Raw genomic sequence first — 57,671 nt, 5'->3', positions numbered from 1 at the left:
GGAGGGAGTCAGGCAATACCGCCGCCGATTTCTACGACAGCGTGGGGGTTGGGTACTACCACATTGATCTGCACCCCAGCTCGGCGGGCAATAACTACGTCGATTTTGGCTCGCTTCCTTTCCAGATTCCGCTGGGAGCCCTCATTCCCCAACGCACGGAAAACCTTCTGCCAGCCAATAAAAACATTGGTACTACCCATATTACCAACGGCTGCTTTCGTCTGCATCCGGTAGAGTGGAGTATCGGGGAGGCAGTAGGCATGCTGGTGGCGCAATCGTTGAAGAAAAAAGTAGTTCCCAGGGCCATCAGGGAGGATAAGCAACACCTCAAGGAATTTCAGGAGGTACTTCGGCAACAGGGAGTTGAAACCCATTGGCCCAAAGCCTGAAACAGGTACTTAAGGGTATATGGCCTCCAAATAGAAAAGCTCAAAAGTAAAGTTTAATCGAATAAATCAGTGGTAAAACCTTAAACCAACCATGTTTATCAAGTACCTGAACCTAGTGTTGACCGGCACCCTGCTACTGGCTTCCTTTTATTTTCCGGCCGAAGGATTTTCACCGAATCAGGCTCGGTATATACAAGCGCCGGATAGTAGTCGCTTTACCGCCATGACGCTGGCACAGGGGCTGGATGAACCGATGGAAATGGCGATTCTGCCCAATCTGAACGTGGTAATTGTGGAGAGGAAGGGAGGGGTACGCCTGTACGATGCGCAGGAGAAGCAGCTGAAAACGCTTGCCCACCTCAATGTGTTCAGTGGTATTGAGGACGGCCTGTTAGGCGTAGCCATTGATCCTGATTTCAGGAACAACGGGTGGATCTATTTCTTTTATGGTGTAGGCGGCGAAAAAGCGGTTACGCGCCTGAGCCGGATGGAACTACGGGGGGACCAGCTAATGCAGTCTACGGAGAAGGTACTATTAGAATTCCCCACCCAACGAAAGTACTGCTGCCATTCGGCGGGGTACCTTACCTTTGACGTAAAGGGAAATTTGTATATCTCGACCGGTGATAATACCAACGCCGAAGAAACCGAAGGCTATACGCCGGTAGACGAGCGACCGGGCCGGGAGTTGGCAGATGACCAGGCTACGGCGGCCAACTCCAATGACCTGAGGGGTAAAATATTACGAATCAGGCCGACAGCGGACGGTGCGACTGCCCCTTATACCATTCCCGACGGAAATCTTTTCCCAAAAGACGGTAGCCGGGGTCGGCCCGAAATATACATCATGGGCAGCCGGAACCCGTTTCGGGTGTCGGTAGACCCTAAGAATCAGTATGTATACTGGGGAGACGTAGGGCCGGATACCAAAGTACCTTCGGCCGAAGGAGGCGTTATGAGTTTTGATGAAATTAACCAGGCCCGTAAGCCGGGCTTTTACGGCTGGCCGTATTTTCTGGGAAATAACGAAGCGTTTCCCAAGTACGATTTTGCCCAAAAGAAGGAGGGGCCCCGAAAAGATCCATTACGGCCAATCAATGATTCGCCCAACAACACAGGTACCCGAGAACTCCCACCCGCCCAGCCTCCCCTGATCTGGTACGCCAAAGGGGAGTCCAGGCAGTTTCCGCTCGTGGGAAAGGGAGGGGCGAGTGCCATGGCGGGACCGGTCTACTACAGCGACCTGTACCCCAATGCGCCTTACAAACTACCCGCTTACTACCACGGTAAACTATTTATCTATGACTGGATCAGGAAATGGATGATGGCGGTAACGCTGGATGAAAACGGGAATTACGCGGGCATGGAGCCGTTTCTGCCGCACCTGAAGGTAGTTGCTCCCATGGATATGCAGATAGCACCCGACGGTGCTATGTACCTTCTGGCCTATGGTACCAACTGGTTCGCCAAAAGCGCGGACGCCGGTTTAATTCGGGTAGAATACAGCGAAGGAAACCGGAATCCCCAGGCATCCATCAAGGCCAGTCAGCTTTACGGAGCGGCTCCTCTGACCGTTACCCTTTCGGGGGCAGAATCAAAGGATTCCGACCCCCGGGATCAGCTTGGCTTTGAATGGACAATTGGAACAAAAAAAATAAAGGGAAAGGAGGTAAAGCATACTTTTACAAAGCCGGGTGTATATAACGTAGCGCTCACTGCCGCTGACCAGCACGGTGGAAAAGGAGTGACTACTGTTCAGGTAAAAGTAGGGAATACCCCACCCGTGGCAAGAATCAGTACCACGGGCAACCGAAGCTTTTACTGGGACAATTCCAGCCTTGACTACCAGGTAACAATTAAAGACCCGGAGGACGGGAAAATAGACCCTGCAAGAGCTTCTGTTACCTTCAACTACCTGCCTTTCGGGAAGGATCTGGCCGGGGCCATAACCAGCGGCAGCCACGGCAACCTACGGTATGCCGAAGCCGAAAAACTATATGCCTCACTGGATTGCCGGGCCTGCCACGCCCTGGATACCAAGTCCATTGGTCCCAGCCTCAAGGAAATTGCCCTACGGTACCGGGGCAAAGCGGGAGCGGTGGAAACCCTGGCCGACAAAGTAATTAAGGGAGGTAGTGGAAATTGGGGTGCCTATGCCATGTCGCCGCATCCGGACTTGTCGGCCACCGACTCGAAAACCCTGGTTAGCTATATACTTTCGCTGGACGAGAAACCCGCCAGCTTGCCGATGAGCGGACAAATACGGCTCACCGAGCACCTGGGCAAAAGTACCACCGGAGCCTATGTTTTACTGGCGGGCTACGAGGACAAAGGGGCAAATGGGATAGAACCGCTCCGGACGAGGGCCCAGATAGTCCTTCGTCACCCAAAGGTAGAGCTGGAAGATTTTGATGAAGGGAACGTGGGGGTAGTTATAGCCACCGAAATGACTGGTTTTATTTCTTATATCCGCCGTGTCACCCACAACCGCTACGTTAAATTAAACCAGATTGACCTGTCAAATATCGGGAGTATCAGGTTTAGAGTACTTGAGCACGGGGTGGGCGGAAGGCTGGAAGTACACCTGGACCAACCGGAAGGACCGTTGGTAGGTAGTGTGTCCATACCCGCCGGTAATGCCTCGGATTTCACAAGCGGCTGGAAAGAAATTCTGGCACCAATAAAACGAACCGCTGGTGAGCACGACGTTTATTTTACGTTCAAAAGCACCGCGGGTGCCCAGAAAGAGATGTTTTTTCTTGATTGGATGTACTTCCAGCAGGATTAAAAAATGCTTAGTTTTTTCGTATGGCTATCTACGTTATAAAATCGATGTGGCTGTTCAGGCGGTCCTGCTAAGGGAGTTACAGTTCTTATCAAGTGTATTGAATATTTTTTACTAAAATTTATCCTTTTTTGTTTCTGGCTAATAGTTGGTTAGCACCATGAAAATTGTTTAATTTGATATAGTTAATCACCATAATAAGTTTGAATGTTATCTCCTAAACAGTCAGAGGAACTATTTAATTTTTCTCCGGTTGCCGGTATCATCCTAAAGCCTGATGAGCCGGTCTTTACCGTTGTAAAACTTAATTGTGCCTTTACTCAATTATTGGCAGGTCAGGAAAAACAGCTTACCGGCCAGAGTTTCCTGGAAGTATTTCCGGTTTGTGCGGATAGAAATGCCGGGAGTCTGGAGAACCTGCGGAGATCGTTGTTTCAGGTACTTTCCACGGGTACCTCCCAAAAATTGGAAAACCATGAATATGAAGTACCTGCTCCCGGTACCGATACTTTCCAGAAACGTTATTGGACCCTAACGCTCCATCCAATTTTTAACGATCAGGAAGAAATACAATATATCTCCTTATCAATTGTGGATGTGACAGATTACGCTTTGCTGGAAAAAAAATCCCGGGAGTTGCAAGAGCGTAATGTGGAAAGCAGGAATTTCATAATGAACGCAGCCCTTGACGCCATTATCTGCATTGACAAAAAGGGAGCGATTACTTTCTGGAATCCACAAGCGGAGAAAATTTTCGGCTGGAAGGAAAAAGAAGTAATGGGCCTGATCCTTTCGGACCTTATTGTACCGCCTGCTTTCAGGAAGCGCCACGAGCAGGGTGTAGACAGGTATGTGAAAACTGGGCACGGGCCAGCTCTTAACGTATTGTTGGAACTTACGGCGGTTAATAAAAGCAAAAAGGAATTCCCCATTGAACTTACAGTACTACCCTTAAAACAGGATGGAGAAGAGTTTTTCTGTGGCTTTATTCGGGATATATCCGCCCGGAAGCAGCAGGAAAATCAACTGGCAAAACTCACCGAACGCCTGACTCTCGCCACGCAGGCTATTTCGGATGCTATCTGGGACTGGAATATCAAAGAAGGTAAAATATACCGGAGTGAAGGTTACAATACGCTGTATGGCTACGATTTTCCAGCTCAGAAATGGCCCGAAAATTTTTGGGAATCTAATGTACATCCGGACGATATTGGTTTCATAAGTGCCAGAATCCGGGAAGTTATAGAAAACGCGGAAGCCTCCTCCTGGACCGGCGAGTACCGTTTTAGGAAGTCCGACGGTGCCTATGCTTTTGTAAAAGAAAACATCATTATTGTCCGTGAGCAGAGCGGTACTCCCATCCGGATTGTGGGGGCATTGCAGGACATAACCAAAGCCAAGGAACAGGAGCAGGCCAACCAGAAAGAACGCAATTTGCTGCGAGCCATTATCGATAACCTGCCGGATTACGTATTTGTAAAAGATCGGGAGTTGAGGCATGTAATTAACAACCAGGCCAACCTTAGACTGCTGGGAGCCAAAACAGAAGAAGAAACGCTGGGGAAAACCGCCGCCGATTATTTTGCGCCCGAAATCGCCGAAATTATTCATCAGGACGATTTGCAGCTATTCCATAGCGGTCAGCCTATCTTCGACCGGGAAGAATTGGTAGAAACCCCCGAAGGAAAACGAATTTGGATTAAAACCACAAAGATTCCACTACGGGACGAAAAACAGGAAATAATCGGGATTGCCGGCATTAGCCAGGACATTAGTATCCTCTATGAAAAAGAGCAGGAACAGATACTGGTGCAGAATATAATTACGGCCCTGGGAAAATTCGAAAGTATAGACGATGCCCTCGTCGAAACCCTGCGCCTGATTGGGACATTCATGCAATTCAGGATGGGTGAAGCCTGGCTTATTAGTATGGATAAAAAAGAACTCCTTCGGAAAGGAGGCTGGGCGGAGGAAGCTATCGCGGAAATATTCAGTTATAACCACCGGTCGGGATTTAAGTGCGGAGAAGGTTTTCCGGGCATTGTATGGCAGAACCAACAGCTGGAGGTATGGAATGATATCCAGGTTGATAACAAGATCCGGCGAACGGAGCAGGCCCGGCTGGCCGGATTAAACGCGGTCGTTGGTTTACCCATCTTGTATAAGGGAGAGGTAATTGCGGTCTTTACTTTTATGACTGATACGAACATTACCTACGGCGAAAGCATTTCCCTCCTCCTCCAGCAGATAGCCGTTCAGATTGCCCTGGATATTCAACGCAAGAAAAGTGAGGACGAATTAAATCGGTTTTTTAATCACTCTCCGGATATTCTCTGCATTTTTGGTGCTGATGGCTACTTTAAGAAAATTAACACCACGGCTACCAGCTTACTTGGCTACTCAACACAGGAGTTGCTTTCCAGACCCTACTACGAATTTGTCCATCCCGACGACCAGGAATTTACCAAGTGCGCCATTGATAAAGTTTTTAACGACAACGTACCGTTCTACGGCGAAAACAGGTACATCACCAAAACCGGCGATATCAAATGGCTTGCCTGGGACTGTATACCTGTGGAGGGGGAAAAACTTTTGTACGCCTCGGTTAAGGATATCACCGAAAAGAAAGGACTCGAGGAGGAGATTGTCCGCTACAATGAACGCATCGGTTCCATCCTGGAAAGTATAACCGATGGATTTTTTGCGGTTGATAAAGACTGGGAAGTAATTTACCTGAACCGGGAGGCCCAAAGTATCCTGGAGGTATGTAAGAATAGTTTTTTGGGGAAGAAATTGTGGGACGTTATCTCTCAGGAGATTTCCGAAAAATTTACTGCTGAATTACACCGAGCGGTGGTTGAAAATAGATTTGTGCAGTTTGAGGAATATTTGCCAGTCTCGGACAAATGGTACGGGGTAAACGCCTACCCGTCCGGTACGGGCCTGTCGGTGTACCTTAAAAATATAACCAACATGGTTAAAGCCAAGCAGAAGCTGGAGTTGAGGGAACAACGGTTCCGGCGGTTGATCCAGGACGGGTCTGATTTGATTGGTATTCTGGACAAGGAGGGTAACTACCTCTACGTAAGCCCCAGTACCAGGCAGGTGTTAGGTACAGAGCCTGAGGAATATCTGGGAAAAAGCGCGTTCGCTTTTATACACGAGGACGACCGCGAGCGGATACTAAGGTATTTTGAATTGTTGGGTAAGGAGAAGCGCATCCAGATAGAGCCTTTCCGTTTTATTGATTCGGATAAAAACTACCGCTGGATCGAGACTATCGTGACCGACATGACCGATGACCCATCGGTGGGGGGGATTGTGGTGAATTCACGTGACGTTACCCAACGAATCAATGAGTTGAATGAACGGGAAAAGCTTATTGAAGTACTTACCCAGTCCAACAAGGATTTACAGCAGTTCTCCTACATAACCTCCCATAATTTTCGGGCTCCGCTTTCTAATATATTGGGTTTGATGCAATTGGTTGAAGGTAACCCGATTGAAGACCCGCTGTTGCAGGATATTCTGGACGGTTTAAAAAAATCAACGCTGGTACTTGATGAAACTATAAATGATTTGGTTAAGGTCCTGATAATAAAAGATAGCCCCGCGGTTCAGAAAGAAAAAATTACCTTTGCCGAAGTACTTGAAAAGCTACTCATGCACCTGAAAGTACCCCTACAGGAGGCAAGTGCCGAAGTACTTATCAACACCGGGGAGGCCCCGGCCGTGTACTTTAATCAGTCTTATCTGGAGAGTATATTTTTAAATTTATTGACAAATGCCCTGAAGTTCAGGTCCCCGCACCGACCTCTGAAAATAGAGATAAGTACCAGCCGGAACGGGAAAAATGTTGTTCTCCGGTTTAAAGACAATGGCATCGGTCTGGAGGTAGAGCGTTACAAAGACCGCCTGTTTGGTCTGTACCAGCGCTTCCACGACCGACCCGACAGCAAAGGCCTGGGACTCTATCTAATCAAGTCGCAAATGGAAGCCCTGGGCGGGGATATAGGCATTGAAAGCCGCGTAGATGCCGGGACTACCTTCACACTAACTTTCAAAAATAACCCATGATTGAGAGTGTACTTATTGTAGAAGATGACGAAGTAACCCGGATGCTGGGTGCTTTGGTCGTAAAAAAAGCAGGATTCGCGCGAAATATTATTTCTCTGGCGAACGGTCTTGCCGCTATCGACTATTATAAAGAATTGATCCAGCCGGGAGACAAGTTGAGCGATTCTTATCCCCGAATTGTTTTCCTTGATTTGTATATGCCCGTTTTGAGCGGTTGGGAGTTCCTGGAAGAATTTATGCGGAGCTTCCTGCCCCGGTTTCCGGAAACAAGGGTAGTAGTACTTTCTTCCTCCGTCAATCCGGAAGACGAAGTACGGGCGCTGGCGTATCCTATCGTTATTGGTTTTGAATCCAAACCTATTACCGTATCTTTCCTGACCAGTTTGGCGCAGCATTGGAACTTATCGGGTACGGTTTAAGCCAGGCTAAATGTTCCGTTGGCGGGCAAGACCAAAAACAATCAGAAGGTTGGCATGAAAAATATTTTTAAAGGTTATGGACTGGCCCTGCTGGCAGCACTTTGTGTTACGGCTTGTACCCGGCCAGACCCGCAGTTAGGCCGGGCTGATCCGCGCGTGGTAGGTACCTGGCGGCTGGTAGAGCGCCGGATTCCGCGCGACTCGCTCATCCTTGTCAGGAGCATACCGGCTACCCCACCCCAAACCATTACCTTTACCAATGAAGGTACGCTCATGACCCAGGGCGACGAGCTGGAATATTATAACAGCAGCCGTTTTTACAGGATAGATACCACCGTATTGGGTGAACAACAGATGGGATTTGTTATAAATAATTTGAGTCCGGTATTCTACCAGCGGCTCAGGTTCCGGGGCGATACACTGGTACTCTTCCCGTCCTGTGAACTGGATTGCAGCTTGTCGTTTCTGAGGTCCCGCTAGTGATGCGGGCTGAGGTGGCATGAATGGCATGGTATTTTTTCGAGGTTCAGGTATACACTGTTAAAAGTACAGGAAGGTACTTTATAACTTTCATCCATCAAACCTTTTAACACTATGAAAAATGTAAAATCAATCCTGTTGGCTTTTCTATTGTTTGTTCCGTTTCTTTACGCTTGCCAGGAAAAAACGGATGTCGTAGAATCGGGCACCTATCAGGGAGTAATTGACGAAGTAGAGGCAGAAAAATCTGAAATTTACGTAAAGACCGAAGACGATAAACGTTTGGAGCTGTATTTTAATGAATCTACCGAACTTACCCAAAATGGCCAGACAGTAAATTTTGACCAGCTTAGGGAAGGGGGTAGGGTAGAAGTAGAAGTTGAAAAGGTAGGTAACCGTTTAGAACCCCGCGCCGTGAGAATACTCGAATAACCAATGACTGAACCGGACTTTTGGCGGACTGAAATATGGCACCCGCTGGTACTGCATTTTCCTTTGGTCCTGCTGCTGGTGTCAACAGTTTTTCAATTGGTTGCAGTAGTAAATTTAAAAGAGTCTGCACCTTTCTGGCAAAGGGCAGGCTCTTATTTGTTATATGGAGGCTACATTTCGGCCTGGTTAGCTATTTACACCGGCGATTTGGCCGATGGTATTGTATCCCGTACTATTTGTGACCCAACCGTACTAAAAGACCACGAGATAGCTGCTTACTACACGGCTTATATTTTTTCCGGGGCCACGGCCGTTGACCTGGGTTTGATTTCAGGGCTTATTCGGCGGTACAGGAAGGTACTTCGAATGGGTGTTTTTTGCCTGATGCTGGTCGGGTCCGGGTACCTTATGTACGCCGGGCATTTGGGGGCGCGGGTGGTATATCAGCAGGCGGGTGGCGTGAAGGTACCCGCCGCCGACTGTACCGAATATATTAAATAATCGTGCAGGACCAACCTACATATTCCCAAACCCACCTTTCCGAGAAAGGCCTCAAAACTACCTTGTTGGGGCTGGTCGTTAGTGCAGTGCTGGCTATCATGAAGGCGCTGGGTGGAATTTTTGGTAATTCCTACGCCCTGATCGCTGATTCCATTGAGTCAACCATTGATATTTTTTCCTCGGCAATGCTTTGGCTGGGCCTGAAGTGGTCTGCCAAACCCGCCGACAAAGACCATCCCTACGGCCACGGCAAAATAGAGGCTTTGCTGGCGGTGGGTATTTCTCTGGCCCTCTTTACCGCAGCAGTACTTATTATTCGTCAGAGTATCGAAAATATCCGGACCCCCCACCAAGCGCCGGCTCCATTTACGCTGGGTATCCTGATAGTGGTTATAGCCATTAAGGAATTGATGTACCGATATGTTTTGAAGACAGGCGTAGAAATGAACAGTGAAGTGGTAAAAGCCGACGCCTTCCACCACCGGAGCGATGCCATAACGTCGGTTGCCGCCTTTATTGGTATTTCCATCGGATTACTGGGCGGGGAAGGCTATGAAGTAGCGGACGACTGGGCTGCCTTACTCGCGGCGGGGATCATTATTATCAATTCTTACCTGATCCTTCGGCCCGCGCTGGGCGAGCTACTGGATGAAAATCTGGATCCCGAACTGACCATCCGGGTAAAAAACCTGGCCGAGCAGGTTCCGGAAGTTATAAAGGTAGAAAAATGTCATATCCGAAAAATGGGCATAATGAATTATGCTGACCTGCACATCTGGGTAGATAAAGACCTCACGGTTGAAAAAGGACACGAGGTAGCGCACCGGGTCAAGGGAAGAATACAAACGGAACTGCCCCAGTTTACCGGCGTTTTAATTCACATTGAACCCGGTACACCCCCTACCTGATTTGCTTTTATAATTACACCGGTTAGGTCTTTATTCACTCAGGTACTTAGGCTGTTTGGTAATGGTCAAGTACCTTTACTACCTGGGTGGTTGATATTTTTCTGCCGGAGTCAGCGGCCTGATAGATAGCCTCAATGAGCTGCACATCGCGCATACCCATTTCGCCCGTTACCGGATTTTCAGCGTTATTAATAATACTTGCCGCAAAGGCGTCCATCTGACGGGCCTGCTGGTTGATATTTTCAATATCCATGGGGCCCCGGCTGGTTCTGCCTTTAAGACCATCGTAGGGGTAGGCAGGGTCCAGTTCAAACCAGCCGTTGGCCGCTTCGGCCCGCAGCAGGTTGTATTTGTCGTTGTAGCTGGTCTTGCAATCGGCCACTGAGCCATCCTCAAACTGCATTTGGAAATCCATTCCTTCCTCCACCTCACTGAATTTCTCCTGATCCGTCACTGGATGGTACCGGGCCGTTACCGAAACGGGTACCTGGCCTTTGGTATAAATGGCTCCCTGAATGCAGTATATACCAACATCAGGAAGGGGACCTCCACCCGATAATTCTTTATCAAAGCGCCACGGAGTGTCGTTTCCTTGTTTTTGACCGTTCTGAGCGATAATCCGTTTTACCTGCCCAAACTCCAGCTGCTGTCCCAGGCGCATCATTTCGAGGTTGTGGGGCTCAAAGTGGAGGCGGTACCCAATGCCGAGTTTTTTGCCAGCCTGATTACAGGCGTCAATCATCTTCTTGCAATCTGCTGAGGTAGTTGCCATTGGTTTTTCACAAATGACATGTTTACCGGCCTGCGCCGCCCTGATTGTATATTCAGCGTGCATAGCGTTGGGCAGTACTACGTATACAATGTCTATCTCGGGGTTGTCCTTTATCTGGTCAAAGGTCTGGTAGTTGTACACATTCTGATCCGGAATGCCGTACTCCTTCTTCCACTTTTCGGCCTTTTCGGGGGTACCTGTTACTATACCGGCCAGTCGGCACAACTTGGTTTCTTTCAGAGCCGGTCCCAGCTGGCCTTCGCTATAATTGCCCAGCCCCACCAGGGCTATTCCTAGTTGCCTGTCGCCGGAGGCATCGGTAGCCTCGGTTTTTTCCGAAGACTGATTTTCTTTTCCTCCGCATCCTGACAGCAGTGACAGGGCCGGCAGCATAAGGGCGGAGGTACCTGCGTAGTGGATAAATTCCCTTCGGTATATGCGCTGATCTAGGGTATGGATTCCAGACTTTTTCATAACTATTAGGTTTATTTCTACTGGTAATATGCATTCATTTACCTACTAACCAGCTCCTATCCTTTATGTTTTGGTAAGCACATTGTCAAAAAATTACTTTCTTTTATTTGTTCAAATTCTCTCACTTTTAATCTACAATGTCCTGACCCATTATTTAGAGGCGTTATAGAAAAGTAAATAGAGTTGTAAAGTATGCGATTAGGTTTGTCAGGCTGAGCGGAGTCGAAGCCCGGGCTTCGACTCCGCTCAGCCTGACAAAAGTTTACAAACTAATTCATCTATCAATAAGCTGGGGCAAGAGATTAGTAGTAAAATAGCTTATGGAAAATATATACCTGTTCGTCATAAAAAAAGAGCCAACGTACCTTTTATAGAAAGTACGTTGGCTCCTGTAAATGGAGAAATTAGTTTCTCTTTCGGACAGTATCCTTAGCTAATTCCCGATATTCCTGACGGGCAGTGTCCAGGTCGGCTTGCGTTTCCCGCATTTCGCTGGTATCGCCTTCCTGCCGTGCATCCACGGCGTCTTTGTAGGCATCCTGTACTTTCTCTGCTTTCCGTTCGGTTTTGGATTCACAAGCTATGGGTGCGGTAGCCATGCCCAGGATTATCAGAAATCCTGCTATCCCTTGTTTTGTTTTCATAACCTTATACGTTAAGTAATCCTATGCATAACCAGCCACTGCCGCTATTGTTTGGCAGGCTATTCTTGATGGGATACCATCCGGAAATTCAATAAATATTTGACCAGGCTATTCAGACAGTAAAATTTTAGCATCTTTGCTCTAACTATTATTTTACCAATTCATTGACAAAAAATAAATGAATGTCGGCATTGAAATTGGCGGAACCAAGATACAGGTAGTCACCGGTGAGGCTGACGGTCTTATTAGGGAACGTTTCCGGTTTGAGGTGGATAAAGAAAAAGGAGCCCAAGGAATCCGGGAAACCATTGAACAGGTACTTCGTGCGCTTCCTGCCTTCCCAACGGCCATCGGCGTTGGTTTTGGTGGACCCGTCAACCGGGCTACTGGCCGGATCGCCACTTCCCACCAAATAGCGGGCTGGTCGGGTTTTGATATTGTCACCTGGCTTCATGAACTGACCGGAGCCAAAGTAAAAGTGGAAAACGATGCCAATGTCGCAGCCTTGGGCGAAGCCCAGTGTGGAGCGGGAAAGAATTACGACCACGTTTTTTATAGTACCCTGGGCAGTGGAGTAGGGGGGGGAATGGTCAATTATGGAAAATTGTTTCATAGCGCATCTCCGGGGGAAGCTGAAATTGGGCACCTGCGTTTGGATAAGGAAGGGGCAACGCTGGAGTCGTGCTGTTCCGGCTGGGCGCTGGACAGGCTGATCCGCAATAGAATTCCAGCGCTTCCTGAAAGTTCCGCACTTAAAAAAGCAATCGGGTCGGCTACCTCGCAGGAAGCCCGCTATTTGTCAACGGCCCTTCTGGAAGAGGACCCCGCCGCCTGGGCAATTCTAAACCAATACGCTGATGATCTGGCCTTTGGACTTTCTCACGTGGTACACCTTTTTCATCCGGATATTATTATTTTGGGCGGTGGCGTATCGTTACTCGGAGAACCGCTTCTTCGGGCGGTGCGCCAGGCTCTGCCCGGTTATATAGTACCTGTTTTTCAACCAGTACCTGTTATTGCACTTTCTCAGCTTGGCGAAGATGTAGTCCCTACGGGTGCTTTACTATTAGCAAAAAACTGATCAATTCATGGAAACAAACTATTACAGCGCTTACATTGACCAACAAAAAACTACCCTGGATTCCATTCCGCTTCATAAAGTCCGGCAGATTGCCGAGCTGCTCCGGGAAGCCTGGACCCACAACCGTCAGTTGTTTGTTTTTGGTAACGGGGGTAGCGCCGCCAATGCATCCCATTTCATGACCGACTTAGGGAAAGGAGCCTCCGATGCGCTGGGGAAGCGTTTTCGTTGTTTGTCCCTTAATGACAATACGGCCTGGATAACCGCTTTAGGCAACGATTATTCTTACGACGATGTGTTTTTGGGCCAATTGCAAAACTACGCGCAGCCCAACGACTTGGTACTTACCATGAGCGTGAGCGGCAATTCGCCCAACCTGGTCAAAGCCATTGACTGGGCAAACGCCAACGGGTTAACCACCATAGCCCTGGTGGGTGGAAAAAAAGGAAAGCTTGCCGAAATAGCGCAGGAAGTAGTGGTGGTTGACTCTGAACACTACGGCCGCGTTGAGGACGCGCACATGACTATTTGCCACATGCTCTGCTATCAATTTATGGAACAGGGTAATTAGGTGGTGAAACGGGATAGTTTCAATTATGCCTTTCGCTAACCTAATTGACTTAACATAAGGTAGATTATAGAACCATCGAAATTACTCCGAAATAGCTTTAATTTAACCTTTACAATCAAAAACAGACAATACAGCCAGCGGCCTCCCAGGCCAGCAAAACCTGGGTTAGGCTCTATGATTCCCTGAAAATAAATTTATCTTTGAGAACAAGCCTAGACGATGACAGGTATACGTCTTGTTTCCATCCCCAGGGATTTCTGGATACTAGCAATGCTGGTAAGCGCCGATGGAGCTATATAAGACCTCCCGGCTAACTCAATCTGTACCTGGCCAATTTCTTCGGCTATTTGGCAGGCTTTTTCGCTAAGAGGCGAGTAAAGACTTCCTACCGCAATCAGGAAATTATTCATACTGTACCGAACCCGATTGGCTTCAACCTGAATGGTTATCCGGATCCTTTCCAGTAAGTAGTTGATTTCTTCCTCTTCAAAATAGTCGTTGGAAAGAAAACCAATCATATAAGCCCAGGTTGCCCAGCCGGTATTGGCTATCATTTCTTCCTCCGCATCTATCCATTTTCTAGCCATTTCCAGCCGGTAAGGGCTTTCGGCGGCCACAACTGCAACGGTGTATTCGCTAAGCAGGTACCAGTTGGCTGCCTGTACCCACTCATCCAGCAGCGGCGGTGTCATTAATTCGGAATCAACTAGTAAGCCGGCCAGGTACATAGCATCGGAATTTCCGGTACAATACAAATCCAGCGCCTGTTGGTGGTGGTTTGGGTAGTTGACCTGTAGTTTTTTGAGGTCAGTGGTTCTTACACCAAAGAGGGGTTCCTGGGCACCGTGCTTTAGGTATACCTTTTTGCAGGCATCATTACCCAGCAGGGCTAGTTCTTGCATGAGTTCTTTCATTGATAAAGGGCAACGATACAAGGAGTACCGTTAGTTTAGTGTGCGTATATATACTATATAATTCAGGTAAATATACGTAGTGAAATGCTTGCTGGTACTGTTTTGCTAATAATTATTTTTTATTTCAGTAAAATTTTTTGTTTCTATTTGATTTTCAATATATTATAATGAGTTCTACAGCCCTAATTTTTTGCCCGCGTTGAACTTCCGAATATCATCTGTGCGGGTATAGCGTTGGATCATGGCCGAGGTCCGGTGCTTGGTTTGTTGCATAACTTCCATGTCATCAGCGCCGTTGAGCTTGGCGGCAGTCACGAAGGAGGCCCGCAACGAGTGCGCCGAGTATTCTGTTCCCAGGTAGTGTTTAACCAGGTTATCCACACTTTTATCCGATAACCGTTCTTCGGTGAGCCGTACTTCTCCGTGGGTTTTCCCCTTCCGAAACCTCACCAGCAGCGGCCCCTGAGCCGGGCGCAGGGCCAGCCATTCTTCCAGGGTCCTGATTGGGCACAGCAGCGGGTCCGGATGGTAGAAAAAAGCTTTCTGTTCAATTTCTCCGTACTGATTGGTCTTGCTCTGGGTCAGCGTAATGATGAGCCCCTGTCGTGAAAAACTTAAATCTTCAATGTTCAGCGCCACGAGTTCAGACCGGCGAAAGGCACCGGTAAAGCCCAACAGCAGCACAACCTTATCGCGTAGTTCAATCACATTTTCCGGGTCGAACGACTGGATCAAAGGGCGGAATTCGTCCAGCGAAAAGGCCGGAGCCTGTTTTTGTCGAATACCCTTGACCCGTCTGATACCCTCCAGCACCGCCTGTACTTGCCGGCTCCTGGCGGGAAATTCTTCGTTTTTCAACTCGTGCCATTTGCGGAGAGCCGCCATCCGCCGCTGTATGGTAGCCCATTTGCATTCGTCTGCCAGGTGGGTCACGTAAACCGCAAGTACCTCCGCATCCACCGGAAAGGCAGTCAGCCCCTGTAGCTGGCACCATTCGTAGTAGTGCCGGATGTCTGCCTGATAAGCCCTTTGGGTATTGCGGGCTCCCTCCAATCCGGCCTGGGCATAATGGGCAACTTTATCCGAATAGCGAACCAAAGCCCGGGCTTTGTCCTCCTGAAAATCTTCCTGCATGAAACGAATATTTATTATGAAGGCTTTGACTTAGCGACAAAAATTATCGGAACTAATATTAAAAAAAGATTTTTCTTTTACCAGAGTCTGGCCGAAATAATTTTTATTTTAAATAAAATAAACCTTTGCTCTTTTCCATAAAAAACCTGAGTCGGTGTCTACCTAGTAAATTTGTAGTACGAGTTTACTGGTGCCTTATTTTCGGCTCCGCACGGACGAACCTCTTACTACCAATTCGGCCTCAAGTACCTTCGTTTCGGGCTTCCATTGTTCTTCTTCTTCGTTAATCAATCTCAGAATCATTTCGGCGGTCATGGTACCCATCAGGTGGGTAGGTTGCTTAACGGTAGTGAGGCCGTTGCCGATGTGGGCGGCGATGGGGTCGTCGCTAAATCCTACCACCCCCAGATCTTCCGGGACAAGCAGTCCTTTGGCCTTTGCCAGCAGCAGAATTTCAATGGCCGTCGGATCATTCACCGCGAATATAGCATCGGGAGGATTGTCCATGTCCAGCAGGTACTGTCCATAGATCCGGGCTTTGTGTTGGGTGAGATCACCGTGGATAATCAGTTCGGGTCGAACGTCAAAGCCGTATTTCTGGAGGGCAGCTTTATAACCCCGAAGGCGCTCCTGACTTATTACAAGGTTGGGCGGACCGCCCAGGTGAGCTATGCGTTGGTATCCATTTTGGATAAGGTGTTCCACCGCCTTATAGGCACCGATATAATCATTTACTACTACCTTGGGGCCCGCCAGTTCGTGACAAACCCGATTGAAATAAACGACGGGTATTCCCCTTTTTTCGTAGACTTCAAAATGGTCATAATTGTTAGTTTCCAGGCTGAGGGAGGCAATGATGCCGTCGACCCGGTTGGCTAGCATCGCTTTGGTATTACCTACCTCGGTTTCGTACGACTCACTTGACTGCATAATGATAAGGTGATACCCTGCCCGGGAAAGTACCTCCTGTACCCCCACAATAACATTGGGAAAAAATGGCGTAAAAAACTCCGGTACTATGATCCCGATGGTATTGGTGAGGCTTTTGACCAGACTATAAGCAAGCTGGTTGGGCTGGTAGTCGAGCTGGGTGGCCATATCAAGTACCTGCTGTCGTGTTTCCGGACTAATATCGGGATGACCGTGCAAAGCCCTTGACACCGTCGAGTTCGAAACGCCCAGGGTTCGGGCTATGTCAATAATGGTAGTCTGGTGCCGCCGCCGCCGGGGCTGGCTGGCGGTTGGCGTACCCGTAGGCAAAGTAAAAAAGTAGTTGCAGTCTTTGCAGAGGTACCGTTGCTTTCCCCTCACAAAGCCCGCTTTCATGATGGTTTCTACTTGTTGACACTTAACGCAAGGGATCATAAAAATTGTAATATATTTATATAAGAACTAGGTATATCCTGACTTGCAACCAAATATACGTAAAAAGAGCTGATTTGATATTTTTATATAATTAGTGTGTAAAGTTTTATATCGGTAACGTTTGCGCAAACGTTACCGATATTTTTTGTTTAATTTTAAGATATTTTAGCCCTATTTATTCCTTGTATACTATTCCCCTACCTTATATTTAACTACAAAATCGCTGCTCAGTACCAAAAGGCTAATTCTTCTTATACCCTTATATGACGCAACCAAAATGTAAAACCCTACTAAAAATTGCATTATTCTAATATGATTATTCTTAAACCCAAATCATTACCAGCATGTTAAAAACTTTAACAAAAACCTGCTTCCTACTGCTGCTGTGCATCGCAGCCTGGGGAGAACTTCGGGCACAGGACCTGACCGTAACCGGAAAAGTAACGGACGAAAACGGCGAAACGATTCCGGGCGTTAGTGTAACGGTAAAAAGAACCCAACGTGGTACCATTACCAATGTTGACGGAAGCTATTCTCTGAGTGCGGCCCCGGGCGCTACCTTTGTATTTTCTTTCCTGGGCTATGTGAGCCAGGAAATACCCGTCAACAACCGCTCTACCATTAATGTATCACTCAGGACTGATACCCGGGCGCTGGATGAATTGGTGGTAGTTGGGTACGGTACGCAGCGTAGAATAGAAACTACCGGTTCCATCGCTTCCGTTAAGGCGGATGAGCTTACTCAGCTTCCGGTTACCAACGTAGCCCAGGGCCTACAGGCGCGGGTATCGGGCGTTCAGATCAACCAAAACACCGGGGCGCCCGGCGGGAACATCAGTGTTCGCATCCGGGGAACCAACTCTATTAACGGAAATTCGGAGCCGTTGTACGTAGTGGACGGTATTCAGATTTCAAATGGCGGTGGGATTAACGACGTGAGTCCACTTTCGACCATTAACCCCAACGACATCGAGTCGGTTGAGGTACTGAAAGATGCTTCGGCTTCGGCCATTTACGGTGCACGCGCCGCCAACGGGGTAGTACTTATTACCACCAAGCGCGGACGGGCCGGTGCCACCCGGGTGTCAATTGATAGCTACTACGGCGTACAGCAGGCTACCAAAACCCTGGATGTACTGAACGCAGCCGAATTTGCCCAACTCGACAATGAGATTTATAAAAATAATGACTATCCTGATCCTTCTTCACTAGGCGAGGGTGTCAACTGGCAGAACATTATTTTTCAGAAGGCCCCCATTCAAAGTCACCAACTTTCCATAAACGGTGGTAACGAAAAGACCCAGTTAGCGCTATCGGCCAACTACTTTAACCAGGATGGTATCATTATAAATTCAAACTTTAAGCGGTATTCTTACCGACTCAACCTTGATCATAAAATAACGGACAGATTCAAGATTGGGACAAGTATCTTGGGAAGTTACAATATAAGTAATGGGGTGGATGCCGGAAGTACTACCATTGGTGACGCCGCGGTGGTAACTACCAGCGTACTGGGTGCTGCCATTGGAGCGCCTCCAACTCTACAGCCTTACCGGGCCGACGGCTCCATCTTTCCATTTGGCGAACAAGGCAAAGGTCAGTACCGCGAGGTGGTGAACCCACTGAACTTCACTGAGGTACTGCGTCAGCGGGATATCAAGCGTACCCTGGTCAATCTCTTTGGCGAGTATGAGATTCTCCCCGGTCTATCGTACCGGGCATCCTTTAACGCGGACCTTCAAAACCGACTGGATGATTACTACTCACCGATTTCAATCATTAACAGGGCGGATATTAACGACAATTCAGGCTCAGCTTCTAAATCCAACTCCAACTTCATCGGGCTGCTGCACGAAAGTATTGTTTCTTACAACCGCAAATTTAATGAAGTACACAGCCTGCGTTTTACGGGTGTATTTGCTTCCCAAATTGAAAACTCTAACAATAACTCTATTTCCGCAACGGGCTTTCCGAATGACGCTACCCGTAACGAGGCTCTTCAGCTAGCCCTCAACCGCAATGTAAGCAGCAGTCGTTCGCAGCAGCGGCTGGATTCCTACATGGGTCGGGTTAACTACGGTTTCCGGGACAAATACTTCCTGGACCTGACAGCTCGGATCGATGGTTCCAGTAAGTTCGGAACTAACCACAAATACGGTTTCTTTCCGGCTATTTCGGCCGCCTGGCGGTTGATTGAAGAACCATTCCTGCAGGACGTTAACTGGCTTTCGGATCTTAAACTTCGGGCCAGCTATGGAATAACGGGAAATGCCGGTGGTATTTCGCCTTACCAGTCCCTGGCTACGGTGGGCTCGGGTGGTGGCTATAACCTGAATAATGCCTACCTGACCGCTATCAGTCCCTCGGGTATTGCCAACCCGGACCTGCGCTGGGAGAAATCGGCTCAGGCTAACTTTGGGGTGGATATAAGCATGCTTAATAACCGTATTTCGGTCATTATGGATTACTACCACAAGCAAACCAATGACCTGCTTTACGTGAAGACGCTGCCGCTGTCGTCGGGTTACTCAAGCATTACCGGTAACTATGCTTCGCTGGAAAATAAGGGATTTGAGTTTGCTACCAATGCTATAATCCTGAATGGTCCCGTAACCTGGTCGGTATCTGGTAACCTTACTGCCAACCGAAACAAATTGCTGGACCTGGACGGTGGTACTACTCAGGAACGATTCGTAACCAACTTCTCCATCCTGAGTGTCGGACAGCCCCTAGGTGTTTTCAAGACCTACGTGTTTGATGGTATCAATCAGACTGGCGACGCTATCATTCCGGGCTATGACGGACGTATAGGGGGCCACAAGGTGAAAGATCTGAACAACGACGGTGCCATCAACGCCCAAGATCAGACTATAACGGGTAATCCTAACCCTAACTTTATCTTCGGAGCTTCAACTAACCTGGGTTACAAGAACTTCGATTTCAGTGCTTTCCTGTCGGGCTCACAAGGGAATGATATCTACAATGCGAGTCATCTATCTTTTGAAACCCCCCTTGGCCACCGTAATCAGTTTAAAGGCTTGGTCAATCGCTGGACACCTACTAATCCTAATAACCAGTATGTTAGCGCCTTTCAAGGTGGACGGTTGCCTATTACTGACTATCCGGTTGAGGATGGCTCCTATGTACGCCTCAAGAACATCACCCTGGGCTATACCCTGCCAGCTATTAAGGGCATCAGTCGGGCGCGCATCTACGTTAGTGGCAATAACCTGCTGACGCTGACCAAGTACTCGGGCTACGACCCCGAGGTGAACACCTACGCGGGTTCTAACACCGCCATCGGAATCGACAATCTGGTATACCCACAGGCAAAGTCATTCCTGGGCGGTATTCAGGTTACGTTTTAATTTGACCTCATAAAAATTCTATCGACATGAAAATCAGATATAAATCCATTTATAAGATTCTACCGATGCTCCTGCTGGGCGTGGGTATGACATCCTGTGAGCTGGAAGAGCAGGTGTACTCTTCTATCTTCACCGAAAACTTCTACAAAACAGGTACCGACGCGGAAAAAGGACTCATTGCCGTTTATAATGCATTGGGTGGCTTGTACGGTGGCCCGGCTGCCATTATGGTACCTGCTTATAGCGCCGACCAGGTGTATCCCCGGGCGGTGGTAGGGCGTAATACCCTTACGCTATTTACCGTAGAGCCTACCTACACCACCCAGCGTAGCGCCGGCCGCATCTTCGAGTCACCTCAGCAAATCTGGTCTGCTGCCTACAGCGGCATCGAAAAAGCCAACTGGATTATTGCCAAGGTACCTGATGCCACCATGGACGAAACCCGTAAGAAGCAAATCATTGGTGAATCGTATTTCCTGCGGGCTTTTTACCACTGGATGCTGACCAAAAACTTCGGGGAAGTGCCCGTAAAGACCGAACCCAGTACTTCCGAAGCTAAAGCCTACGTAGGGAAAAGTCCCATCAAGGAAGTGTATCAACAAATTTACAGCGACCTTGATATGGCCCTGGCGGCTGGTTTAGCTTCGTTTCCGGCGGTAGAAAAAGGTCGTCCTTCGCGCGAAGCGGTTAATGCCCTGTACGCCAAAGCGGCGCTTTATAACGAAGACTGGGCCAAAGCCCTGGAAAAGGCGGAGTCGGTGATTAACTCTGGTAAGTATAGGTTACTACCTAACGTGCTGGATGTATATGACTACCGGACAGAAGATGCCGCCCGCATAGAGAATATCTGGGCCTACGAAGCCGATCCCATTTCGCCGGGTAACTCCCACCAGCTGGTAGGACTGGCCGGACCATCGGGTAGTGCTGGTGTTGAGTACGCCCGTACCTCGTTTGGTTCTATGTTTGCCTATATGTCCTTCTATAATTCCTTTAACCCGGCCGATAAGCGCCGTCAACTGATGGAGACTTCTTATATCAACCGGGCGGGCAACGTTGTACCTCAGCAAAACATCACACCTATAACCACTGAGGGTGTACTCATCCGTAAGTACCGCGATCCGGTTTCCACAACGGGTACCATTGTTAATATCCCTATTTTACGGCTTCCGGACATGTACCTGATTGCCGCCGAAGCGGAAGCGCGCCTCAACGGGGCTACTCCCAAAGCATATGGCTTTATTAATGCGGTACGTACCCGGGCGGGTTTACCTAATTTGGGCACCGGACTGAGCAAGGATGCATTTATTGACGCGGTACTTCAGGAGCGTTCGTGGGAGTTTTTTGCCGAAGGCGACCGCTGGTATGACCTGACTCGTACCGGTAAGTTCCTGGAAGTAGTACCCAAAGCCACGAACTCGGTGTACCCTAACCGCCCGGTGCAGGCCAAGAACAAGTACTTCCCCATCCCACAGGATGAGGTAAATGCCAACCCTGAGCTCACCCAGAACCAAGCGTGGCAATAGAAGATTCGAACAGCTCCTGCTAGTCAGGAGCTGTCCTTCTTTCTTGCATAACAGGTTGTTTTGGTACTAAGGTAAATTTCCAAGGTACCTGTATTACTTTATCCACGGCATGACATGATACTGTTTCACATTCTACTGTTTTTTATTAGATTTCACTATCTGGATAAAGTGCCTGATCCTCATACTCGGCGGCCTAATATTATACTGATTATGGCAGATGATATGGGCTACTCAGATTTGGGCTGTATGGGTTCTGAGATACCTACCCCAAACCTGGACCGGTTGGCAAGTAAAGGGTTGCTCATGAGTCAGTTTTATAATGCCGGACGTTGCTGTCCTAGCCGGGCTAGCCTGCTTACAGGGCTTTATCCGCATCAGGCAGGCCTTGGTGATATGGATAGTGATAAGGGTTTTCCCTCCTATCAGGGACAGCTAAAAAGTAATACAGTTACTTTGGCAGAAATGTTGAAAAAGGCAGGATATGATACGGGTATCTCCGGTAAATGGCATGTTGGAAATGCTCCCGAAGTACAGCCTTTACGTCGTGGCTTTGACGAGCAGTTTTTAATAAAGGGAGGTGGCGGCCTCTACTTTTATCCTCCTCGGATCAACCGTTCACTCCTACTCAATGAAGAAGTATTTGTGCCTGATTCCACTACCTTTTACTCAACAGATGCTATCAATGATTATGCAGTTCGCTTTGTGGAAAGACATCAGCAGAGGCCCTACTTCTTGTACGTTGCGCACGTCGCTCCTCACTTTCCACTTCAGGCAAAAGCAGCCGATATTGAAAAGTTTAGGGGGAAATATCTATCAGGATATGAGGTGTTGCAGCGGGAGCGCTTCAACAAAATGAAACAAAAGGGGCTAGTCCACCAGAATGCCCAGTTACCGCAGAATAGTCTAAAGATGCGTTGGGAAGAGCTCTCTACCGCCGAAAAGGATTCCTTCGACCTGGCCATGGCTACCTATGCCGCCCAAATCACGTGCATGGATGAAGGTATTGGACGAATTATTAAAAAATTAGAGGAAACGGGGCAGCTGGAGAATACCCTTGTCCTTTTCTTATCGGACAACGGAGGGGAAGCTACTCATGTTAAACCGGTCAAAGGAGCTTCTGCCAGGCCGGGTGATAGGTATAACTGGACCTCCTACGGTCAGGAATGGGCCACGGTTAGTAATACCCCCTATCGGAAGTATAAAATGTATGTTCACGAAGGAGGAATACGAACTCCATTAATTGTACATTACCCTATGTTGCTGCCAAAAGGAAGGGTTGAAGAGCAGCCCGCCCATATCATGGATATTTTTCCAACCCTGATGCAATTGGCTAATTCTACTTATCCCGCTACGGCGGCCACGGGTGAACCCACTTTACCCCTGGAAGGTAAAACACTAGTTCCAACCTGGATAGGAAAACCCCAAGTTCATACAGTCGAATTGGGCTGGGAACACGAAGGAAACCGCGCCTATCGAATCGGTCACTGGAAGCTGGTAGCCACTAGTAAGGTTAAACAATGGGAGTTGTACAACTTAAAAAACGACCCTTTTGAAAGCCAGGACCTTAGCTCAAAGTATAGTAAAAAGACCCAGCAGCTAATCAGGAAGTACAATCAATGGGCAAACAGAGTAGGGGTAGTTGAGTTGAATCAGTTTTCAAAAAATAAGTAATTCCTTTTTTCTGAATGAAAGTTATCCTTCTTTTCATACCGCTATTCCTTTGGCTAATAGGTTGGTCTTATTTTCCTGTGGAGTTTATCCGGAAGGAGAGAGCCTTTGAAACCTATTTCGGAGATTCGGTACTGATTGAGGTTGACCTGGCCTATACTCAGGCTGGTAAGCCTGAGTACTATACCAGCCACGTCAGAACGCCCGTCTGCAAAGACAGCCTTTGTTACCTGGTAGTGATTGATTTATCCTGGGATCTGCTGGGGAATTTTAAGGAGTATAAACTACCTCCTAAAGCGCCCCTGACGAAGTTTGACCACGATCCATTTACGGAAGAAGACCATAAGAAATTAAAGACCATTTTGTCCAATAAGACTTCCCTGCTGCGTGATTACGACATGAAAGCCCTGGTAGATGAAAAGGAAAAGCGAACTTCCAGCGTGGTGGATGCCACCTCCGGAGCTACCAGCGCCACTATCAGGGATGAGGTAGTAGGCGGAGCCCTTTACACGACCCATACCCTTTGGCATATTGTCAACGGGGAAGTAGCGGAGAAAATACTCAAGCATACCGAAGCGCGGTTCACGAATTCAATGCTCCTGGACATGCTACAGGCGGATAACTTTCAGTACCAATTTTATGCTCTGAAAAAAATACCATCGGAAAGTACCCCTAAGTACCTTCCCCACCTGATTCGACTCATGGCTAGCGGAGATTCCTACGTACCTTTTTTTGCCATTGAGAAACTACCCGATGTAGTCTGGACCACGCCAACCTATCAGAAGGAGCTGGCCGGCATGGTGGGTCGGGTGAAGTTTGAAATGCAGAATGAGCTCCTTAATAAGCTGAAAGGATACCCACTCCACAGTGGTACGCTCGATGAATTAACAAGAAACCTGAAATCAATGACCGAACAGCAAACTACCAAGGTACTTGGGTTGCTGAAGACCAACCAGGCCGCTCTGAACCAGGAGTCGCTGGTACGGCTGGAACCCTTCCTGGAAAGTCCGGTGAAGGAAATAGCTTCGCTGACGTACCAGCTTTTTCAGAGTCAGGCGGAAAAGCACAAGGAGGTAAAAAAGATACTTAGTAAGCGTGAAAAGTTGTAGATGGTGCCCTTGAAGGTATCTTTTATCCCAATATTTATATCTGTCAAAAGTCTAAACTTACCCGGAATGGAAACCAAAAGAAGAGGATTTTTAAAAGCGGTCGGACTTGGTTCCGGAGCCTTTTTAGCCAGCCCGATTACCCTGTTTGGCAAAACACCCGAAGAACTGGCGAAGCAAGCCAAAGAAGAAGTATACCAAAAGAAACAGTACACAACCGATGTCCTGATCGCCGGTGGCGGGATGGCCGGTGTGTGTGCCGCATTGGCGGCCGCTCGCAACGGCGCCAAAGTCATCCTGATTCAGGACCGTTCCCGCCTGGGTGGAAACGCCAGCAGCGAAATCCGGATGCACGTACTGGGGGCTACGGCCCTGCGGCAGGTATGGCGCGAAACGGGTATTCTGGAAGAGCTTTTCCTGACCGAAGCCGTGACCAACCAGCAGCGTTCCTACGAAATGTGGGACTTTGTGATGTATGACAAAGTTATTTCCGAAAAGAACATCACACTTCTGCTCGACTCGGTCCTGTACGATGCCGAGGTAGCCAACGGCGAAATTCAGATGATCCGGGCCATCTGCTCGCAGACCGAAGAAATCTACGAAATAAAAGCCAAGTACTTCGCCGACTGTACCGGCGACGCCACGCTGGGCGCTATAGCCGGTGCCGAGTACATGCGGGGCCGCGAAGCCAAGTCACAATGGGGTGAATCACTGGCCATTGATAAAGCCGATAACAAATCGATGGGCAACAGCCTGCTTTTCATGTCCAGCCAGCACGACCGTCCCATGCCTTACACGCCTCCCGTCTGGGCCAAGAAATTTACCAAAAAGGATTTCGTGCACCGCAAGATCAATACCTTTGAATTCGGTTACTGGTGGCTGGAACTGGGCGGTATGGTGGATATTATCCAGGACGGACAAAAGCTCCGCCATGACCTGCTGACGATCCTCTTCGGTGTGTGGGACTACATCAAAAACTCCGGCAACCATCCTGAATCCGAAAACTGGGCCCTGTCGTGGGTAGGTATGATTCCCGGGAAGCGCGAGAGCCGCCGCCTGATCGGTGACTATATCATGAAGCAGGAGGATGTGCAGTCGGCCAAGCTGTTTCCCGACCGGGTTGCTTACGGCGGCTGGCCCCTCGACGACCACCCACCCGAGGGCATGAGCAGCACCGACATGGTACCTTATATTTCCATTCCGCTCAAAGCGCCTTACTCAATTCCTTTTAAATCATTATACAGTAAAAATATCAAGAATCTGCTGATGGCGGGCCGTAACGTGAGTGTATCGCACGTGGCGTTGTCGTCGACCCGGGTTATGGCTACCTGCGCTACCATGGGGCAGGCTATTGGTACAGCCATGGCATACTGCACAAAGAATAACATTAAACCGGCTACTTTGGCCAATCAGGAGGCGCACCTGGCCAGCTATCAGCAGTTGCTGCTACGGCAGGACCAGCCTATATTGGGCGTGAAAAACCAGGACATGAAAGACCTGGCCCGTCTGGCAAAAGTAAAGGCTTCGTCCGAAACCAAGGAAGGAGCGGCGGCCCAGGTACTCGACGGCTACAACCGCGATGTCATGGATGGCACAACCCACCAGTGGCGGGCCGATATGAAGGCGGGCGAACCCTGGCTGGAACTATCGTGGAACAAACCGGTAAAAATCAACAACATCCAGCTCATGTTCGATACGGGGCTACACCGCCGATTGCTGATTTCCTCCGATAATGGTGTGTATAACAGTCAAGAGCGGCATGCTCAGCCCGAAACCATTTCTGATTATACCATTGAGGTTAAAACCAAAAAGGGTACCCAGGAAGTGGCACGGGTAGAGAACAACTATCTTAGACGGGTAGAGCACATTTTTGCACCAGTTGAAGTAGAATCCATCCGCATCAAGGTACTTAAAACAAACGGCGACCCACTCGCCAAAATCTTTGAAGTACGCTGCTACCTGGATGAGGTGCAGGTGTCGTGAAACGAATGCTGAATAGGAACGGTCGGCCGTTCCTATTCTGAAATGGATTAGAACTACCTACGAGTCGTGGCTTTGGCCGTCTGACTCTCCGGGGCAGTTGATAGCTTTACATAGTGCTGGCAAGCCTTCGGGAATAAAGTGGTACTGCTGCTGCCTGGGTCATGAATAAAAGCCCCAGCGGGGCGACACTTTAGTAGCAGCCATAATTGGAAAAGTGAGAAAGCCCCGTAGGGGCTACACTACAATGAAAAAAACAATGCACAAACTACGAACGGTATTTCTGATGGCCCTGCTGGGGGTTGTAAGCCTGGCAACCCAGGCGCAGACAACCTTAAGACTAAACAACAGCCACCTTCAGGTAGAGTGGAAGGCAAGCCCGCAGGGGTGGCAGATACAAAGGGTAGCCGTACTCAAAGGGGAAAAATGGAACAATGATTTCACACCTTCGGGGGAGTATACGCTGATTTATTCGGAGGAAAAACCATCCGGTGAGGCGGCCCGGGGATTTGAAAAAAGTACCGGAGGTAAGTTCCCCGAGGATAACTACCACTTACAGCAGGAGCAGTGGAAGGAAAGTACCACGGCGGTAGCCCTCAATACTGCCGGAAAAGCGTATCATTTCTTTCCTTCGTCAGGTAAACAGCTGGGTAAGAATCACATCCGGTTTGTTTCTGAAACCGATGTCGCAACCCTGACGACAGATTGGAAACTGGATGAAAAGTACCCAACGGATGTGCTGGTGACCCAGACCCTCACCCCCAAAAAGAAGGGGTACTTCTCGGCCGCCAGCCCGTCGGTAGCTACTCTGCCCGACCAAAAAATGGGCTGGGCTTCGGTACCTGGCTATTTTCAGGGCAACTACCTGCAGGACAATTTTGCCAAGGCTTACGCCTACGGTTTTGGTGTACCCAAGCTGCCCGTTATCTACCGCGAACGTACCGCCAGTACCCTGGCACCGCTACTGAGTACTCAGAGTGAGGTAACGATGACCGTCATTCCCGAGCCTGGCCTGGCCCGTGATCCGTGGGAAAAGAACAAGATTACCCAAACCAAATGGCAAGTGGGCCTGTCGCACCGCAACCGCAAGGGACAGCTTTCGCCCACCCTCTACTACCCGGTACTGGGTGAGTACGAGTCGGGCCGGGAAGCCGGACAGGAGCTGAGCTACAACTACCGGTACAGCCTGGTGGACGGTGACTGGTTTAAGACTCTCAAGCATGCGATTTATGACATTTATAAGTTTAAGGAAGGGCTGGAACTGCGGCAAAGCAAGCAGTCACTAACGAGTCGGATCGAGCAGATGCACCACTACCTCACCGACCCGCAAACGTCCTTGTGGAATATTGAGGAGTTTGAGGGGCTTAAAATTGGGGCGCAGTCGTACCTGGGTGCCGTGGTCGGCTCGCAGAAGGACGCCATGAAAAACTCCGACTACGGCGCCATGTGGATGCTAGCCCACACTACGCAAGACCCGGACCTGACCCAAAACGTAATACCCTACGCTCTGAACTTCAAACTCACCCAGCAGCAAACCGAGCCCGGCTTTTTTCAGGGAGCAGCCATCGGGCAGTACTACCTGGCGAAGCGGAAGAAGTTTGTGGAAGAGTGGGGTGAAATAGTAGAACCTATGGCTGTGACCTACTACATCATGCTGGACGTGGGCAACATGCTGCTGTTCGAGCCGGAAAACAAAGAGTTGAAAGAGCGCCTCCGGCTGGGGGCTGAGAACCTGCTCAGATGGCAAAAACCCGACGGGAGCTGGGCCGTAGCCTACGATCATAAAAGCCTGAACGAACTTTTTCAGGATGTGGCCGATTACCGTCCTACCTTTTACGGTTTGCTGGTTGCCTACCGAATGCTTAAAGATCCGAAGTACCTCGAAGCCGCTAAAAAAGGCGCGGATTGGTTTGTGAAAAATGGGGTGAACCGGGGAAGCTTTCTGGGCGTCTGTGGTGATGCCCGCTACGCACCCGACTTCGCTACCGGTCAGTCGGCCCAGGCCCTGCTGGACCTGTACGACATAACAAAGAATGAAACTTATAAAGATGCGGCCATCAAAGCGGCCAAAATCTACACCAGCTCTGTTTATACCCATCCTATTCCGGACCGGGAAATCAAAAATGTAAATGGTATCCAGCGCGAAGACTGGGAGATTGCTCAGGCCGGACTTAGCTTTGAGCACGGTGGAATTTTTGGATCTGCCAACCGCACAGGTCCCATCCAGCTGGCCAGCCACGCGGGACTATTTATCCGGATGTATGAGCTGACCGGCGAAACCTTGTTTGCCGACATGGCCCGGGCCGCCGCTATCGGCCGTGATGCCTTTGTGGACCACAAAACCAGCGTGGCCTCCTACTACTGGAACGCCATGAACCGGGGCGCTGGCCCCTTCCCGCACCATGCGTGGTGGCAGATCGGCTGGATTACCGATTACCTGCTCTCCGAAGCTGAACTTCGCTCAAAAGGAAAGGTATCCTTCCCCCGTGGATTCATCACACCGAAGGTAGGACCACACCAGACCTACGGCTTCGCGCCCGGTACCGTCAACGGCGAGAAGGCCCGACTGGTCATCAGCGAAGACTGGGTAAAAATCAATAATCCCTCCGTGGATTATATTCTGGCCGAAGCAGTTGATAGCAACAAAAGGTTTGTCATCCTGCTGAACAACCGCGCGCAACCGACCGAGTTTAATATCACTATGGCGCAGCGTAGCCCGGTAAAAAAACAGCTCCCTGCCTGGGGAATGGAAGTAGTCAATTTTGAATGATAGCAGAAGTGAATGAGAGATTAATTTGCGAGTATCAATTGCTGAATGTCGAAGGAAAAATATTCCCTCTGCGAAACTCTGCGCTTACCTCTTTTTTCTCTGCATTTAAACACATAAAATCAACAATACCATAGTGCATGCAACAACTTGATTTTATAGTAATGGCCGTATTTGCGGTATTCCAGATGCTGGTGGGGCTGGCCTTTTCCCGTACGGGTACCGACGCCAAATCATTCTTTGCCGCCGGAGAAGCTGCTCCTTGGTGGGTAAGCGGGTTGTCGCTGTTCATGAGTTTTTTGTCGGCAGGTACCTTTGTAGTATGGGGCTCCATCGCCTACGACCTGGGGTTTGTGGCTATTACCATACAGCTATCCATGTGTATTGGTGGACTGGTAACGGCGTATTTTATCGCCGCCCGCTGGAAGCGGACCAACGCCATGACCGCTGCTGAGTACATTGGCCGGAGGCTTGGTACCCGGGTGCAGCAGCTGTTTACGTACCTGCTAACGCTGTTCACGCTGTTCACCATCGGTGGGGTACTGTATCCGGTGGGGAAGCTGGTGTACGTGGCTACTCCCTTCTCGCTCGAAACCTGCATCATCGTACTGGGTCTGATGGTCATCCTGTACACGGCCATGGGGGGACTGTGGGCGGTACTGGTTACCGACGTACTGCAATTTGTAATTCTGCTGGCCGCCGTCCTGATTGTAGTACCCCTGGCGCTGGAACGTACCGATGGCTTCGGGGCATTTGTTCAAAAGGTACCTGACGATTTCTTCAAGGTATTTAATGGTGAATATACCCTCGGCTTTACACTGGCCTTCGTCATGTATCATATTATTTATATCGGCGGCAGCTGGGCTTTTGTGCAGCGCTACACCAGCGTAAGTACCCCCCGCGAATCTAAAAAGGTAGCCTACCTTTTTGCTGGCTTATACTCGGTCAGTCCGTTCCTCTGGATGCTGCCGCCCATGATCTACCGCTCCCTGAACCCTGGCCTTAGCGGTCTGGAAACCGAAGGAGCCTACATGCTCATGGCCCAGCTGGTACTGCCGGCCGGACTCATAGGCTTGATGCTGGCGGCCATGGTGTCGGCTACGGCCAGTACCGCCAATACCCTGCTGAACATGCTGGCGGCGGTATTTACCAATGATGTTTACAAGAAACTGATCAATCCGGAAGCTTCCGAAACCGTACAGGTGCAGGTAGGCAGGTTGATGACCGTTGTTTTTGGCTTTATCACCATTGGCATTGCCTTGGCGGTACCCCATATCGGCGGCCTGGTTAATCTGGTACTCAGCGTAGGCGCTATCTCGGGTGGTTCGCTGCTGCTGCCGGTCGTATGGACCCTTTTTTCCAAACGACAAGACGCCCGTTCCATCCTGTTCGTATCGCTGGTGAGCCTGGGTACGGGGCTATTTTTTAAATTCGTTACCCCCGCCTTCTTTGCGTTCAAGCTGAGCCGCGCGCTCGAAATGTCGGTGGGGGTAGGGCTTCCGTTTCTTTTACTGGCTCTTTTTGAGTGGGTACTTTATAGAAATAAAGAACAGGACCGACAGTACATTCAGTACCAGGAGTGGCTGGACGGACGTACTCTCGCCAGAGCCAAAGTACCTAATGAAGCAGCCACGGCGGAAGCAGCTTCTGCCACACAAAACACCTTTGCCCTGCGAGCCATCGCCATCAGCCTGGCTATTACCGGGCTGGGCATTGCCGGTTTGGGTATTAACGCAGGCGAAGACGTAGGCCTGATCGCGGGCATTGGTATGGCTATTGTAGCGATAGGGGCCTGGGTGGGGTGGACAAGTACAAATAAGCCTACTGCCCCGGAAGAATCCGCAGTCGATCAGAACAGGAAGGATAAAGAAACCCTTACCAGAAATTAAACCAACAACTAATGAAACAGTACGCTTACCTTTTTTTATTTTCTTTTCTTTTTTCCGCACCCTCCTTCGGACAATATTCGATTCGGGAAACCAACGCTATTCCCCTGCAGGGTGAATGGTACTTTGCCCTTGATCCCGCTAAAATGGGCCTGAAGGGTGAGTGGTACAGCGACAAAGTACCTACCAGTCGCCTGGATAAAGTTACCGTTCCGCATAACTTTTCGGTGGACCCGCGCTATGGTTTTTATACAGGTACCGTCTGGTACCGCAAGCAGTTCCCCTGGCAGCCTACGCCGGGTAAGCGCGTGATCCTGCACTTTGCCGCCGCCTATTACATGACTGACGTGTGGCTGAATAATCAAAAGGTTGGGAAACACGAGGGAGGTTATACACCTTTCCATTTTGACATAACTGAGTTTTTGAAAGCAGGAGAAAATGGGCTGGCTGTTTCGGTCAACAACGATACCTGGCAGCCCGGCACCATCCCCGGCGGCAAAGACAACAACCAGCCAAACGATCCTTTTATGGGCTGGATGAACTACGGCGGCCTCAGCCGTCCGGTATACCTGACGGTGGAGCCGGAGGTTTACGCGGAAAACATCAAGGTGGAAGCTACCCCCGATTTAGCGGCTGGTACCGCCGCAATCCGGGTGAAGCTACGGGTTCGAAATACCACCGGGCAAGCCGTTACTCCCAAAGCCAGCTACCAGGTTTTCTACAACGATAAGTCGCTGACGCTAAACTGGAAAGGTGGCAACGGGCGGATTGCTGCCGGGCAAACCGGTATACTCGAAGCCGAAGCGACCATCCCGAGGGCGCAGGTACAGCTGTGGAGCCTGGACTCTCCCAACCTGTATCGTTTTCAGGCAACTATTCCGGGCGATACGTTGACTACGAATATTGGAATAAGAAAAGTAGAGGTACGCAACGCGCAGCTCCTGCTCAACGGCAAGCCCATTAAAGTAGGAGGGGGTAATCGGGTAGTAGACTACCCGGGCCTGGGCTCGATGGAGCCCGACTGGCTGGTTGAAAAGGATTTTAAACTGATGAAGGAAGCAGGCATGGAGCTGCAGCGTCTGACGCACTATACACCCAGCGAATACTTTTACAACCTGGCCGACCGTTACGGCATGCTCATCATAACCGAAGCCGGTAACTGGCAGCTGACCCCCACGCAAATGGACACGGATTCCATCCGGAAAAATTTCAAAAACCAGTTTCGGGAAATGGCCGAGCGCGATTGGAACCACCCCAGTGTCATTGCCTACAGTGTCGGGAACGAGTACCTGTCGGAGCAGCCCGCCGGGCAGCGCTGGACCAAAGATATGATCGCCTACGCCCGCGAACTGGACCCCACCCGGCTCTATACTTTCGCCTCCATGCGGCTAAATATACTTCCTAAAAAGCCCGAAGACGAGGCTAGTCAGTACGTGGATTTTGTCTCGACCAATACCTACGGCAACCACGCCAAAGTACTGGACCACATCCACCAGCTCTACCCCGACAAGCCTATCTTCATCAGCGAGTGGGGCCGCCGGGCCGACACCGAGACCGGGGAGCCAGGGCAGGTAGCGCATCTGCTTGATATCATGAAGGAAATCCGGAGCCGTCCTTACGTGGTGGGTGCTTCCTGGTGGACCTACAACGATTACCAGAGCCGCTTCCACGGTACCAATGCCAACGGCTACCGCCCGTGGGGAATAGTAGGACCAGACCGAACACCCCGACCTGTATATCAGGTTTATCAGGAAGAAATGTCGCCCGTAACAGTGGAGAAGGTCCGTTTTACACCCGGTGCGCAGGGGGTACATCAGCTGGTACTTCGGGTAAAAGCCCGGGCCGATTTTCCGGCCTATCCGGTTATTAATTACACCCTGATTGCGGGTGACAAAACCTTGCCTATTCCGGATCTGCAACCCGGGGGTAGTACGGAAATAGCAGTACCGGTACGGGGATTTGAAAAGGAAGTACAAGTCAGGGTGATGAAGCCAACGGGCTTTGTAGCGGTTGAGGAAAAAATTGATTTAAAATATTACCAGGAATGAGTGGATAAAGCCACCGTGGATTATCCACACTATATAAATAAAAGAGTATGATGCATTTGGATGCTACTGATAAAAGAACCGCCAAAACGCTTGCCTTTACAGCCGATTTGGTGATTGTGGGGGGAGGACTGGCCGGGACCTGCGGCGCTATTACGGCGGCCCGGGCGGGTACGAAAGTAATCCTGGTACAGGACCGCCCGGTACTGGGTGGAAACTCTTCTTCGGAGGTACGGCTATGGGTACTGGGGGCTACCTCGCACATGGGCAACAACAATCGCTGGGCGCGCGAAGGTGGCGTTATTGATGAAATCCTGGTTGAGAACCTCTACCGAAATCCCGACAGCAACCCCCTGATTTTTGATACCATTCTGCTGGAAAAGGTCGTGGAGGAGCCCAACATTACCCTGCTGTTGAATACGGCCGTATTTGAAGTGGAGAAGGAAGGATTCGACACTATTTCCAAGGTAATTGGCTTCTGCAGCCAGAACTCCACCCGCTATGAGCTTTCGGCGCCGCTGTTTTGTGATGCCTCCGGTGACGGTATTGTGGGCTTTCTGTCGGGAGCGGCTTTTCGGATGGGAGCCGAGTCGGCCGAGGAGTTCGGAGAAAAATTCGCCCCTACCAAAGAGTACGGTGAGCTGCTGGGGCATTCCCTGTACTTTTATACCAAAGATGTGGGTCGTCCCATTCGGTTTGTGCCACCCAGCTTTGCGCTGGATGATATTACCAAAATACCTCGCTTCCGGAGCTTCAACGCGCAGGACTTTGGCTGCAAGCTGTGGTGGGTAGAGTACGGGGGACGACTGGATACCGTTCACGATACCGAAACCATCAAGTGGGAGTTGTGGAAAGTGGTGTACGGGGTATGGAACTACATTAAGAACTCGGGTAATTTTCCCGAAGCTGCAAATCTGACGCTCGAATGGGTGGGTACTATACCCGGCAAGCGCGAAAGCCGCCGGTTTGAAGGAGACTATATGCTGATTCAGCAGGATATAGTGGAGCAGCGCGCCCACGACGACGATGTGGCCTTTGGTGGCTGGAGCATTGATCTGCACCCGGCCGACGGCGTATTCAGCGAAAAGCCCGGCTGTAATCAGTGGCACAGCAAGGGAATATTTGGGATACCCTACCGCTGTTACTACTCGCGCAATATCAGTAACTTATTTCTTGCCGGTCGTATCATTTCTGCTTCGCACGTCGCCTTTGGCTCGACGCGAGTTATGGCTACGGCGGCCCACGGCGGTCAGGCGGTAGGAATGGCGGCCGCGCTTTGTTCAAAAAAGAGAATTCAGCCGCGCCAGCTGCTTGAACAAAACGGCCTGGCAGAATTGCAAACCGAGCTACTGAAAAGTGGTCAGCACATTCCAAATCTCCGTTTGAAAGACGAAAAGGATCTGGTACAAAAAGCTCGCATAAAGGCTTCAAGTGAAATGGTACTTACCGAGCTACCGGAAGAGGCCAAGCCACAACCGATGGAATTTGCTACCGCCCAGATGCTGCCCCTGCAAGCTGGTATAGTACCAAAGGTTACGATTCATCCTTACGCCGACGGACCTACCGAACTGGAAGTGGAACTCCGCATTTGCAGCCGTAAGGACAGCCATTCTCCCGATATTATCCTGGAAAAAAAGGTGGTACCCTTACAAAAAGGCCGTAATTGTGTCAAGCTTGCTTTTGATTCCGTCCTGACTGAACCTGCCTACGCGTACCTGATGGTAGGGAACAATCCGAAAGTGTCACTAAAAATGTCCAGCCAGCGGGTGACGGGGCTGTTGTCGGTGTTTAATTCCATCAATCCGGCCGTGTCGAATTACGGTAAACAGGAGCCCACGGAAGATATCGGCGTGGATGCCTTTGAATTCTGGTGTCCGCAGCGCCGCCCCAAAGGAAAAAACCTGGCTTTAAAAATTGAGGAAGGTCTCCGTTGTTTTGGACCAGAGAACATCCGCAACGGCGTTCAGCGCCCTACCAGCCAGCCCAACGCCTGGGTCGCCGATTTTGCTGACTTAAACCCTATGCTGACCCTGACCTGGCCCGAAAAGCAAAATATTGGGAGGGTTGAGCTGTTTTTTGATACCGACCACGACCACCCCTCCGAAAACGTACTGATGGTGCATCCGGAATTTATTGCTCCTTTTTGTATCCGCAAGTACCAGCTCCTGGACGACCAGGGACGGATAGTTTATGAGGAGAGAGACAACCACCAGACCCGGAATACTATCTCATTTGCCGAACCCCTAAGTACTTCAAAGCTACAGCTACGGGTCGAACACCCTTCGGAAAATTCTCCCGCGGCGGTATTTGAGGTACGTTGCTACCCGGAATAACATTGATTGATTGGATAATAAAGCAAACAGAGCGGTAATTTCTTTTACCGCTCTGTTTTTTACTTCCTGCGGTTATTTATTAGCCGGGGCTGGCAACAGGATTCAAACAACTACTGCTGCATTCGTTCCGAAATTTTATCGGCCGCTTCTTTCAGAGATAGCATCAGGAGCTTTTTTCGAGCACCGGAGTACCGGGATTCGGGAAGAAAAATACTCAAGGCGGCTATTACCTTACTTTCTTTCCGTATGGGCGCAGCCAGTCCAACTATGTGTTTTACCGAATCAAGGGTAAAGGCAAACCCTTCCGCTTTAATTTTATCCAGCGCTTCCTCCAGTTCAGGTAGAGTCGCCGCATCCTTCCAGGTACTTACCGGTGGCAAGCCATTGGCCTGAATAAAGTTTTCCCGCTCTTTGGGTGCCAGGTGGGCCAGGAGTAATCTGCCGGTCGCCGTTTCGTACACATTGCGTTCGGTACGGCTCCTTACCTGCAAATCCTGGTCACTATGTACTATATGGAGGATGTACCTTTTCTGATTTCGCAGAATGCCCAACAATGAAGTTTCGTTCAGTTCCAGGGTAAGCGCTTCCATCACATCCCGGGCCGAAACTATAAGATTTTGATTATAAGAAAGATTATTAGTCAGATTAAAAGCCATGGGGCCCAGCTTATATCCCTTCTTTCTGCCCAGGTGTTCAATGTAATTCTTACTGACCAGCGTTTTAAGGATATTGGCGCAGGTTGCCTGATTCAGATCCAGTCTTTCCGAGATCTCGGTGAGGGTATAGGCCCGTTCCTGATCCTGCGCGACCAATTCCATAATATCAAGCGCTTTGATAATAACTAATACCATATATGGGTGGAAGTAGTGAGGTTATAGCGGCACAAATATAAAGGAGTTCAGGAATTAGCTACTATATACTCTCATAATATTAAATTAGCGCCCCATCCATCCACCATCCACCAGCACCAGGCTTCCGTGTACATAGTCGGAGGCTTGTGAAGCCAGAAACACCGTAATGCCTTTAAAATCGTCGGGGGTACCCCAGCGTCCAGCCGGAATACGCGCCAGAATGGAAGTGCTTCGCTCCGGATCATTGCGTAAGGCTTCCGTATTATCCGTACTGATGTAGCCCGGAGCTATCCCGTTTACGTTGACGCCTTTACCGGCCCATTCATTGGCCAGGGCTTTTACCAGACTCCCAATGGCCCCCTTGCTTGCCGCGTAGCCCGGTACCGTTACCCCGCCCTGAAAGGTAAGCAGGGAAGCGGTAAAGATAATCTTGCCCTCCCCACGCTGAACCATCTCTTTACCAAGCTCCCGGCTCAGAATAAATTGAGCATTCAGGTTGGTTTCTATTACTTGGTCCCAGTACTCGTCCGGGTGTTCATGGGCTGGTTTGCGCAGAATAGTACCCGCGTTATTGACCAGAATGTCAATAATAGGGTAGTCTTTTTTGACGATTTCAATAAACTGATAAAGGGCTTGGCGGTCACTGAGGTCACACTGGTACCCTTTGAAGGCGCGCCCCGTTTGGACTACGGCCCGCTCTACTTCACTGTCGTTGGTTTCAAGCGAAGCAGAAACGCCAATAATGTCCGCACCGGCTTCGGCTAAGGCTATTGCCATAGCTTTTCCGATGCCTCTTTTACAACCCGTTACCAGAGCTGTTTTACCAGTTAATGAAAATAATCCAGGGATATTCATTATTTATCTATGTTAAAGTAAGTATTGTTTAAACATTGCAATAGTAAATAAAAATTCAGAATGTTGAAAATTATTTTTCAGATACACATTTAGTAATAAAACAAGTAAACAATGGTATGCTGGTTAATAATTATTGGAGAATACCAAGATCTATACCTTTCACGCAACTCCTTTTACAAGGCAAAAATCCTATTTTATTTTGATTAATTGAAATTGTACTATATTATTGCATTGTGAAACTATAATTCAGTATTATAAAATAAACCTCTAACTATGAACAAACATTACACCCTTAAACCACAACTCTTAGCCTTCGTCGTTCTGATGATGGCGGGGGTTTTGGTTTCCGGAATGTCGTGGGCCCAGGCTACCGTCACCGGCAAAGTACTGGATGAGGCCGGGCAACCGTTGCCCGGCGTAAACGTCGTAGAGAAAGGTACCTCTTCGGGTACCACTACCACTGCTTCCGGAGAGTACAGCCTCCGGGTAACCACTCCCCAACCCGTGCTGGTTTTTTCTTTTGTAGGTTACCAACCTCAGGAAATTGCGGTTAACAACCGAGGTGTGATAAGTCCTACCCTGGCCTTAGACAACCGGATGCTCAATGAGGTAGTTGTGGTAGGATACGGTACCCAACAGAAAAAAGACCTGACGGGCTCCATTGCTTCGGCTGACCTGGTTGCTTTCAAAGAATCTCCGAATGTAAGTATTTTGCAATCACTGAAAGGCTCATTGCCCGGTCTCACCATTGGCCAGACTAACCGGGCGGGCGAAGAAGCCTCCATTAGCATACGCGGTACCTCGACGCTCAACGGCAACACCTCGCCCCTAATTATTGTGGACGGGATTATTTTCAACGGGCGGCTTTCGGATATTAACCCCGCCGACGTGGCCAGCGTTGATGTGCTGAAAGATCCCAGCAGTAAGGCTGTATACGGTTCGCAGGCGGCAAACGGGGTTGTGCTGATAACGACCAAAACGGGCCGGGCCTCGATCAAACCAACCATCACCTATTCTGGTAATTTCGCGGTTTCGTCGCCAACCATCAATGCAAAACTGCTGCGTCGGGATGCGTTCTTAGAAAAAATCAGAGACATCAACTACCTCACGGCCTTTACCAAAGAGTCGGGCTATACAGAACTGAATCCGGCCTGGACGTTTGCCAACTCGGAGCTGTTCCCCATCTCGGTGGCGGGCGTAGCTGCCGGTAATGACTACGACTGGTACGGCGACCTGACGCAGGATGCATCCATCCAGAACCATAACGTCAGCATTTCGGGCGGGTCCGACAAGACCAACTACTTCGTTTCGGGCGGGTACACGAACGAAAAGGGGTTCATCAGAAACGACGATTATGCCCGCTATACCATTCGAACCAACATTGACACCGAGGTGACGAAGTGGCTAACAGTGGGAGCCAATACGTCGGGTTCGTTTACCAATTTCTATAAAGATTCGCCCGACATGAATTCTATCGTGGGTACTAATCCGCTCGTGCTGCCCCGCGATGCTAGCGGCAACTACATCGTTAACCCGATTGGTGATTTCAACGTCAACCCGTTCCTGGCAGCCGAAAACGACCGGTACGAAGTACAGAGCCGTCTGGTGGGCAATTTCTACGGCATCGTGCGGATTCCGTCTCTTCCGGGTTTCAGCTACCGGCTCAATTTTGGCAACAACCTGAAGTTCTTCAAGAACTACACATCAAGTATCTACGGAGCGGGTCAAACGGGGTCGGCGGCCAAAAACGATGCCACCCAGTATGACCAAACCTTAGATAACATCCTTAACTACACCCGCAGCTTTGGCAAGCATAATATTAATGTAACGGCGGTATATGGTTACAACACCTCTCAGTTTAACCGTACGGTAGCGTCGGGAACAGGTTTTTCGGATCTGAACCTGTCGTATAACAGTCTGCAGCAAGCTGAGGTGCAGAAAATTTCGTCCGAAGCCTGGGAAGAAGCCCTTTTGTACCAACTCGGTAGTGTATCGTATAACTACGGCAGCAAGTACCTTGTCAAAGCTACCGTTCGACGGGATGGGTTTAGTGGATTCTCAAAAAATAATAAGACGGGTATTTTTCCCTCAATTGGGTTGGGCTGGGTAATTTCGGAAGAGAATTTCTTTGAAGTACCCAACATCGACTTCCTGAAAATCCGGGGCAGCTACGGCGAAAACGGCAACAAGGTAGGTCGGTACAGTTCGCTGGCGCGGGTGTCGGCTACCGACGCATCGAAGTACGTATTTGGTGATGGCGGACTGACGGCCATCGGGCGTTCGGTGTCGTCCCTGGCTAACAGCGACCTGAAATGGGAACGGACGCGGGGTATCAACATCGGGCTTGACTTCGCCATCCTGAACAACCGTATCGACGGCAACGTGGAGTACTACAACTCAAATACCAAAGACCTCTTGTGGGAGCAAACCCTGCCGCAAACGTCAGGATTCTCCAAGGTGTTTACCAATCTGGGGCAGATTAACAACACCGGCTTTGAGTTTATGCTGCATGGTCAGCCCGTGCGAACCAACAAGTTATCGTGGGACGTGACGGTCAACTTCGCCCGAAACCGCAACAAAGTGGTCTCAATTCTGGGCGAAGACCTTAACAATGATGGCGTAGAAGACGACCTGATTGCCAGTGGTTTGTTTATTGGCAAACCCATTGGAACCATTTACAACTACAAGGTGCAGGGAATCTACCAGCTAACCGACGAAAAACTGGAGGGTTTTCTGCCGGGTACTTACCGCATAGAGGACGTAAACCAGGATGGAAAAATTACGGCTGCCGATGACCGGCAGTTTCTTGGAAATACCGAACCGGCTTATTCGTTCGGAATTCAAAATACCGTTTCTTACGGACAGTTTACGCTACGGGCGTTCATCAATTCCATTCAGGGCGGCAAAAACAGTTACCTGAGCGCCAACGTTCCCTACGGGTACAACGGTACGCCCGGTCAGGCCACTAACTCAAACTGGTTCGATTTTACCGATTTCTGGTCGCCCCGTAATCCGGGTGGCATCCATCCCAATCCGTGGCTTTCCACCCCCGCCGGGGGACGCGAATTCTTTCAGCGCAATTTCGTGCGGTTGCAGGATGTATCCCTGTCGTATAGCCTGACCGACAAAGTCGCTAAGACAATCGGAGCCGCTAACTGCAAAGTATTTGTGAGCGGCAAAAACCTGCTCACTTTTACAAAATGGAAAGGCTGGGACCCTGAAACTAACACCACGCTCTATCCGGTGGGTGGTCCGGCCAATGGCATCAACACCGCCCTCGGCGTTACTTCGATCAATGCATTCCCGGTCATGAGATCCTACTCCCTCGGCCTCGACATCACCTTTTAATTCTTGATAATCCCATGAAAGCCAACAAATTCATAATAGCACTCCTTGCTGGTGTCATGCTGTCCCAGGCGGGATGCAAGGAAGAAGAGTTTCTGAACGAGGTGCCGCTGGATTTTTACAGCCCCGAAAACTCCTTTATCACCGAAGGCAACTTCAATGCCGCCCTCACCGATCTATACGCCCGTGTCCGGGCCACTCAGAGTGTGGATCCCGGGGCAAACCAGTACTCCGAAGTGTTGGGTACGGATATTGCCTTTAACGCCCGGTTAGACCAGTCGCGGCTGGGTAACTATACCGTATCGCTTACCCCACAGGGCGATATTCCGCAACAGCACTGGATTCGGTGGTACAAGATTATCTCGAATGCCAACACCATCATTGCGCGGGTAGGTACGTCGCAGCTCACAGAGGCTCAGAAGAAACTCATTGGCGCGGAAGCCAAATTGTTTCGGGCCTATGCCTACTTCAAATTGGTTCATCTTTACGGAGGTGTTCCGCTGATTCTTAACGAGGTAAGTAGTCCGCAAAGTAACTTTACGCGGGCCACCAAGGAGCAGGTACTCCAGCAGATTGTTGCCGATGCCAGCGATGCGGCCGCTAATTTGCCCGCTATCAATGCCGTAAAAGACGGCAAACTGAGTAAGCCCGTGGCGAATCACGTACTGGCCGAAACCTACCTTTCCCTCAAAGACTACGACAAGGCCATTGCGGCCGCTACAGAAGTCATTGAAAATTCGAACCTGAAATTGATGACCGAACGTTTTGGCAGCCTTAGATCGCAACCCGGTGACGTGTTCTACGACCTGTTCCGGGTGGGCAACCAAAACCGCAAGTCCGGTAATATGGAGTCTATCTGGGTCATTCAGTACGAATTAGATGTTATCGGCGGGGTGTTGACTTCGTCGGGTAGCTCCATGAATAACCTCGAACGGGGGGTTGCGCCGGCGGTTTTCTCCCTTGTTGATCCCGGTGGCAAAGCCGCCATGCTCGACAATGCGTCGGCCTCGACACTCAACAGTGGCGGGCGCGGGGTATCATTCGTCCGTCCGTCCGATTACTGGACCTACGATATCTGGGGTCTGGACCCCAAGAAAGATAACCGCAAGTTGGATGCCTCCGTCACCGACATCCGCACCTCGCCATTCAACATCGTCCGCGATTTTGTCTACACCAATCCGGCCTCACCGAATTATGTGGGTAAAAGCCTGATTGACTTTCCGGCTCCCAACTGGATAGCTGCTTCCTGGCGTTGGTATCCGTTTCCGTCGAAAATTACTACGCCCGGTCAGCACCCGGCGGGTGTCGTGCAGGATGCCGCCAAACAGACTCTGAAAGCCAGTGCGGGAGCTACCTTCCGGGATATGTATATGATTCGGTTGCCCGAAACCATACTCCTGCGGGCAGAAGCTTACCTGATGAAAGGCAATACTGCTCAAGCCGCTGCCGACATCAATCTGATACGCAACCGGGCCAAAGCCAAACCTGTAACTCCCGCCGAAGTGACGCTCGACTACATCCTGGATGAAAGGGCCCGTGAACTCATTTTCGAAGAGGACCGCCGGGTAACCCTCTCGCGGATGGGTAAATTAGTGGAGCGCGTGAAGAAATACAACCCGCTCAACGCGCCCAATATTCAGGATTTTCACGCTCTCTTCCCGATTCCCTTCTCGGAAATCGAAGCGAACAAAGACGCTAAACTGGAGCAGAATCCGGGCTACTAAGTACTTAAGATTGTACATTGCTGTATTTAGTTTTGAACTAATTGAAAAACTACCTCCGGCCGGCGTTTAATAGCCCGGCCGGGGACAACCTCACCCAGCGGTATCCATGTTTTCCTTGAAGCGAAGCTTAGTACTTGTTGTCTGTATTTGCGTTTCCATTTCCGGAAGGGGACAATTTATTGATACCACGGCCGACCGGGTCAAAACGCCCCTTACTATTTCCTATAAAAAGCTAGGTACCTTAACCCCGCGCTCAAGCCAGGAAATCAAAGCGTCCCGGATTACCGTAGGCTGCGAAACCCTGGACCGTGACCATACGGTTTGGGCCAACTACAAAGCCTACCTGCCCCCACTGGGTGTCAAAAAAATAAGATTGCAGGCGGGCTGGGCCAAATGTGAAAAGGTAAAAGGCGTGTATGACTGGAAGTGGCTGGACGAGATCATTGACTACGCGGTGGCTCATAAGCTCGAACCCTGGCTGGAAACTTCGTACGGCAACCCCATTTACGAAGGAGGCGGAGGTACTAACCTGCTCAATAGTCTGATGACCTCTCCCGAAGCCTATGCCGCCTGGGACCGCTGGGTGGAAGCACTAGCCATACGCTACAAGGACCGGGTAAAGGAATGGGAAATCTGGAATGAACCCGACCATCCGGGCCAAAAAATAACCCCCGAAACAACGGCTGAATTGAATATTCGTACGGCAAGCATTATCAGGCGGATTCAGCCCGAAGCCAATATTGCCGGCCTGGCCTTTGCGTCCAACAGCGATACCGCCTATCTCAACCGGTTTCTGAAGGTTATCGCTGACCAGAAAAAGCTCGACTTGTTCAACTGGATATCCTACCACAGCTATACCATGCCTCCCGAGGCGGCCTATACTGAAAAAAGGGTACTTGGGTTAAGGAATGTACTTCAAAAGTATTCCAAGGAAATTCAGCTTCGCCAGGGTGAAAACGGGGCTCCCTCCACCTACATCCCAAGTTTTGCCCTGGACAAGTACTACTGGACCGAATACACCCAGGCCAAATACGACATGCGGCGGTTATTAGGTGACCTCGGACACGATATCGAGACCTCCGTTTTTACTATAATTGATATTTATTACAATTGGGGAGACAGGGCGGTGCTCAACACCAAAGGACTTATTCAGTCGGATATTACCATGGCGGCCATACGGCCCAAAGTAGCTTACTATGCCGTTCAGAACCTGGCGTCTGTTTTTGACAATACCCTTGAACTCGACCCCGATTCACGCCTGACCGCCGATACCGGGGAATCAGTATCCTTGTATGGGTACCAGAACAGGAGCAGTAAAAAGAACCTGATCAGCCTGTGGCTGGACGGCAAGAATCCCACCAACGATTTCAGGACTACGCCGGTGACGGTGAAGGCCGACAACATGAGTTTTACAGCTCCGGTTTACGTGGATCTGATGACGGGGCACATTTATGAGATACCCAAATCTGACTGGACCAAAACCGGAAATTCAATTCTCTTTAAAAATATTCCTCTGTACGATTCGCCGGTGCTTATCGTAGAAAAAGCCCTGGTGATAAAGCAGTAAGTACCTGGCTGTTTGTGCTTGTTTTTACCGGTGGCGATGGGAAGAGAAAAAGTGCACGCGGAATGCTACCTGAGCAAGCAGGAAACCGTAAAATCACCAGTTTGCCTTTTAAAGACTCTGAAGGAATAAAAGTCATTGCAGTACATCCATAGAAAGTACCCTTTTATGAAGTTTTTATCGCTTTTCTTTTTATTAACCCTGGGCTATACTCCTTTGGCGGTAGCCCAAAAAATAGACACGTCGGCCCATCGGGTAAAGACGGACCTTGCTATTCCATTCAAACGGATTGGTACCATCCAGCCCAGAAGTACGACCGACATCAAATCGTCCAACTGGATTATTGGCCTCGAAACGCTGGATCGGGACATGACCGACTACGAGCAGTATAAGCAGTACCTGGTGCCACTGGGAATCAAAAGGTTGCGGATGCAGGCTGGCTGGGCCAAGACCGAAAAAGTGAAGGGTCAGTACGACTGGGCCTGGCTCGACAAAATCATCAATGATGCTACCGACCGGGGCCTGGAGCCCTGGCTGGAAACCTCCTACGGTAACCCGATTTACCCCGGTGGTGGTGGAATCAATCTCAGCGCCGGCATCCCTACTTCTCCGCAGGCACTGGCAGCCTGGGACCGCTGGGTGGAAGCACTCGTTACCCGCTATAAGGGCAAGGTAAAGGATTGGGAGGTTTGGAATGAGCCAAATTTTGGTGACAACGAAATCAATAAGCCGGAAGAGGTAGCTGACCTGAATATCCGAACGGCTGAAATCATCAAAAGGATTCAGCCCCAGGCCCGGATTTCGGGCTTATCCATGGGCCACATTGACCTGAAGTGGGCAGATACTTTTTTCAAAAGGATTCATGAAAAAGGAAAGATGCACCTATTCGACAACATGACCTACCACGACTATGTCTACAATCCCGATTCCAACTACGACCGGGTAGCGGATTTGCGGCGGGTACTGGATAAGTACGCACCTGATGTAAAGCTGCGTCAGGGCGAGAACGGTTCGCCGTCGTTTAGTGGTGGCGGTCGCGGTGCCCTCGGCGACTACGACTGGACGGAATTATCACAGGCCAAGTGGAACACCCGCCGGATGCTGGGCGACTTGGGACACGACATTGAATCCAGCATTCTGGGTATTATTGACATGAACTATGCGGTTATGGGCGGCGGCCCCATCCAGCGACTTAACGTAAAAGGATTGATAGAATCGGATTCGACAAAAAGAGCCGTTCGTCCCAAGATTGTCTACTACGCCATGCAAAATGTGGCATCGGTATTTGATGACCAGTTGGTGCGGATCAAAGACCTTCAAGATACGCACAACCTCAACGCCAAAACAGGCCCAAACGAGGTGAAGTACAACAAAGGTACCGACCGGAGTCTGGCGGTTTATGGCTATGAACATAAGGAGACAAAGAAGCAGGTATTTACCCTGTGGGTGGACGAAAACATACCTACCAATTCCAACCAGACCCGGACGATCAATTTTAGCGTTGTGAATGGCAATTTTGACAAGCCAGTCTTTGTGGATGTTATTACGGGGGGCGTGTACGAAATTCCTGACAATCAAATAGTAAGGAAGGAAAATGCCATCACTTTCCGGAACCTTCCGGTCTACGATGCTCCGGTTTTGATTGCTGACCAATCCGTCCTAAAAATCAAAAAATTATGAAACAGTTTCTAATACTCCTCTTTCTCCTTTCCGGAGGGGCCATGCAGGCGCAGATGCAACCGGACTGGAAGCAAATCGGGAAGCTCAAAACCCGGGATGCCAAAGACATCAAATCAAGTACCTGGTCCATTGGTGGGGAAACCATGGACCGCGACTACACCGATTACCAGTCCTACAAGCACTACCTCGGCCCCCTGGGGGCCAAGCGTATCCGATTGCAGGGAGGCTGGGCCAAAACCGAAAAAGTGAAAGGTCAGTACGACTTTGCCTGGCTGGATGCCGTCATACCCGATGCCGCGGCGCGGGGCGTGGCCCCCTGGGTGGAGCTGTCGTACGGAAACCCTATTTACGAAGGAGGAGGAGAGGCCAAGCTGGCCGGGCATATACCTACCTCCCCCGAGGCCCTGGCGGCCTGGGACAATTGGGTGCGGGCCATGGTGACCCGCTACAAGGGCCAGGTACCCGAGTGGGAAATATGGAACGAGCCGGACCTCAATAAAGAACATACGGGGAAGGAAATTGGAGAGTTTTACCTGCGCACGGCCAAAATTGTCAAGCAGGTTCAGCCGGATGCCCGTCTCATCGCGCTGGGGATGGCGAGTGTGACCCGGCTTGACTTCATGCGGGATTTCCTGGATTTTCTGAAAGAAAATGACGGCTTGAAGTACATCGACATCTTGACATACCACGGCTACGCCCCCAATCCCGACACCTCCTATCCTCAGATAGAAAAAATGCGTGAGCTGGTGTGGAGCTACAACCGGGGCGCCGGCAGACCGGACATTATATTTATGCAGGGTGAAAATGGCGCTCCCTCAACGCCCAGCAACGTCACCATTGGCGCCCTCCGCCAGTACGACTGGTCTGAACTTACCCAGGCCAAGTGGGACCTGCGACGCATGCTGGGCGACCACGGCCGGGGCATTGCGACCAACCTCTTTACTATTAGCGATATACATTATGCCGCCGGTGACCACATGGTAGGGGTAAATACAAAAGGGATTCTGAAAACCAATCCGGATAAAACCATTGAACGACCCAAAACAGCGTATAAGGCGGCTCAGCACGTGTTTTCTCTGTTCGATAGTGAGATTCAACTCCTCCCGAAGGAAAAACCGGCAGTAGACCAGTCCACGGTTGCGGCCTTCCAGTACAAAAACACTACCAATGGAGGTACCCTGGTTACTCTGTGGAGCGGCGAGGCCCGTCCGGCCGATTCCTATGAGCCAAAGCCAACGACCGTGACGGTGAATAACGGAAAGTTTACCCGCCCCGTTCTCGTGGATTTCATTACCGGTACCATCTACGAAATCCCCAAAGCTAACTGGAAGAAAAAGGGTACTGCTTACGAGTTTACCGGCATTCCGGTGCCCGACTACCCGGTACTTATTGCCGACCACAGCGCTTTACAGTAACTACCGGTAATACACAAGATTTAACGACAGACGCCAGCTTATTATGACCTCACTCGTCACCCTCGATTACGTCGCCATTGGACTTTACATGGTATTGATGGCCGGTATTGGTATATTCTTCAAGTGGTACGTGAAGGACCTGAATGCCTACACCAAAGGGTCAGGGGCGCTGCCCTGGGTTGCGGCGGGCATCAGCAATTTCATGGCGCTGTTCAGTACCTTCGTCTTTGTTGCCTATGCCGGCATTGCCTTCGAGCACGGGCTGGTTTCGGTTACTGTTTTTATGGGTACAGTACCCGCCTGTGTAATTGCCGCCGCGGTATTTGCCAAAAAGTGGCGGAGGTCCAATGTCTCCACGCCCGTCGAGTACCTGGAAACGCGATTTAACGCTTCGTTGCGGCAGACCGTCGGCTGGGTAGGTATCCTGATGCGGATTCTGGACAATACCGTCCGGTTGTACGCCATCGGTATCTTTCTGACGGCCGTCACCCCGCTCTCCCTGCCCATGTCCATGATACTTTCCTCCGTCATTGTTATCGGCTTTACGCTTTACGGGGGGCTATGGGCGGTTTCTATCATGGGTACGGTACAGTTTATTATCCTGCTGTTTACCTCTATTATGCTCTTCTGGCTGTCGCTCAATCGGGTAGGAGGATTTTCGGCCATTGAAGCCCAGATTCCTGAGCACCTCAACTGGTTTAACGGCCCCAAGGGGCAGTTTTTCTGGCTGGCCATTTACTACCTCATGATTATCATCAAGTATAACGAGAACTGGACACTCATCCAGCGGTTCTATTCGGTGCGGGACGAAAAAGATGCGCAGAAGGTAGGCTACCTCACGGCGGCCCTGTTTTTGGTCACGCCCATCCTGTTCATGGTGCCGCCCATCGTAAGCCGCATGCTCATGCCCGAGCTGCCGGACAAAGAAATGGCCTACGTGGCTATATCCAGCCTGCTTTTACCCCCCGGGCTCATGGGCGTCATGATCGCCTCCATGTTCGCGGCTACGATGTCTTCTCTCAACTCGGAGTACAACGTGGTGGCCAGCGTATTGTCCAAAGACGTTTACCAGCGCCTGATTAACAAAAATGCGACCGACCAGCAGCTATTTATGATGGCCAAGGTGGCCTCCGTCCTGGTAGGGCTGTTGGTGTTGCTGGGCGCCTTGTTCATTGACGACTTTGGCGGAGCATTCGAAGCCAATAAGTTATTTACCGGTATACTAGCCATTCCGGTAGGAATACCGCTGGTATTGGGAATTGTCAACAAAAAAGCTACGCCAGGAGGGGCCATGCTGACCATCATCGTAGGGTCCATTACCGGAATCACCCTGAACGCCCTTCCCCAGTACTTCTCCTGGGAATTGGCCACTACCATAGAAGTTATAATTTGTCTGGTCATCTTTTGGGCTTCGGGTTTACAAAACAACGGAAATGCCGCCTACCGCGAGCGGGTACGGGCCCTTTTCCAGGTGCTGAACAGCCCGATTGTGGACAAACCCTCCGTCGACCGGAATTTTGAAAAAGCTCTTAAGTACCTGTACGCTATTTCGCTCCTGTTCTCCGCCGTACTTTTCATCGGTATGGGATTGCCCTACCTCGACCAACTCAGCGGCACGCTGTCCATTGCATCAGGTATTGTGTGTCTGCTCATTGGGGGAGTCATCTGGTGGGCCATGAGAAAGAATGAGCCGGAAGATTCTGTCCAACCACCCCACCATCCTAATCGAATGAACAAAATCAAAACACCCGCCGACTAAGTCGCGCCTGGCGGGACCCTGACTTACTCTAATCTTTAAACTGAATTCAATGAATTACATAGAAAACAAAGTAATATTTATCACCGGTGCATCGAGTGGTATTGGCAAAGCAGCCGCAAAAAGTCTCCTGGAACTTGGGGCGAAAGTATTTGATTTCAGCCGCAGCCGACAACTGGCTGATGAAGTAGACCACCCAAATCTGCGGTCTTTCCGGGGGGATGTGAGCGTGGAAGATGACGTGAGGAACGGTTTTATGGATTGTCTACAGGCGTTTGGTACCGTGGATATGCTTATTAATAATGCCGGTATCGGAATGGTATCGCTCGACCTGGCCACCACGGACCTTGATACCTACGAGCAAATGGTCAACGTGAATATGCGGGGGGTGTTTCTCAGCAACCGCGAAGCCCTAAAAGTCATGAAGCCCAGGAAACATGGCCATATCATAACAGTTATTTCCATGGCGGGTCAGCGGACCAATCCCAACGCTCCCCTGTACTGTGCCTCCAAGTTTGGTGCCCGTGGGCTTAGCAGTGGTCTGGCCGACCAGGCCATCAAGCTGGGTATTAAAGTGACCGACGTAAATCCGGGCCCAACCGACAGCGACTACTGGGGCGACCGGCAGGTACCCCGCGAGAAATTTCTGAAAGTGGAAGACGTAGCCAGGGTCATCGTATTTGTGCTCAACCAACCCGAAGAGGTAGTAATAAGAGAGATTAATTTTGATAACATGAAATTTTTAGCCTGACAATCCTATGAAATCAAACGGCAAACATAAAGCGCCTCCTTTTCCCATTCCCGTTTCGGAAATGCGTGAGCGGTACCTACGTCTTTACACGGGCGCAGTCAATGACGTGCTACGGTTCAACTATAAAATGCACGCCACCAGCCTGCCCTCGCACTTTGCTCCCCTGCGGGAGGAGATGAAAATGGCCGGTCAGGCTTTTACCGTCAAAGGCGCCCCCGACATAACCACCGACGGTGAGATGGAGCTACGGGCTCAGATGCTCGAAGACCTGACCAATAACTCAGTAGTGGTGTGGGACTGCACCGGCGACACGGTTACCTCCCAGTGGGGAGAAGTTATGACCATGGCGGCCATGCGGGCCGGTTGCCGGGGCGCTATTGTGAACGGAATCCGCGACACCCGGGCGATTCTGGACCAGCAATTCCCCGTTTTTTATAAGTACAAGTCTAACACGGGTATGTTGGGACGCTTTAAAATGTACTACTACCAGAAGCCCGTCCTGATGGGGGAGGTTATCGTGAATCCCGGTGACTGGATTTTCGGCGATATTGACGGCGTTATCGCCATTCCGCAGGACATTGCCTATGATGTACTAATCGCCGCCGAGGCCATTCTGGATAAGGAGTCCGGCATAAAAGACATGGTGGAAAGCGGCATGACCCCCACCGACGTGGTAAAAAACGGAGGTTACTTTTGATGGGTCGGGCGTTTCTTACGGATAGTGAACGGGAGGCCATTCAGCAGCGACTACAGACGCAGGACCGCCTGACCGCTCTCTTTTTTGATGCGCTGTACCAGCGGGTTTACCGAAGAGTCAAAAGAAAACAGCTACAGGAGGCCGAAGACACCACGGCCTGGTACTATCCGGCCGCCGAGTACCTGTCCGACGCTGCCATGCTGTACGCCTTACAGCCCGACGCTGACCTGGCCGAATGGATTCGGATCCAATCCCTGCAGATAGCGGGTGCCTCCCTGTACGACTGGGCTGGCCCCGCCTTCCGGAGCCACGCCGAGCCCCTGAGCGGCCACCTGGAAACGGCTCACCTATGCTGGGCCCTGTCGGCCGTTCTGGATCTGGCGCAACCTGTTTTTTCAGAAAATGAAGTAGCCGAAGTTAAAGGAGCCCTGCGGGAGAAAGGAATCACACTGTGTCAGCGTTGGCTGCAGACCAATTCTCACCTGGCCAACTGGCGCGGCATCCTGACCTCCGGACTTCTTGTTGCAGCGGTAGTGCTGGAAAAGGAGGCTACGGTAGATAGTACCCTGGCCGAATGGCAAACCTGCGCGCAGGCTTTTCAACCGGATGGCTCCTACGCCGAATCGTTGCAATACGGCAACTACCTGGCCTACGCCCTGATGCTTGCGTACGAGGCAGTAGTCCGAAAGTACCCTCAGAAAGCGGAGCAGTTGGAAGTAGCCGCCTACGCCCGGGGTACCCGGTGGATTGCCAGTAGCATGTTCTACGCCAAACCCGTGACGGGCTGGGGAGAAGAGCCCCGCGCCCGCGCCGCTAATTTTAACGACAGCGCGGCTCTTTTCCGCTCTTCGGGCGATCTGCTGCTACATATCGCCAGCCGCCATACCGATGCAACCGAGGCCGGACTGGCCCGATGGCTGTTTGCGACCTACTACGAGCCGGTACCCTACCAGGGGCCGCACGACTTGGCTACCTTTGGCATGGTCAATGACTGGGGATTCCTGACGCTTCCTCTTTTGGTACAGACCGCAAGGCCGGTTTCTCCGACGGAAGCCGGGCTACCTCTGGTCAGCCATTTTAGTAATGGGAACTTGTTTGTTCGGGATGACTGGGAAGGGAGTACCATCCTGGCTATCAATGGGGGCGGCGAGCCCCTGCACGGTCCGGGGCACCTGCACGGCGACCTGAACAGCTTTATTCTGGCTTATAACCAGGAGCGCCTACTGGTGGACCCGGGCCATAGCTGCTACCGGAACCTGATTCACGGGCTGGAAAGCTCTTCCCAAACGCACAATACCTGTACTTTCCTGATCGAAAATGATAGTCTGGGTTTGCAGGAAGACCTGGCCAAGGCCACGCTGCTGGAACAGAAAAGCGTGCTGGCCCGTCGGCTCATCCGGGAAAGCGGAATCAGCGCGCCCATTAACCGCGGAAACCACCGTCTGATCGCCCGGCGGGACGACTGTATATCGGTCGTGGGAGCGGAGGTAAGTGCCGTTTACGGGGCTCCTCTCACCGAGTTTACCAGAATTTGGATTATGGCGGGTAGTCATATTGTGTTCGTGGTAGATTCCATCAGGTCGCAAAAGCCCGTCACGACGGTTTGGAACTGGCTGGTCAATAACCGGGACGGAAATACCCGTGTAGAGTCAAAGGATAATTCCTTAACCATAAAACGAAACCGAGCAGGTTTACGGCTTTTCCATCTCGGAACGAGTACCCTGAGCCATCCGGTGTACGGCTACGTGCACGACGCCTACCACGTAGAACCCAACCAACGGGGAGAAGGAAAGCCCGGCAGTGGCCTGGTGTACCGCTTTACCGAAAAAGAAAGTCATACCCACCGTACCGTTGTCCACGCCCTGGCCCTGGATGATAGTGCCACTATTGGTGGCTGGAAATTAGAATCAGCAGGAAATAGCCACACCCTGACCAACGGGAAGCATACCTGGACGCTGCATTTGCAGGATGGAATGGCAAATAACATGTTGATGGTATCGGGGCACGGACGGCGCTGGGACGTCATACAGGAGCAGGGAACTTATTCTCTGCAACGGGTACTTAATCCTGAGTCCTGAATACTACTTGAAAAATGGAAAACAAAGAAAAACTCAATTTTACGGGCGTAGACCATCCGGCGGTAGCCGCCGACGATGTGGAGGTACTTTGCAACTGGTACTGCGATATGCTGGGCTATGAGAAATGGTTTCATCACCCTACGGGCAGCCCTCAGGGCAAACCAGTCTGGATGCTGAAAGCTCCCGACGGTACCTTGCTGGAAGTGATGCCCAAAGACGGTACGGTACGTCAGCAACGCACCACCTGGACTCCGGGCTGGTCGCATATCGCTTTCCGGGTGAGTAATCTGGAAGAGGCCATCCAGATTCTGGATCGAAAAGGGATTCGGTGGACCGGCGAGATCATCAACGCCATCGGCGGCGGAAAAGTCCGCAACGCTTTGGACGGCGAAGGTAACATGATACAGATTCTGGAAAGGGGCGGAACTCCCTGATAGTTCGTGACCTGCCGGTCATTTAGCTTACTTATTCGATCAGACTTGATAATTATTTTCAATGGAAAAGTTTAAAATTAAAGGAATAGACCACCCGGCGGTGGCTGCCGAAAATGGAGAGAAACTGGCCAACTGGTACTGTGATGTGCTAGGCTATGAACTCCTGTTCGTAGACCCCCGACCTATCTGGTTACTTAAAGCTCAGGATGGAACAATTCTGGAAATCTTACCAATTGATGAAACGCAAAGGCCTTTTCGTACCAACCTGACACCAAGCTGGTCGCACCTCGCCTTCAAGGTAGACGATATTGAAGCGGCCATTACACACTTGGATGCTCACCAGATTAAATGGTCCAGTGTACTTTCTCCCGCTACAGGAGGCGGAAGGGTCCGGACGTTCTTTGATCCGGAAAATAATGTATTACAACTTGTCGAAAGACCACGGTGATCTGGTGCTTTACTTGAACAATTCTATTTAGAAACTTTCAATCTGCTTACTATGAAAGCCCTATATTATACAGGAAATAAAAAGTTTGAAGTCCAGGAAGCCGACACCGTACCTTTGCAACCGGGCGAAGTCCGGCTGAAAGTAGCCTACTGTGGAGTATGCGGTACCGACGTACATATCTACCACGGCAACATGGACCAGCGGGTCCGGATTCCGCAGGTGATCGGCCACGAAGTATCCGCCGAAATCGCCGAACTGGGGGCGGGTGTAACGGGCTGGCAGATTGGCGACCGGGTGGCAGTGCGCCCCCTGCAACCAGGTGCCGAACATGCGTCCGACTACGGACAGAATCACATTGGCAAAAACCTGAAATTTATTGGAATCGATACCTCCGGCGGCATGCAGCAATACTGGAACGTTCCGGCGCACACCCTGCACCGCCTGCCCGAATCGCTTTCCCTGGAAATTGGCGCGCTCATTGAGCCTTTAGCCGTGGCTTGCCATGATGTCCGTCTGGGCGAATTACAGGCTGGTGAAAGCGTGGTCGTCATTGGTGGCGGGCCCATAGGTATGCTCATTGCCCTGGTGGCTAAGCACAAAGGGGCGCGGGTGTTGGTCTCAGAAGTAAACTCCAGCCGCATTGCCCTAGCCGAAACGCTTGGTCTGACGGCGGTGAATCCACTGGAAAAGGATTTGACAGAAGCCGTGGAAGAATTCACCCAGGGAGCGATGGCTGACCTGGTCTTTGAAGTATCGGGAGTACAGGCGGGCGTAACGGCCATGACCCAACTACCCCGCGCCCGGGGCCGCATCGTGATGGTAGCTATTCACGCGCAGCCCAAATCCGTGGACCTGTTTCGCTTCTTCTGGCGGGAAATCAAACTGATCGGGGCGCGGGTGTACGAGCCGCAGGATTTTGAGGAAGCTATTGCGCTGGCTGCCAGTGATGAGCTACCTCTGGATGCCCTCATTACCGAAGTGTCTCCTTTGGAAAAAGCCCAGGAAGTATTCAAAACCATTGACAGCAATCCTGCCGGCATGAAGTACCTGCTGGCATGCCAGTAACTCCTATTTTTAGGTACCTTAGAGTAAGGAAATACCCGAAGTATGTATATAAAAGGTGCTTCCGTACGTAATGCAAAACTTATTTCATGAAAAACCTAATCGCTTTTGGTGTTGCGCTACTGCTGCTTTGGAGTACTGAACCGGCCTCGGCCCAGCAGGTACAAAATACAGCGGCTGTAACGGGTACTTCGAAAGAATTAACCCCGGCAGAGCGCCAGCGCCTTGAAGAACAGTATTTCCGGCAGGCCCGGGAGAATATTGAAAAATACCGCAAGGGTGAGGCCCAACTGACGGTGACTGACGCGGCGGGTAAGGTGCTTCGCAACCTAAAAGTGGAGGTCAATCAGCTAACGCAGGACTTTCTGTTCGGCAACCTTTCCGAGGAAGTACTTCGACCCAACCTCAAACCGGAGGAAGCCCTAAAATTCACGGAGATGTTCAAAGGGCTGTTCAATTTTACCGAGCTAACCGTCAAGTGGTCTCCCTACGAGGGGCAGCAGGGCAAGCCCGAATGGCAGAAGCTTCAGGAAAAACTTGACTGGTGTAAGCAGAACGGCGTCACGCCCAAGGGACACACCCTGGGCTGGACCCATACCGCTGGTACCCCCCGTTGGCTCCTGAAACTACCCGCCGACCAGGCCACTGATTTGTACCGGGCCCGGATTCAGAACCTGGTGGCCGGCTTCAAAGACCAGATTACGATGTGGGACGTGGTGAACGAACCGGTTACTACCGTTCCCTGGGAACGGGCCCTGAAAGATTCACAGAATGTAAAGGGAGAAATTAACGAAGGTACCCGCTACAACGTAAAGGGAGTTACGCTGGAAGAAACCATTCCCTGGGTGGAAAATTCGTACCGCTGGGCGCACCAGGCCGATTCGGCGGGAGACTTTATCATCAATGAATTTTACGTAATTGCCCGACCCGAAGTCCGCGAGAAGTACTACCAACTCATCAAAGAGTTGAAAAAACGCAACGTGCCGGTGACGGGCATTGGTATTCAGGCGCACGAACCGCAGGACCGGTGGTTTTCTCCGGTTGAGGTGATGGAAACCTTTGACCGGCTCCACGAATTTGGATTACCCCTGCATATTACCGAGTTTATTCCGCAGTCGTCGGGTAAGGCCATTACCGGCAGCTGGCGCGAAGGTACTTGGACCGAGGAAACCCAGGCCGACTTTGCCGAGCAGTTTTACACCTTAGCTTTCAGTCATCCGGCGATGGTTTCTATCCACTGGTGGGGCTTCTCTGACCGCATGATCTGGCTGAAAGGTGGAGGTCTGGTAGACCGGGAATTTAATCCTAAGCCAGTCTACAACCGACTCAAAAAATTAATAAAAGACGACTGGATGACCAAAAACCAAAGTCTTTCGACCGATAAGAACGGGCGAGCCCGTTTCAGAGGATTCTACGGTCGTTATCAGGTAGTAGTTACTAAGCCGGACGGCAGCCAAAGTACCCGCGAGTTTCATTTACAGGAAAACGGAGCTAACCAGTGGAGCATTAGCCTGTAGAGGCCATTAATGCAACTTCTGGCAATTACCTGTTCGAATGGATGCAGGGCCTCTCCGGAAAAGTATGGTTATCTGGCTGATGGTGTTCATACTGATTACATTTAGACTGCTGATTAGGCCAGTTCCAGACATCTTTTATAAATGTGTGATTCTTAATCATACTAAATCGACAACTAAGCTCATTTTTCAACCATTGCTATGATGGTAACTTCCAGCTAGTAGTACAGTAGTACCCCCTCTCCTATTCACAGCTTCCCAGAGCAGCCTTAGGCTGAATTTGTTTCGACTAGTCATTTTATTACTTCCGATAATGTTTAATTATCAGAAGTAATAAAACGCTACTTAAATAATTAGCAAATCAAACTTATTTCAATTTTCGGCAACTACCGGTAGAGTATCTTAAATCGCTCTTCCCGAAAAAAATTCTGCTAAATGAAAATTGTTGACGTAGCTGAGGATTGTATGAAATTGTTCCGGCTTCTTCACTTCGGATAAGTTAGTTATCTGTTTGCTAAACCGGGAAGTACTTCAAAAGATTTGTATTTATTTTCAACTATTCGGCAAGTCAACCATCCGAATATCCAGGTCTGGGTACAGGTGATTTCCCCGGCGCTTTCATTTCATCCTGTTATTTCAGGAGTGAGCTTTGGGAATTGGGGGAATAAATTAGCTACACCAAGGTTTTAACGGGAACTGGTTTTTGTACAAGTATATCCTCTTTGCTAATTTCTCATTTTTATAAGTTTCTTAAGAGTTTTCCAATTTATTAGAAGTTTAAAAAATTTGTATTAGTTATTTTTATAACGAAATTAAAACGATATTATAATTAAAAAGCACTGTATTCTTTCACTTGCCATATATGTTTTATTGAAAGGCTACTTCCGGATATAATAGAACATAATTGCTTCCTTAGCTGGTAATTTACACCAAATCGTAGGGATTAGATAGTTCTTGTGAAATCCCAGTAGTAGTTGAGTACTTCGATCATGACCTTTCCCGTGATGGTATCCTCAATGAAATTGCCTTACTACCCGCAGCCTCACTCCCTCCATCCCTGCGGCATATAAGAGGTTTGATTTTCACTATCGACACAAACAGCCGTATAGGGGCGCGCGCGCAAGCTATTTTTATCTAGAATTTGAACAATTGTTCCTTCATGAGGTGGAGGCTCGGGGGTAGGTTCGCGTCCTACCATTAGGAACAAACCAGGGGGCTCGCCCCGGGTATCTTTCCTGTCAAACCAGTACCTGACCGTAGCGACACCCGCAGCAGTAAAGTAGCCTACTACTATCTCACGGCGGTTAGCAACGTTCTGCACATTACCTACCGAGGCAGTGGGTGGCGGGTCAACTATGCTACCGATGTTCTGGGTTTGCTCTTCCATATCCTTGTAGAAGCGATAAGCCGAGGGGGTAAGACTTGATTGCCGGAGCTCAACCAGGGAGCCGCCGTGTTGGTAGAAGGGAATCTGCGCGACTCTTCGGTTAGAAATAAGTCTTCCATCGGTATAGCTATCGGCAAATAGATTTAGTTCAGCACCAGAGAAGATAGCCCAGCACTTGGTCCGGCACTTATAATCATAGATCCAGTAAGGTCGTATATTACCAGTATTGACTGAAGGAGGTGGGTAGAAACATTTTTCAAATAATTGGTTACCAGTCTCAAAGTACATAAATCCATTTGCTGAATATTTTACCTCTACAGTATCAATAGAATATAGACCTTTCTCGCAAGAACGGCACCACTCCTGATTTTCCCAGACCTTCCAGTCCCATTTGTAATAGTTGGGTTGCCCCTCCGGGTCCTGTGTGTCAATATAGAAATCGTGCGCAGCTGTGTAGCCATCCAATAGCGTAGGGGAAAGGCTATTGA

At 50.2% G+C, this 57,671-nt stretch carries 40 protein-coding genes (2 of these 40 running past the window's edge); 32 read left to right on the top strand and 8 right to left on the bottom strand.

All coding sequences use genetic code 11. From position 1 onward, the window contains the following. The 8 genes from VGN67_RS21560 to VGN67_RS21525 form a co-directional block, all read left to right on the top strand. On the top strand, positions 1–389 hold the final stretch of the coding sequence (locus VGN67_RS21560; RefSeq protein WP_327489029.1) for an FAD-dependent oxidoreductase. Its footprint begins 1,327 nt before the window's first position; 389 of the gene's 1,716 nt are visible here — the last part of the coding sequence; its start codon lies off the left edge, out of view; its stop codon occupies positions 387–389. 91 nt (positions 390–480) lie between these two features. Next, positions 481–3,177 carry a PQQ-dependent sugar dehydrogenase gene (locus VGN67_RS21555; protein WP_327489027.1) on the top strand — a complete coding sequence of 899 codons (2,697 nt, stop codon included), beginning with the start codon at positions 481–483 and terminating at the stop codon, positions 3,175–3,177. 204 nt (positions 3,178–3,381) lie between these two features. Continuing rightward, entirely contained in the window at positions 3,382–7,251 is a 3,870-nt protein-coding gene (locus VGN67_RS21550) for a PAS domain S-box protein (protein ID WP_327489025.1), read from the top strand. Further along, on the top strand, positions 7,248–7,670 hold the full coding sequence (locus tag VGN67_RS21545; protein WP_327489023.1) for a response regulator: 423 nt from the start codon (positions 7,248–7,250) through the stop codon (positions 7,668–7,670). The genes VGN67_RS21550 and VGN67_RS21545 overlap by 4 nt, the downstream gene beginning before the upstream one ends. Before the next feature lie 54 nt (positions 7,671–7,724). Then, entirely contained in the window at positions 7,725–8,150 is a 426-nt protein-coding gene (locus VGN67_RS21540) for a hypothetical protein (protein WP_327489021.1), read from the top strand. A 114-nt stretch (positions 8,151–8,264) separates the two neighbouring features. Beyond that, positions 8,265–8,582 (top strand): hypothetical protein, encoded by a 318-nt coding sequence (locus VGN67_RS21535; protein WP_327489019.1) that lies wholly within the window; start codon positions 8,265–8,267, stop codon positions 8,580–8,582. 3 nt (positions 8,583–8,585) lie between these two features. Beyond that, positions 8,586–9,083, top strand: a complete 498-nt coding sequence (locus VGN67_RS21530; protein WP_327489017.1) for a DUF2231 domain-containing protein — start codon at positions 8,586–8,588, stop codon at positions 9,081–9,083. A 2-nt stretch (positions 9,084–9,085) separates the two neighbouring features. Further along, positions 9,086–9,991 carry a cation diffusion facilitator family transporter gene (locus VGN67_RS21525; protein ID WP_327489015.1) on the top strand — a complete coding sequence of 302 codons (906 nt, stop codon included), beginning with the start codon at positions 9,086–9,088 and terminating at the stop codon, positions 9,989–9,991. A gap of 46 nt (positions 9,992–10,037) precedes the next feature. Here VGN67_RS21525 and VGN67_RS21520 read toward each other — a convergent pair whose 3' ends face one another. Together VGN67_RS21520 and VGN67_RS21515 are read right to left on the bottom strand one after the other, a co-directional pair. Next, entirely contained in the window at positions 10,038–11,237 is a 1,200-nt protein-coding gene (locus VGN67_RS21520) for a Gfo/Idh/MocA family oxidoreductase (RefSeq protein WP_327489013.1), read from the bottom strand. Positions 11,238–11,641: 404 nt separating this feature from the next. Then, entirely contained in the window at positions 11,642–11,881 is a 240-nt protein-coding gene (locus tag VGN67_RS21515; RefSeq protein WP_327489011.1) for a hypothetical protein, read from the bottom strand. Positions 11,882–12,059: 178 nt separating this feature from the next. Here VGN67_RS21515 and VGN67_RS21510 point away from each other — a divergent pair, with 178 nt between their 5' ends. Further along, positions 12,060–12,962: an ROK family protein gene (locus VGN67_RS21510; protein ID WP_327489009.1), complete on the top strand. Its 903-nt coding sequence runs from the start codon at positions 12,060–12,062 to the stop codon at positions 12,960–12,962. Positions 12,963–12,969: 7 nt separating this feature from the next. Next, positions 12,970–13,533 (top strand): SIS domain-containing protein, encoded by a 564-nt coding sequence (locus tag VGN67_RS21505; protein ID WP_327489007.1) that lies wholly within the window; start codon positions 12,970–12,972, stop codon positions 13,531–13,533. A 212-nt stretch (positions 13,534–13,745) separates the two neighbouring features. Here VGN67_RS21505 and VGN67_RS21500 read toward each other — a convergent pair whose 3' ends face one another. The 3 genes from VGN67_RS21500 to VGN67_RS21490 form a co-directional block, all read right to left on the bottom strand. Next, complete coding sequence (locus VGN67_RS21500) at positions 13,746–14,435, bottom strand: DNA alkylation repair protein (RefSeq protein ID WP_327489005.1); 690 nt, start codon at positions 14,433–14,435, stop codon at positions 13,746–13,748. A gap of 186 nt (positions 14,436–14,621) precedes the next feature. Continuing rightward, entirely contained in the window at positions 14,622–15,581 is a 960-nt protein-coding gene (locus VGN67_RS21495) for a tyrosine-type recombinase/integrase (RefSeq protein WP_327489003.1), read from the bottom strand. A 195-nt stretch (positions 15,582–15,776) separates the two neighbouring features. Continuing rightward, positions 15,777–16,946 carry a LacI family DNA-binding transcriptional regulator gene (locus VGN67_RS21490; RefSeq protein WP_327489001.1) on the bottom strand — a complete coding sequence of 390 codons (1,170 nt, stop codon included), beginning with the start codon at positions 16,944–16,946 and terminating at the stop codon, positions 15,777–15,779. Positions 16,947–17,290: 344 nt separating this feature from the next. On the opposite strand from VGN67_RS21490, the gene VGN67_RS21485 reads away from it, so the two are divergent. The 9 genes from VGN67_RS21485 (at position 17,291) to VGN67_RS21445 (ending at position 35,622) form a co-directional block, all read left to right on the top strand. Further along, entirely contained in the window at positions 17,291–20,314 is a 3,024-nt protein-coding gene (locus VGN67_RS21485; RefSeq protein ID WP_327488997.1) for a TonB-dependent receptor, read from the top strand. Between the two features lie 26 nt (positions 20,315–20,340). Beyond that, positions 20,341–21,837: a RagB/SusD family nutrient uptake outer membrane protein gene (locus VGN67_RS21480; protein WP_327488995.1), complete on the top strand. Its 1,497-nt coding sequence runs from the start codon at positions 20,341–20,343 to the stop codon at positions 21,835–21,837. Between the two features lie 114 nt (positions 21,838–21,951). Then, positions 21,952–23,508 carry an arylsulfatase gene (locus VGN67_RS21475; protein WP_327488993.1) on the top strand — a complete coding sequence of 519 codons (1,557 nt, stop codon included), beginning with the start codon at positions 21,952–21,954 and terminating at the stop codon, positions 23,506–23,508. Positions 23,509–23,522: 14 nt separating this feature from the next. Continuing rightward, on the top strand, positions 23,523–24,614 hold the full coding sequence (locus VGN67_RS21470; protein WP_327488991.1) for a hypothetical protein: 1,092 nt from the start codon (positions 23,523–23,525) through the stop codon (positions 24,612–24,614). A 66-nt stretch (positions 24,615–24,680) separates the two neighbouring features. After that, entirely contained in the window at positions 24,681–26,594 is a 1,914-nt protein-coding gene (locus tag VGN67_RS21465) for an FAD-dependent oxidoreductase (RefSeq protein ID WP_327488989.1), read from the top strand. A 256-nt stretch (positions 26,595–26,850) separates the two neighbouring features. After that, positions 26,851–29,361 (top strand): glycerophosphoryl diester phosphodiesterase, encoded by a 2,511-nt coding sequence (locus tag VGN67_RS21460; protein ID WP_327488987.1) that lies wholly within the window; start codon positions 26,851–26,853, stop codon positions 29,359–29,361. 137 nt (positions 29,362–29,498) lie between these two features. Continuing rightward, entirely contained in the window at positions 29,499–31,247 is a 1,749-nt protein-coding gene (locus VGN67_RS21455) for a sodium:solute symporter family protein (protein ID WP_327488985.1), read from the top strand. An 11-nt stretch (positions 31,248–31,258) separates the two neighbouring features. Then, positions 31,259–33,292: a glycoside hydrolase family 2 protein gene (locus VGN67_RS21450; RefSeq protein WP_327488983.1), complete on the top strand. Its 2,034-nt coding sequence runs from the start codon at positions 31,259–31,261 to the stop codon at positions 33,290–33,292. Positions 33,293–33,339: 47 nt separating this feature from the next. Next, positions 33,340–35,622, top strand: a complete 2,283-nt coding sequence (locus VGN67_RS21445; protein WP_327488981.1) for an FAD-dependent oxidoreductase — start codon at positions 33,340–33,342, stop codon at positions 35,620–35,622. Positions 35,623–35,732: 110 nt separating this feature from the next. Here the strand turns inward: VGN67_RS21445 and VGN67_RS21440 are convergent, their stop codons facing one another. Next, entirely contained in the window at positions 35,733–36,473 is a 741-nt protein-coding gene (locus VGN67_RS21440; protein ID WP_327488979.1) for an IclR family transcriptional regulator, read from the bottom strand. A gap of 84 nt (positions 36,474–36,557) precedes the next feature. Further along, the gene (locus tag VGN67_RS21435) at positions 36,558–37,328 is read right to left on the bottom strand and encodes an SDR family oxidoreductase (protein ID WP_414717355.1); all 771 of its coding nucleotides are present in this window, start codon (positions 37,326–37,328) and stop codon (positions 36,558–36,560) included. 273 nt (positions 37,329–37,601) lie between these two features. Here VGN67_RS21435 and VGN67_RS21430 point away from each other — a divergent pair, with 273 nt between their 5' ends. The 13 genes from VGN67_RS21430 to VGN67_RS21370 all read left to right on the top strand — a co-directional run bounded on the left by VGN67_RS21430 (position 37,602) and on the right by VGN67_RS21370 (position 55,799). Further along, on the top strand, positions 37,602–40,676 hold the full coding sequence (locus tag VGN67_RS21430; RefSeq protein WP_327488977.1) for a TonB-dependent receptor: 3,075 nt from the start codon (positions 37,602–37,604) through the stop codon (positions 40,674–40,676). Positions 40,677–40,690: 14 nt separating this feature from the next. Continuing rightward, on the top strand, positions 40,691–42,397 hold the full coding sequence (locus VGN67_RS21425) for a RagB/SusD family nutrient uptake outer membrane protein (protein WP_327488975.1): 1,707 nt from the start codon (positions 40,691–40,693) through the stop codon (positions 42,395–42,397). 106 nt (positions 42,398–42,503) lie between these two features. Continuing rightward, complete coding sequence (locus tag VGN67_RS21420; RefSeq protein WP_327488973.1) at positions 42,504–43,964, top strand: GH39 family glycosyl hydrolase; 1,461 nt, start codon at positions 42,504–42,506, stop codon at positions 43,962–43,964. A 165-nt stretch (positions 43,965–44,129) separates the two neighbouring features. Next, a complete protein-coding gene (locus VGN67_RS21415; protein WP_327488971.1) occupies positions 44,130–45,641 on the top strand; it encodes a GH39 family glycosyl hydrolase in 1,512 nt (503 codons plus the stop codon). Then, positions 45,638–47,056: a GH39 family glycosyl hydrolase gene (locus tag VGN67_RS21410; protein ID WP_327488969.1), complete on the top strand. Its 1,419-nt coding sequence runs from the start codon at positions 45,638–45,640 to the stop codon at positions 47,054–47,056. The genes VGN67_RS21415 and VGN67_RS21410 overlap by 4 nt, the downstream gene beginning before the upstream one ends. A gap of 43 nt (positions 47,057–47,099) precedes the next feature. Next, positions 47,100–48,815 carry a sodium:solute symporter family transporter gene (locus tag VGN67_RS21405; protein WP_327488967.1) on the top strand — a complete coding sequence of 572 codons (1,716 nt, stop codon included), beginning with the start codon at positions 47,100–47,102 and terminating at the stop codon, positions 48,813–48,815. Positions 48,816–48,864: 49 nt separating this feature from the next. Next, complete coding sequence (locus VGN67_RS21400; protein ID WP_327488965.1) at positions 48,865–49,563, top strand: SDR family oxidoreductase; 699 nt, start codon at positions 48,865–48,867, stop codon at positions 49,561–49,563. Between the two features lie 7 nt (positions 49,564–49,570). Beyond that, the gene (locus VGN67_RS21395; protein ID WP_327488964.1) at positions 49,571–50,260 is read left to right on the top strand and encodes an RraA family protein; all 690 of its coding nucleotides are present in this window, start codon (positions 49,571–49,573) and stop codon (positions 50,258–50,260) included. Next, a complete protein-coding gene (locus tag VGN67_RS21390) occupies positions 50,260–52,338 on the top strand; it encodes a heparinase II/III domain-containing protein (protein ID WP_327488962.1) in 2,079 nt (692 codons plus the stop codon). Before VGN67_RS21395 ends, VGN67_RS21390 begins: the two co-directional genes overlap by 1 nt. A gap of 14 nt (positions 52,339–52,352) precedes the next feature. Further along, a complete protein-coding gene (locus tag VGN67_RS21385; protein WP_327488960.1) occupies positions 52,353–52,772 on the top strand; it encodes a VOC family protein in 420 nt (139 codons plus the stop codon). Between the two features lie 61 nt (positions 52,773–52,833). Beyond that, entirely contained in the window at positions 52,834–53,220 is a 387-nt protein-coding gene (locus VGN67_RS21380) for a VOC family protein (protein ID WP_327488958.1), read from the top strand. Positions 53,221–53,271: 51 nt separating this feature from the next. After that, entirely contained in the window at positions 53,272–54,285 is a 1,014-nt protein-coding gene (locus VGN67_RS21375) for a zinc-dependent alcohol dehydrogenase (protein ID WP_327488956.1), read from the top strand. An 86-nt stretch (positions 54,286–54,371) separates the two neighbouring features. Beyond that, the gene (locus tag VGN67_RS21370; RefSeq protein WP_327488954.1) at positions 54,372–55,799 is read left to right on the top strand and encodes an endo-1,4-beta-xylanase; all 1,428 of its coding nucleotides are present in this window, start codon (positions 54,372–54,374) and stop codon (positions 55,797–55,799) included. Between the two features lie 1,039 nt (positions 55,800–56,838). Here VGN67_RS21370 and VGN67_RS21365 read toward each other — a convergent pair. Beyond that, positions 56,839–57,671: the 3' portion of a DUF4249 domain-containing protein gene (locus tag VGN67_RS21365; RefSeq protein WP_327488952.1), read on the bottom strand. 451 nt of this gene lie beyond the right edge of the window; 833 of the gene's 1,284 nt are visible here — the last part of the coding sequence; its start codon lies off the right edge, out of view; the stop codon is at positions 56,839–56,841.

It is taken from the genome of Telluribacter sp. (genome assembly GCF_035998675.1).
Classification (GTDB): Bacteria; Bacteroidota; Bacteroidia; order Cytophagales; family Spirosomataceae; genus Telluribacter.
Note: the sequence above shows the minus strand (reverse complement) of the source record. Positions and strands in the feature narration are given on the sequence as shown.

What these genes read in the sequence shown, in the direction of transcription:
- VGN67_RS21410 (WP_327488969.1), top strand. Translation starts at nt 45,638, where the DNA reads ATGAAACAGTTTCTAATACTCCTCTTTCTCCTTTCCGGAGGGGCCATG.
- VGN67_RS21520 (WP_327489013.1), bottom strand. Translation starts at nt 11,237, where the DNA reads ATGAAAAAGTCTGGAATCCATACCCTAGATCAGCGCATATACCGAAGG.
- VGN67_RS21475 (WP_327488993.1), top strand. Translation starts at nt 21,952, where the DNA reads ATGATACTGTTTCACATTCTACTGTTTTTTATTAGATTTCACTATCTG.
- VGN67_RS21485 (WP_327488997.1), top strand. Translation starts at nt 17,291, where the DNA reads ATGTTAAAAACTTTAACAAAAACCTGCTTCCTACTGCTGCTGTGCATC.
- VGN67_RS21465 (WP_327488989.1), top strand. Translation starts at nt 24,681, where the DNA reads ATGGAAACCAAAAGAAGAGGATTTTTAAAAGCGGTCGGACTTGGTTCC.
- VGN67_RS21380 (WP_327488958.1), top strand. Translation starts at nt 52,834, where the DNA reads ATGGAAAAGTTTAAAATTAAAGGAATAGACCACCCGGCGGTGGCTGCC.
- VGN67_RS21555 (WP_327489027.1), top strand. Translation starts at nt 481, where the DNA reads ATGTTTATCAAGTACCTGAACCTAGTGTTGACCGGCACCCTGCTACTG.
- VGN67_RS21405 (WP_327488967.1), top strand. Translation starts at nt 47,100, where the DNA reads ATGACCTCACTCGTCACCCTCGATTACGTCGCCATTGGACTTTACATG.
- VGN67_RS21415 (WP_327488971.1), top strand. Translation starts at nt 44,130, where the DNA reads ATGAAGTTTTTATCGCTTTTCTTTTTATTAACCCTGGGCTATACTCCT.
- VGN67_RS21395 (WP_327488964.1), top strand. Translation starts at nt 49,571, where the DNA reads ATGAAATCAAACGGCAAACATAAAGCGCCTCCTTTTCCCATTCCCGTT.
- VGN67_RS21420 (WP_327488973.1), top strand. Translation starts at nt 42,504, where the DNA reads ATGTTTTCCTTGAAGCGAAGCTTAGTACTTGTTGTCTGTATTTGCGTT.
- VGN67_RS21505 (WP_327489007.1), top strand. Translation starts at nt 12,970, where the DNA reads ATGGAAACAAACTATTACAGCGCTTACATTGACCAACAAAAAACTACC.
- VGN67_RS21530 (WP_327489017.1), top strand. Translation starts at nt 8,586, where the DNA reads ATGACTGAACCGGACTTTTGGCGGACTGAAATATGGCACCCGCTGGTA.
- VGN67_RS21430 (WP_327488977.1), top strand. Translation starts at nt 37,602, where the DNA reads ATGAACAAACATTACACCCTTAAACCACAACTCTTAGCCTTCGTCGTT.
- VGN67_RS21390 (WP_327488962.1), top strand. Translation starts at nt 50,260, where the DNA reads ATGGGTCGGGCGTTTCTTACGGATAGTGAACGGGAGGCCATTCAGCAG.
- VGN67_RS21440 (WP_327488979.1), bottom strand. Translation starts at nt 36,473, where the DNA reads ATGGTATTAGTTATTATCAAAGCGCTTGATATTATGGAATTGGTCGCG.
- VGN67_RS21490 (WP_327489001.1), bottom strand. Translation starts at nt 16,946, where the DNA reads ATGATCCCTTGCGTTAAGTGTCAACAAGTAGAAACCATCATGAAAGCG.
- VGN67_RS21540 (WP_327489021.1), top strand. Translation starts at nt 7,725, where the DNA reads ATGAAAAATATTTTTAAAGGTTATGGACTGGCCCTGCTGGCAGCACTT.
- VGN67_RS21515 (WP_327489011.1), bottom strand. Translation starts at nt 11,881, where the DNA reads ATGAAAACAAAACAAGGGATAGCAGGATTTCTGATAATCCTGGGCATG.
- VGN67_RS21400 (WP_327488965.1), top strand. Translation starts at nt 48,865, where the DNA reads ATGAATTACATAGAAAACAAAGTAATATTTATCACCGGTGCATCGAGT.
- VGN67_RS21450 (WP_327488983.1), top strand. Translation starts at nt 31,259, where the DNA reads ATGAAACAGTACGCTTACCTTTTTTTATTTTCTTTTCTTTTTTCCGCA.
- VGN67_RS21480 (WP_327488995.1), top strand. Translation starts at nt 20,341, where the DNA reads ATGAAAATCAGATATAAATCCATTTATAAGATTCTACCGATGCTCCTG.
- VGN67_RS21435 (WP_414717355.1), bottom strand. Translation starts at nt 37,328, where the DNA reads ATGAATATCCCTGGATTATTTTCATTAACTGGTAAAACAGCTCTGGTA.
- VGN67_RS21460 (WP_327488987.1), top strand. Translation starts at nt 26,851, where the DNA reads ATGCACAAACTACGAACGGTATTTCTGATGGCCCTGCTGGGGGTTGTA.
- VGN67_RS21425 (WP_327488975.1), top strand. Translation starts at nt 40,691, where the DNA reads ATGAAAGCCAACAAATTCATAATAGCACTCCTTGCTGGTGTCATGCTG.
- VGN67_RS21470 (WP_327488991.1), top strand. Translation starts at nt 23,523, where the DNA reads ATGAAAGTTATCCTTCTTTTCATACCGCTATTCCTTTGGCTAATAGGT.
- VGN67_RS21445 (WP_327488981.1), top strand. Translation starts at nt 33,340, where the DNA reads ATGATGCATTTGGATGCTACTGATAAAAGAACCGCCAAAACGCTTGCC.
- VGN67_RS21455 (WP_327488985.1), top strand. Translation starts at nt 29,499, where the DNA reads ATGCAACAACTTGATTTTATAGTAATGGCCGTATTTGCGGTATTCCAG.
- VGN67_RS21375 (WP_327488956.1), top strand. Translation starts at nt 53,272, where the DNA reads ATGAAAGCCCTATATTATACAGGAAATAAAAAGTTTGAAGTCCAGGAA.
- VGN67_RS21385 (WP_327488960.1), top strand. Translation starts at nt 52,353, where the DNA reads ATGGAAAACAAAGAAAAACTCAATTTTACGGGCGTAGACCATCCGGCG.
- VGN67_RS21550 (WP_327489025.1), top strand. Translation starts at nt 3,382, where the DNA reads ATGTTATCTCCTAAACAGTCAGAGGAACTATTTAATTTTTCTCCGGTT.
- VGN67_RS21545 (WP_327489023.1), top strand. Translation starts at nt 7,248, where the DNA reads ATGATTGAGAGTGTACTTATTGTAGAAGATGACGAAGTAACCCGGATG.
- VGN67_RS21510 (WP_327489009.1), top strand. Translation starts at nt 12,060, where the DNA reads ATGAATGTCGGCATTGAAATTGGCGGAACCAAGATACAGGTAGTCACC.
- VGN67_RS21370 (WP_327488954.1), top strand. Translation starts at nt 54,372, where the DNA reads ATGAAAAACCTAATCGCTTTTGGTGTTGCGCTACTGCTGCTTTGGAGT.
- VGN67_RS21495 (WP_327489003.1), bottom strand. Translation starts at nt 15,581, where the DNA reads ATGCAGGAAGATTTTCAGGAGGACAAAGCCCGGGCTTTGGTTCGCTAT.
- VGN67_RS21500 (WP_327489005.1), bottom strand. Translation starts at nt 14,435, where the DNA reads ATGCAAGAACTAGCCCTGCTGGGTAATGATGCCTGCAAAAAGGTATAC.
- VGN67_RS21535 (WP_327489019.1), top strand. Translation starts at nt 8,265, where the DNA reads ATGAAAAATGTAAAATCAATCCTGTTGGCTTTTCTATTGTTTGTTCCG.